Origin of the sequence: Pseudomonas sp. MYb13, from assembly GCF_002980075.1 — a bacterium.
Classification (GTDB): Bacteria; Pseudomonadota; Gammaproteobacteria; order Pseudomonadales; family Pseudomonadaceae; genus Aquipseudomonas; species Aquipseudomonas lurida.
The window spans coordinates 1-55,638 of the sequence record NZ_PCQI01000019.1; the positions used below are offsets into that span (position 1 = coordinate 1).

The 55,638-nt window shown below is 61.1% G+C and carries 54 protein-coding genes, 1 tRNA gene and 1 pseudogene (1 of these 56 only partly in view); 27 read left to right on the forward strand and 29 right to left on the reverse strand.

Annotation, left to right across the window (positions count from 1 at the left end; all coding sequences use genetic code 11):
• Positions 1–38 precede the first annotated feature (38 nt).
• A complete protein-coding gene (locus tag CQ002_RS24500) occupies positions 39–656 on the forward strand; it encodes a TPM domain-containing protein (protein WP_034104033.1) in 618 nt (205 codons plus the stop codon).
• Between the two features lie 243 nt (positions 657–899).
• Positions 900–2,102: an SAM-dependent methyltransferase gene (locus tag CQ002_RS24505; protein ID WP_105161777.1), complete on the forward strand. Its 1,203-nt coding sequence runs from the start codon at positions 900–902 to the stop codon at positions 2,100–2,102.
• Positions 2,103–2,191: 89 nt separating this feature from the next.
• Here the strand turns inward: CQ002_RS24505 and CQ002_RS24510 are convergent, their stop codons facing one another.
• From CQ002_RS24510 to CQ002_RS24535, 6 genes are all read right to left on the reverse strand, one after another.
• On the reverse strand, positions 2,192–3,091 hold the full coding sequence (locus CQ002_RS24510) for a DMT family transporter (protein WP_034104036.1): 900 nt from the start codon (positions 3,089–3,091) through the stop codon (positions 2,192–2,194).
• Positions 3,092–3,313: 222 nt separating this feature from the next.
• On the reverse strand, positions 3,314–5,878 hold the full coding sequence (locus CQ002_RS24515; RefSeq protein ID WP_105161778.1) for a TonB-dependent receptor: 2,565 nt from the start codon (positions 5,876–5,878) through the stop codon (positions 3,314–3,316).
• 127 nt (positions 5,879–6,005) lie between these two features.
• The gene (locus tag CQ002_RS24520) at positions 6,006–6,974 is read right to left on the reverse strand and encodes a FecR domain-containing protein (RefSeq protein WP_034104038.1); all 969 of its coding nucleotides are present in this window, start codon (positions 6,972–6,974) and stop codon (positions 6,006–6,008) included.
• Entirely contained in the window at positions 6,971–7,510 is a 540-nt protein-coding gene (locus CQ002_RS24525) for an RNA polymerase sigma factor (protein WP_034104040.1), read from the reverse strand. Before CQ002_RS24525 ends, CQ002_RS24520 begins: the two co-directional genes overlap by 4 nt.
• A 210-nt stretch (positions 7,511–7,720) precedes the next feature.
• Positions 7,721–8,593: a dihydrodipicolinate synthase family protein gene (locus CQ002_RS24530; protein ID WP_098465943.1), complete on the reverse strand. Its 873-nt coding sequence runs from the start codon at positions 8,591–8,593 to the stop codon at positions 7,721–7,723.
• Between the two features lie 28 nt (positions 8,594–8,621).
• Positions 8,622–9,404 carry an aldolase gene (locus CQ002_RS24535; RefSeq protein ID WP_034104044.1) on the reverse strand — a complete coding sequence of 261 codons (783 nt, stop codon included), beginning with the start codon at positions 9,402–9,404 and terminating at the stop codon, positions 8,622–8,624.
• 160 nt (positions 9,405–9,564) lie between these two features.
• On the opposite strand from CQ002_RS24535, the gene CQ002_RS24540 reads away from it, so the two are divergent.
• The gene (locus CQ002_RS24540; protein ID WP_034104046.1) at positions 9,565–10,092 is read left to right on the forward strand and encodes a helix-turn-helix domain-containing protein; all 528 of its coding nucleotides are present in this window, start codon (positions 9,565–9,567) and stop codon (positions 10,090–10,092) included.
• A 63-nt stretch (positions 10,093–10,155) separates the two neighbouring features.
• Here the strand turns inward: CQ002_RS24540 and CQ002_RS24545 are convergent, their stop codons facing one another.
• Positions 10,156–11,172 carry a DUF4917 family protein gene (locus tag CQ002_RS24545; RefSeq protein ID WP_105161779.1) on the reverse strand — a complete coding sequence of 339 codons (1,017 nt, stop codon included), beginning with the start codon at positions 11,170–11,172 and terminating at the stop codon, positions 10,156–10,158.
• Positions 11,173–11,295: 123 nt separating this feature from the next.
• On the opposite strand from CQ002_RS24545, the gene yiaY reads away from it, so the two are divergent.
• Entirely contained in the window at positions 11,296–12,444 is a 1,149-nt protein-coding gene (yiaY, locus tag CQ002_RS24550; protein WP_098465945.1) for an L-threonine dehydrogenase, read from the forward strand.
• Here yiaY and CQ002_RS24555 read toward each other — a convergent pair.
• Complete coding sequence (locus CQ002_RS24555) at positions 12,411–13,598, reverse strand: MFS transporter (protein ID WP_105161780.1); 1,188 nt, start codon at positions 13,596–13,598, stop codon at positions 12,411–12,413. The two genes, yiaY and CQ002_RS24555, sit on opposite strands and share 34 nt — an antisense overlap.
• 94 nt (positions 13,599–13,692) lie before the next feature.
• Between CQ002_RS24555 and CQ002_RS24560 the strand changes: the two genes are divergently transcribed.
• The 5 genes from CQ002_RS24560 (at position 13,693) to CQ002_RS24580 (ending at position 18,928) form a co-directional block, all read left to right on the forward strand.
• Entirely contained in the window at positions 13,693–14,367 is a 675-nt protein-coding gene (locus CQ002_RS24560) for an NAD(P)H-binding protein (protein WP_105161781.1), read from the forward strand.
• Complete coding sequence (locus CQ002_RS24565) at positions 14,367–15,275, forward strand: LysR family transcriptional regulator (RefSeq protein WP_105161782.1); 909 nt, start codon at positions 14,367–14,369, stop codon at positions 15,273–15,275. The genes CQ002_RS24560 and CQ002_RS24565 overlap by 1 nt, the downstream gene beginning before the upstream one ends.
• 130 nt (positions 15,276–15,405) lie before the next feature.
• Positions 15,406–16,599 (forward strand): CaiB/BaiF CoA-transferase family protein, encoded by a 1,194-nt coding sequence (locus CQ002_RS24570; protein WP_105161783.1) that lies wholly within the window; start codon positions 15,406–15,408, stop codon positions 16,597–16,599.
• Positions 16,596–17,537 (forward strand): hydroxymethylglutaryl-CoA lyase, encoded by a 942-nt coding sequence (locus tag CQ002_RS24575; protein ID WP_105161784.1) that lies wholly within the window; start codon positions 16,596–16,598, stop codon positions 17,535–17,537. Before CQ002_RS24570 ends, CQ002_RS24575 begins: the two co-directional genes overlap by 4 nt.
• Before the next feature lie 59 nt (positions 17,538–17,596).
• Complete coding sequence (locus CQ002_RS24580; RefSeq protein WP_034104059.1) at positions 17,597–18,928, forward strand: MFS transporter; 1,332 nt, start codon at positions 17,597–17,599, stop codon at positions 18,926–18,928.
• On the opposite strand, the gene CQ002_RS24585 is transcribed toward CQ002_RS24580, so the two are convergent.
• Positions 18,929–19,417, reverse strand: coding sequence for a DMT family transporter (locus tag CQ002_RS24585; RefSeq protein ID WP_034104061.1), 489 nt, complete (start codon positions 19,415–19,417; stop codon positions 18,929–18,931).
• Between the two features lie 68 nt (positions 19,418–19,485).
• Here CQ002_RS24585 and CQ002_RS24590 point away from each other — a divergent pair, with 68 nt between their 5' ends.
• From CQ002_RS24590 to CQ002_RS24605, 4 genes are all read left to right on the forward strand, one after another.
• Positions 19,486–20,403, forward strand: a complete 918-nt coding sequence (locus tag CQ002_RS24590; protein WP_069022249.1) for a LysR family transcriptional regulator — start codon at positions 19,486–19,488, stop codon at positions 20,401–20,403.
• Positions 20,404–20,492: 89 nt separating this feature from the next.
• A complete protein-coding gene (gene fos / locus CQ002_RS24595) occupies positions 20,493–20,903 on the forward strand; it encodes a fosfomycin resistance glutathione transferase (RefSeq protein WP_105161785.1) in 411 nt (136 codons plus the stop codon).
• 54 nt (positions 20,904–20,957) lie between these two features.
• Entirely contained in the window at positions 20,958–21,599 is a 642-nt protein-coding gene (locus tag CQ002_RS24600; protein ID WP_105161786.1) for a LysE family translocator, read from the forward strand.
• A gap of 119 nt (positions 21,600–21,718) precedes the next feature.
• Positions 21,719–22,246, forward strand: coding sequence for a DUF4142 domain-containing protein (locus CQ002_RS24605; RefSeq protein ID WP_005785958.1), 528 nt, complete (start codon positions 21,719–21,721; stop codon positions 22,244–22,246).
• 54 nt (positions 22,247–22,300) lie between these two features.
• On the opposite strand, the gene CQ002_RS24610 is transcribed toward CQ002_RS24605, so the two are convergent.
• The 3 genes from CQ002_RS24610 to CQ002_RS24620 form a co-directional block, all read right to left on the reverse strand.
• Positions 22,301–22,726, reverse strand: a complete 426-nt coding sequence (locus CQ002_RS24610) for a low affinity iron permease family protein (RefSeq protein ID WP_034104070.1) — start codon at positions 22,724–22,726, stop codon at positions 22,301–22,303.
• Between the two features lie 114 nt (positions 22,727–22,840).
• Positions 22,841–23,341: a methylated-DNA--[protein]-cysteine S-methyltransferase gene (locus CQ002_RS24615; RefSeq protein WP_034104072.1), complete on the reverse strand. Its 501-nt coding sequence runs from the start codon at positions 23,339–23,341 to the stop codon at positions 22,841–22,843.
• Positions 23,342–23,388: 47 nt separating this feature from the next.
• A complete protein-coding gene (locus CQ002_RS24620; RefSeq protein ID WP_052211084.1) occupies positions 23,389–24,327 on the reverse strand; it encodes a LysR family transcriptional regulator in 939 nt (312 codons plus the stop codon).
• A 95-nt stretch (positions 24,328–24,422) separates the two neighbouring features.
• Between CQ002_RS24620 and CQ002_RS24625 the strand changes: the two genes are divergently transcribed.
• A complete protein-coding gene (locus CQ002_RS24625; protein ID WP_105161787.1) occupies positions 24,423–25,586 on the forward strand; it encodes an MFS transporter in 1,164 nt (387 codons plus the stop codon).
• Complete coding sequence (locus tag CQ002_RS24630) at positions 25,583–26,770, forward strand: MFS transporter (RefSeq protein ID WP_034104076.1); 1,188 nt, start codon at positions 25,583–25,585, stop codon at positions 26,768–26,770. Before CQ002_RS24625 ends, CQ002_RS24630 begins: the two co-directional genes overlap by 4 nt.
• On the opposite strand, the pseudogene CQ002_RS28670 reads toward CQ002_RS24630, so the two are convergent.
• From CQ002_RS28670 to CQ002_RS24670, 8 genes and pseudogenes are all read right to left on the reverse strand, one after another.
• Positions 26,763–26,990 (reverse strand): annotated as a pseudogene (locus CQ002_RS28670) (addiction module antidote protein); the annotation flags it as partial. The gene CQ002_RS24630 and the pseudogene CQ002_RS28670 sit on opposite strands and share 8 nt — an antisense overlap.
• Before the next feature lie 140 nt (positions 26,991–27,130).
• On the reverse strand, positions 27,131–27,436 hold the full coding sequence (locus tag CQ002_RS24640; protein ID WP_034104078.1) for a DUF6482 family protein: 306 nt from the start codon (positions 27,434–27,436) through the stop codon (positions 27,131–27,133).
• Between the two features lie 23 nt (positions 27,437–27,459).
• On the reverse strand, positions 27,460–27,984 hold the full coding sequence (locus tag CQ002_RS24645) for a DUF3833 domain-containing protein (RefSeq protein WP_034104080.1): 525 nt from the start codon (positions 27,982–27,984) through the stop codon (positions 27,460–27,462).
• 188 nt (positions 27,985–28,172) lie between these two features.
• Positions 28,173–28,246, reverse strand: a tRNA-Gly gene (locus tag CQ002_RS24650).
• 163 nt (positions 28,247–28,409) lie between these two features.
• Entirely contained in the window at positions 28,410–29,294 is an 885-nt protein-coding gene (locus CQ002_RS24655) for an alpha/beta fold hydrolase (RefSeq protein ID WP_034104082.1), read from the reverse strand.
• A 304-nt stretch (positions 29,295–29,598) separates the two neighbouring features.
• Complete coding sequence (locus CQ002_RS24660) at positions 29,599–30,291, reverse strand: pseudouridine synthase (RefSeq protein ID WP_105161788.1); 693 nt, start codon at positions 30,289–30,291, stop codon at positions 29,599–29,601.
• Positions 30,291–30,503 carry a cysteine-rich CWC family protein gene (locus tag CQ002_RS24665; RefSeq protein WP_034104086.1) on the reverse strand — a complete coding sequence of 71 codons (213 nt, stop codon included), beginning with the start codon at positions 30,501–30,503 and terminating at the stop codon, positions 30,291–30,293. Before CQ002_RS24665 ends, CQ002_RS24660 begins: the two co-directional genes overlap by 1 nt.
• 84 nt (positions 30,504–30,587) lie before the next feature.
• On the reverse strand, positions 30,588–32,210 hold the full coding sequence (locus tag CQ002_RS24670; RefSeq protein WP_034104089.1) for a methyl-accepting chemotaxis protein: 1,623 nt from the start codon (positions 32,208–32,210) through the stop codon (positions 30,588–30,590).
• Positions 32,211–32,472: 262 nt separating this feature from the next.
• Here CQ002_RS24670 and CQ002_RS24675 point away from each other — a divergent pair, with 262 nt between their 5' ends.
• Positions 32,473–32,838, forward strand: a complete 366-nt coding sequence (locus tag CQ002_RS24675) for a hypothetical protein (RefSeq protein WP_034104091.1) — start codon at positions 32,473–32,475, stop codon at positions 32,836–32,838.
• A 51-nt stretch (positions 32,839–32,889) separates the two neighbouring features.
• Here the strand turns inward: CQ002_RS24675 and CQ002_RS24680 are convergent, their stop codons facing one another.
• A complete protein-coding gene (locus CQ002_RS24680; RefSeq protein ID WP_105161789.1) occupies positions 32,890–34,002 on the reverse strand; it encodes an enoyl-CoA hydratase/isomerase family protein in 1,113 nt (370 codons plus the stop codon).
• A 136-nt stretch (positions 34,003–34,138) separates the two neighbouring features.
• Here CQ002_RS24680 and ung point away from each other — a divergent pair, with 136 nt between their 5' ends.
• From ung to CQ002_RS24700, 4 genes are all read left to right on the forward strand, one after another.
• Positions 34,139–34,831, forward strand: a complete 693-nt coding sequence (gene ung, locus CQ002_RS24685) for a uracil-DNA glycosylase (RefSeq protein WP_034104096.1) — start codon at positions 34,139–34,141, stop codon at positions 34,829–34,831.
• Positions 34,832–34,971: 140 nt separating this feature from the next.
• Complete coding sequence (locus tag CQ002_RS24690) at positions 34,972–36,984, forward strand: hypothetical protein (RefSeq protein ID WP_105161790.1); 2,013 nt, start codon at positions 34,972–34,974, stop codon at positions 36,982–36,984.
• A gap of 351 nt (positions 36,985–37,335) precedes the next feature.
• A complete protein-coding gene (locus tag CQ002_RS24695; RefSeq protein ID WP_052211085.1) occupies positions 37,336–39,267 on the forward strand; it encodes a hypothetical protein in 1,932 nt (643 codons plus the stop codon).
• A gap of 425 nt (positions 39,268–39,692) precedes the next feature.
• Positions 39,693–41,756 carry an autotransporter outer membrane beta-barrel domain-containing protein gene (locus CQ002_RS24700; protein ID WP_325051128.1) on the forward strand — a complete coding sequence of 688 codons (2,064 nt, stop codon included), beginning with the start codon at positions 39,693–39,695 and terminating at the stop codon, positions 41,754–41,756.
• A 197-nt stretch (positions 41,757–41,953) separates the two neighbouring features.
• Here CQ002_RS24700 and CQ002_RS24705 read toward each other — a convergent pair whose 3' ends face one another.
• From CQ002_RS24705 to CQ002_RS24725, 5 genes are all read right to left on the reverse strand, one after another.
• Entirely contained in the window at positions 41,954–42,982 is a 1,029-nt protein-coding gene (locus CQ002_RS24705) for an AbrB family transcriptional regulator (protein ID WP_069022279.1), read from the reverse strand.
• Entirely contained in the window at positions 42,975–44,489 is a 1,515-nt protein-coding gene (locus tag CQ002_RS24710; RefSeq protein ID WP_029299091.1) for a tripartite tricarboxylate transporter permease, read from the reverse strand. The genes CQ002_RS24705 and CQ002_RS24710 overlap by 8 nt, the downstream gene beginning before the upstream one ends.
• Position 44,490: 1 nt before the next feature.
• Positions 44,491–44,949, reverse strand: coding sequence for a tripartite tricarboxylate transporter TctB family protein (locus tag CQ002_RS24715; protein ID WP_034104104.1), 459 nt, complete (start codon positions 44,947–44,949; stop codon positions 44,491–44,493).
• A 128-nt stretch (positions 44,950–45,077) separates the two neighbouring features.
• Entirely contained in the window at positions 45,078–46,061 is a 984-nt protein-coding gene (locus CQ002_RS24720) for a tripartite tricarboxylate transporter substrate binding protein (protein WP_034104106.1), read from the reverse strand.
• Positions 46,062–46,094: 33 nt separating this feature from the next.
• Positions 46,095–47,387 (reverse strand): OprD family porin, encoded by a 1,293-nt coding sequence (locus CQ002_RS24725; protein ID WP_069022281.1) that lies wholly within the window; start codon positions 47,385–47,387, stop codon positions 46,095–46,097.
• 235 nt (positions 47,388–47,622) lie between these two features.
• Between CQ002_RS24725 and CQ002_RS24730 the strand changes: the two genes are divergently transcribed.
• Both CQ002_RS24730 and CQ002_RS24735 read left to right on the forward strand, forming a co-directional pair.
• Positions 47,623–48,294 (forward strand): response regulator, encoded by a 672-nt coding sequence (locus CQ002_RS24730; protein ID WP_017736361.1) that lies wholly within the window; start codon positions 47,623–47,625, stop codon positions 48,292–48,294.
• Positions 48,287–49,672 (forward strand): sensor histidine kinase, encoded by a 1,386-nt coding sequence (locus CQ002_RS24735; protein ID WP_034104116.1) that lies wholly within the window; start codon positions 48,287–48,289, stop codon positions 49,670–49,672. Before CQ002_RS24730 ends, CQ002_RS24735 begins: the two co-directional genes overlap by 8 nt.
• On the opposite strand, the gene CQ002_RS24740 is transcribed toward CQ002_RS24735, so the two are convergent.
• Positions 49,673–50,494 carry an HDOD domain-containing protein gene (locus CQ002_RS24740; RefSeq protein ID WP_034104118.1) on the reverse strand — a complete coding sequence of 274 codons (822 nt, stop codon included), beginning with the start codon at positions 50,492–50,494 and terminating at the stop codon, positions 49,673–49,675.
• 36 nt (positions 50,495–50,530) lie between these two features.
• Positions 50,531–51,472, reverse strand: coding sequence for a folate-binding protein YgfZ (locus CQ002_RS24745; protein WP_034104119.1), 942 nt, complete (start codon positions 51,470–51,472; stop codon positions 50,531–50,533).
• A gap of 140 nt (positions 51,473–51,612) precedes the next feature.
• Here CQ002_RS24745 and CQ002_RS24750 point away from each other — a divergent pair, with 140 nt between their 5' ends.
• Both CQ002_RS24750 and CQ002_RS24755 read left to right on the forward strand, forming a co-directional pair.
• Positions 51,613–51,867, forward strand: coding sequence for a succinate dehydrogenase assembly factor 2 (locus tag CQ002_RS24750; RefSeq protein WP_012722757.1), 255 nt, complete (start codon positions 51,613–51,615; stop codon positions 51,865–51,867).
• Entirely contained in the window at positions 51,851–52,297 is a 447-nt protein-coding gene (locus CQ002_RS24755) for a hypothetical protein (RefSeq protein WP_105161792.1), read from the forward strand. The genes CQ002_RS24750 and CQ002_RS24755 overlap by 17 nt, the downstream gene beginning before the upstream one ends.
• Here CQ002_RS24755 and nadB read toward each other — a convergent pair.
• Positions 52,266–53,882: an L-aspartate oxidase gene (gene nadB / locus CQ002_RS24760; RefSeq protein WP_105161793.1), complete on the reverse strand. Its 1,617-nt coding sequence runs from the start codon at positions 53,880–53,882 to the stop codon at positions 52,266–52,268. The two genes, CQ002_RS24755 and nadB, sit on opposite strands and share 32 nt — an antisense overlap.
• Positions 53,883–54,345: 463 nt before the next feature.
• Here nadB and rpoE point away from each other — a divergent pair, with 463 nt between their 5' ends.
• The 3 genes in view from rpoE to CQ002_RS24775 are tightly spaced (at most 32 nt apart) and all read left to right on the forward strand, a layout consistent with a single transcriptional unit that may run on beyond the window.
• Positions 54,346–54,927 (forward strand): RNA polymerase sigma factor RpoE, encoded by a 582-nt coding sequence (gene rpoE, locus CQ002_RS24765; RefSeq protein ID WP_003172477.1) that lies wholly within the window; start codon positions 54,346–54,348, stop codon positions 54,925–54,927.
• A 32-nt stretch (positions 54,928–54,959) separates the two neighbouring features.
• A complete protein-coding gene (locus tag CQ002_RS24770; RefSeq protein WP_003172479.1) occupies positions 54,960–55,547 on the forward strand; it encodes a sigma-E factor negative regulatory protein in 588 nt (195 codons plus the stop codon).
• A 15-nt stretch (positions 55,548–55,562) separates the two neighbouring features.
• Positions 55,563–55,638: the 5' end (the start) of a MucB/RseB C-terminal domain-containing protein gene (locus CQ002_RS24775; protein WP_105161794.1), read on the forward strand. 887 nt of this gene lie beyond the right edge of the window; 76 of the gene's 963 nt are visible here — the first part of the coding sequence; it begins with the start codon at positions 55,563–55,565; its stop codon lies off the right edge, out of view.

A 55,638-nucleotide genomic window follows, 5' to 3' on the forward strand; every position in this document is an offset into this window, starting at 1 on the left:
CGGCTGGTGATGACAATAATGAGAGAGCAACTACAACCATGGCATTACTGACTGAACATGAGCAGCGCCAGGTCGCCGAGGCGATTGCCCGCGTGGAAAAAACCACCGACGCAGAACTGGTGACCGTACTGGCTGCCCGCGCCGATGACTACGCCTACATTCCGCTGTTGTGGGCCAGCCTGATCGCGTTGGTGGTGCCCGGTGTGGTGCACTACGTGTCGGGCTACCTGACCATGTACACCTTGCTGCTGGCGCAATGGGCGACGTTCATCGTGTTGTGCCTGGTGTTTCGCCTGCCGAAGGTGACCACCCACTTGATCCCGCGCTCGGTACGCCATTGGCGTGCGTCCAACCTGGCGCGACGGCAGTTCCTGGAGCAGAACCTGCACCACACCCTTGGCAGTACCGGCGTGCTTATTTTTGTCAGTGAGGCCGAGCGGTACGTGGAGATCCTGGTGGATGACGGTATCTCCAGGCATCTGGATGACAGCAGCTGGGATGCGATCGTCAAGGCGTTTACCCAGCAGGTGAAGCAGGGGCAGACGCTGGCGGGGTTTATCAGTTGCATTGAAGCCTGTGGCGAGTTGCTCAAGGTGCATGTGCCGGTGACCCAGCCTCGCAACGAGTTGCCCAATCGCCTGGTCGTACTCGAATAACCCGGGCAACACCGAACCCCTGTGTGAACGCCCATTCCTGTGGGCGCTGGCTTGCCTGCGATGCGGGCGCCTCGGTCCAACAGGCAAACCAGGGTGATGCCATCGCAGGCAAGCCAGCTCCCACCTCACCCAGTGTTCACATTTGAGGGGGCAGCTGATTGACCGTTGATCAAATAACTCCGTGCCCTGAAGCGCCATCCCCCCTAAAATGCCCGGCATTCCCTGCCCGAGGCGTTTTTGTTCATGTCTGTCACTGCTCAACCGGATCATCACGCCCAGTTCATCGAACTGCTCAGCGCAAGCCTCGCGCAGAACGCCTTTATCAAGCTGGTGCTGGCCAAGTACGTCGGTGAGGAAGCCGAGTTGCAGCGGCTGATCATCAAGCCGGTCACCGTCAAGGAGCAGGCGTGCCTGTCCTTCGTCTATCGCTACAAGACCCGCGATATCACCAAGAACTTTCCTTTGGCAGACGGCGTGGCGGCGATCGCCGAGCTGCTGCCGGCCCAGTTCAAGAACGCGCACCTGCTGTCACTGACCGACGAAGCCCAGCTGGAATACAGTAAGAAGAACAAAAGCTCGCTGTTCAAAAGCAAGCCGCAGCAACTGCGTGAAGCGCCTTCGGCTGAGCATAACCGCGAGAAGAACCGCTTCCTCGACCTGAGCCGGCCGTTCCTCGCCGACCTGGGTGTGACGGACGCTAAGCAGGCGCTGATCCCGTCGATGTCGCGCAAATGGAAGCAGATCAACAAATTCATCGAGGTGTTCAGCCATGCGCTGACCTCGTCACCCTTGAAACTGGACCAGCCGGTGCGTGTTGCCGACTTCGGCTCGGGCAAGGGCTACCTGACGTTTGCGATTCACGACTACCTGCGCAACACCCTCAAGGCCGAGGGCGAGGTGACGGGCGTCGAATTGCGTGAAGACATGGTGACCCTGTGCAACACCGCCGCCGCGCGCCTGGAGCACCCGGGGCTGGTGTTCAAATGTGGCGACGTGCGCAGCGTCGCACCCAGCGAGCTGGACGTGATGATCGCCTTGCATGCGTGTGACATTGCCACGGACTATGCGATCCACACCGGCATCCGCTCCGGCGCGTCGATCATCATGTGTTCGCCGTGCTGCCACAAGCAGATCCGCCTGCAGATCCAGAGCCCGGTGCTGCTCAAACCGATGCTGCAATACGGCCTGCACCTTGGCCAGCAGGCGGAAATGGTCACTGACAGTCTGCGTGCATTGTTCCTCGAGGCCTGTGGTTATGAGACCAAGGTGTTCGAGTTCATCTCGCTGGAGCACACCAACAAGAACAAGATGATTCTTGCGGTCAAGCGCGCCGAACCCTTGGACAATGCGCAGTTGCTGGAGAAAATCCAGGAGCTGAAGGCGTTCTACCACATCACCGAACACTGCCTGGAAACCCTGCTGCGCGCGGATGGCTACCTGAATTGAAGTGAACACGGTCCTCTGTGGGAGCTGGCTTGCCTGCGATAGCGGTGTGTCAGTCACCACCGCCATCGCAGGCAAGCCAGCTCCCACATTCAAATAGCGCTAGCCTTGGGGGCCGGCGCAGGCTGCACGGCCGTCTTGCGCCCCAGCATCACCGTCACGATCACCCCACACGCGAACAGCCAAGTGATCGGCTCGATATGTTCACCAAAGAACAACGCCGAAAACGCGATGGTGAAGAAAATCTGCAACAGCTGGATCTGGCTGACCCGCGCGATACCGCCCATGGCCAGGCCCGCATACCAGGCAAAGAAGCCCAGGAACTGCGAGAACAGCGATACATAGCCAAACGCCCACCACGCGCGCATCGACACCGCGCCTTGATGCTGCGCCGCCAGGTACCACACCGGGCCGATCAGCACGGGGGTCGAGAGCACCAGCGCCCAGCAGATGACCTGCCAGCCGCCCATCTCCTTGGCCAGACGGCCACCTTCGGCATAACCCAGGCCACCGACGGCGATCGCACCCAGCATCAGCAGGTCGCCGGCCTGGACACTGCCGGCCCCGGTGATCAGCGCATAACTCAACACCAACGCACTGCCCAGCGCCGCACAGGCCCAAAAGGCTTTTGACGGCCGCTCATGGGACAGCCACGCCGCATACAGCGCCACGCACAGCGGTTGCAGGCCGTTGACCAGCGCGCCGTGGGAGGCCGGCAAGGTTTGCATGGCCCAGGCCGACAGCACCGGGAAGCCGAGAATAACGCCTGCGATCACCAGGCACAGCCCGCGCACCTGACGCCAGGTGGGCCAGCGCTCGCGCCGCCACAGCAACAGCGCCGCAGCCGGGATTGCCGCGAACAGTGCACGGCCCAGGCCGTTGAGCAACGGGTGGATTTCCTGCACCACGATACGGGTGAAGGGCAGGGTCAGGCTGAAGATGATGACGCCCAGCAGGCCGAGGGCCATGCCAGTGTTTTCGCGCGAGCTCATGGGGAGTAACCGACATTCAGAGGGCTTCAAGGTCAGCCCATCTAGCCACATCCCCCGCCGATTGCGGGCCTACAGCTGGGTGCGGATTTATCCGTACAGTTGACGGTGGGAGGGAACTGCCGAGCGTTCGCGAGGCTGTGACGGGGGCACCGGCGTTTCACGGGAGCACCGGGTCGCCTGCATCGCGGGCAAGCCCGGCTCCCACATGGGCCGTGACCTTCTTCAGAAGAAGCGGGTAACGCTGACCTTAGCGTTGCGGCCTTCGCTGTAGGCGCGGTCGCCGCTGAGGGCTGGGCGGTAGTTGCGGTTGAACAGGTTGTCGACGGTGAAGTTGACTTCGGTACCTTTGAGCCCCGCCTGCTGCGGTTTCCAGCTGGCGAACAGGCCCTGAGTATCGTAGCTGGCGTTTTCATACTGGTCGTAGAAGCTGTCACCGGCCACGCTGTTGAGGCTGCTGGAATATTTATCGCTGGGCAGGCGGTCGGTCTTGCGCACGAATTGCCCTTGCCAACCCACCTGCGCGTCCCAGCTCGGGATCTTGGTCCCCAGCACCACCACCCATTTGGCCGGTGGAATATCGCGGGCCCACACATGGGTGCTGGTGGCCCACGGGTTTGTGTAAGGGTTGTCGCGTTTACCGGTGGCCCAGGAATAGGACAGGGAGCCGAACAGGTAAGTCGAGTCGTAGTAGCCCTCAACCTCGAAGCCCTTGATGGTCATGCCTCCGACGTTGCGATAGTTGGATTTGGCCGCCATGGCGCCGCCGCAAACCGTGTCGATAGTGCCCGGGACCGAGTTCTGCCGTTCACAGCCGATACCGGTCGCCTTGAAAATTTCGTCCTCGATACGGTTGTGGAACAGCGTGGTGCGCAGTTGCAGGTTGTCTTCGCGGCTGAAGACGCCGGAGAAGTTGGTGACGTTGCCCGCGGTGATCGCGGTGATGCGTTCGGGGTCAAGGTCGACGCTGGTGGCGGTTCGGCTGCCCACGCCTTGCACCTCGTACTGTTCGTCGATCACCGGAGCGCGCCAGGTTTTGTTCCAGCTGGCGAACATCGCCACGTCCGGCGTGATGTTCCAATAGGCCGCCAGGCGCGGCGACCAGCCGGTGTAGGTGCGGTTGCTGTAGTCATGCCCGAACGACGGGTTCGGGTTGCTGTAGTACGGCGCATCGTTGGCTTCGCCACGGTTGCGCACGTGGTCGTAGCGCAGGGATGGGGTGATGGTCACGGCGCCAATGGTCACGGCATCCTGAAGGTAGAACGACTGAGTGTCGACTTTGCCGTGGGGCATGAAATACGGCTGGAAGTGCCCGTAGTTATAGCGAGGCGTGTTGTAGGTGGCGCCGGGCATCCAGCTTTCGGTTTCACGGATGTGCTTGCGAATCTGTACACCACTGGTCACGGCGTGTTCCAGCGGCCCGGTGGTGAACAGGCTGATGTTGCGTGCTTCCAGGATCTTGTCGTTGTACGAGGTATCCATCTTGCGTCCGCCGGTGGCCAGGGAGAACGAGGCGTCTTCGTTGCGCTCATCGGTCTGGTCGGTATTGGACACGGAGTAGCTGAGTTTCAAGTCCACCCAGGGGTTGTCCAGTGGCTTGTATTCGTACTTGCCCGAGTAAGTGGTGTCGATGGTCTCGCGATCCGCCAGGAAGCGTTTGAGGGCGCCTTCGTAGCCGTAGCGATCAATGGCCGATTGCAGCGGCGGGGTTGGGTAGCTCTTGGCCGAGAAAGGCGTCCAGCGCTGGCTTCTCGAGCGCGAATAAGACAGCCCCATGCTGTGTTCGTCGGTGAAGTGCGCATTGAATTTGAACAAGGCGCCGTCGACATTCTGCGCGCTGTTGGGCAAGCGCTTAGGATTGATCGGGTACTCGTTGCGCGTGTCTGGCGGGGTGGCCGCCAGCTTCATGTCGCCGCCGTCGCGTTGGGTGATGTAGGCCAGGCCGTCGAAGCGAGCGTCGTCGGTACGGCCGTAGATGGCCGAACTGTAGACCTGTTCGTGATCGTTGCTGGAATAGCCATATTTGAGCATGGCGCCGGCATTGCGACCGTCTTCGAGCAAGTCCGGAGCGTCCTTGGTTTCCATGTGCACCGTGCCACCGAAGCCGCCGTTGCCGGTAAAGGCCGAATACGGGCCTTTTTCCACTTCGATGCGCTTGATCAGTTCAGGCTCGATGAACACGGTGCCTTGCTGGTAACGCTCGAAGCCGCTCTTGGTCGCGCCATCCACGGTCATTGGTATGTCTTCGGCCTCGCCCATGCCGCGAATGTTCATCGTCTGGCCACCCGGTTTGGGCGAGCCACCCATGAACACACCGGGCAGGGTTTGCAGCAGCGAAGGGATGTTGTTGGGCTGGTAGCGGTCGATATCGGCCTGGCTCAAGGTGGAGCGCCCGACGGTACTGGAGTCAACCTGGTTGCCCGTGCCGATCACGCTCAGGGCGTCCAGTTGTACGGCACCGCTGCTGGTGGTCTTGGCCTCTTCGGGCCTTACCACATAGGTGCTGCCGACCTTGATCAGGGTGAACTCACCATTTTTCAACAAGGTGCGAATCGCCACTTCCGGCGTGAAGTCACCGTTGAGTGAGGGTGCATGCACGTGCTTGAGCAACTCTTCGTCAAACAGCAACTGGATCTGGGCCTGCTGCGCCACCTGGCTCAGGGACGTAGCCAGCGCCTGGGCAGGCAGTTTGAAAGTCTCGGCGTGGGCGCTGAGGCTGAACGCCAGGCAGGTGGCGATGAGGCTCGGTCGAAGAAACAGGTGCGAAGCGTGGCAAGGCGCGCGAAACATGAAATCCCCCGGTGCGGCCAAATGGCCAAAAGGTGTGCGTATCAGATGCAGTCCGGAGGAAGACGGGGCAGGTAAAAGAATCCACACCTGCGAATGAAAAATATTCTCAAATAAGAAGCGGGTGGGATTATTTGCTCGGTTCGATTCTGACAATGCCGTCGGCCGAGGCCACGGTTTTCACTGGCAACAGCGCGGGCAGGGCATTGAGCAGGGCGTCTGGGTCATTCACATCCAGGTTGCCTGAAACCTTCAGGTGCGCCACGGCGTTGCTCACCTGCAGCGGTGCCTGGGGACGATACAGGCTCAACTCGTCGATCAGGCTGGCCAGTTCGCGGTTGCGAAACGACAAGTGCCCGCTGCGCCAGTCGGCGACTTCTTCAGCGGTGAGGGTTTGCTGTTGCAAGGTGCCCTTGGCATAGCTGTAGATCGCACGTTGCTGTGTACCCAGCAAGCTGACCGGGCTTTTTGCGTCTGGCTCGAAGGCGACCTGGCCATGGGCGACGCTGACCACCAGTTGTTGTGGGCTGCGGCGCACATCGAAGCCGGTGCCGACCACGCGCACACTGGCTTCACCTGCTTGCACGAACAGTGGCCGCTCCTTGTCGGCGGCGACGTCGATATACACCTGCCCTTTGTCCAGGTGCACGATGCGTTGGTACGCGGTGAAATCAACCCGCACGCGGGTGTTGGCGTTCACGTACAAGGTGCTGCCATCGGGCAGGTCCAGGGTGCGCATGCCTTTGGCATGGGCCGCCAGCTGGGTGTGATAGAGCTCGCGGGGAGCACCGATGTGAGTGGCGAGCACCGCACACAGCAAGGCGGCGGCCACGGCCAGGGCAGGGCGCCATGCCGACGGTTTGCGCTTGGGCAGCGCCACGGGTTTGTTCAATTGCTGCAACTGGGCCAGGTCCGCCCACAGTTGCTCGAATTCGGCATAGGCGCGCGCATGGGCAGGCTCGGCCTGCCAGGCAGCAAAGGCCTTGCGCTCGGCGCGCCCGGCCTCATTGCGATTGAGGGCAAACCAACGGGCGGCTTGGGCATCGATAGCGTCACTGTCTTCGATGTCCAGGACGTCGGTGTCGCTCAGGCGGTTCATTCTGGCTGCTCCGTGCCGGGTTCGTGTTGAAGGCGTCGCTTGCAATGCAGCAGGGCAAACGCGATGTGCTTTTCCACCATGCTGGTCGAAATGCCCATGCGCTCGGCGATCTGCGCCTGGCTCAAGCCTTCGAAGCGGTGCAGCATAAGGGCTTCTCGCCTGCGGGGCGAGAGTTCGGCGAGGACTTCTTTCAACTGTTCCAGGCGTTGCAAGCGTTGAGCGGCGGCCATGGGATCGTTTTGCTCGTCGGCGATCGGCTCGGCGTCCATTTCGGCCGGATCAAAGTGGGCGGTCTGTCGTACCTTCTGTTTGCGCCAGTGATCGCGCAGCAGGTTGCGCGCCATCTGGAACAGAAACGCCCGTGGCTGCTCGACCTTGGCCCGGTCGCGGTAGTCCAGCCACTGAGTAAAGACATCCTGGGTCATGTCCGCCGCGTCGCTGGCGTTGTCCGTGCGTTTGCGCAGGAAATACAGGATGTCTGTATAAAACCCGCGAAAGGCATCGGCCGACAACGGGTCGGGCTTGGGACGAGACATGGATATCCTTCTTGGCGAAGCACGACGTAGAAAAGTCGCGAATGATATCGAGAATTATTGTCATTTGTCTCTGGGTAAAAGAGGTATTCGGTCAAAATGTGGGCGCTGGCCTGCCTGCGATGCAAGCCCCCCGGTTGGCCAATTGCATGAGGGGACGCCGTCGCGGCGATGCATCGACCCCAAAACCAGCTCCCACCTAGCGCTTTTGTTTTAGCGCAGCAATGCCTGAAGTTGCTCGATCCCGGTTTCACTCAAAGGAAAAACCGGCAAACGCGGGTCGCCCACATCCAGCCCGGTCAAACGTAGCCCGGCCTTGATCGTCGCGGGCAACCCGCCCTTGAGGATGAACTCCAGCAACGGCAACTGGCGATAAAACAGGTCTCGCGCCTTGGCCAGGTCATTGCCCAATACCGCGTCATACAAATCCAGGTTGAGCTGTGGGATCAGGTTCGGTGCCGCCGTGCACCAACCCTTGGCACCCGCCGCGAAGGCTTCCAGCGCCAGTGGGTTGCAACCGTTGTAGAACGGCACGTCGCTCTGGCGATGCAACTGGTGCATGCGCTGAATATCCCCAGTGCTTTCCTTGACCATCGTCACGTTGGCCACCCGCTTGATGATGCGCAGAATCAAGTCCATCGACATGTCCGTACCGCTGGTGGCCGGGTTGTTGTAGAGCATGATCGGCACGCCGATGCTGTCACCGATCGCGGCGTAGTGGGCGAGGATCTCCGCTTCGCTGAGTTTCCAGTAAGACGTCGGCAGCACCATCACTGCATCGGCGCCATTGGCTTCGGCGTAGCGGGCGCGACGCACGGCTTTGGCGGTGGTCAGGTCCGAGACACTGACGATGGTCGGTACGCGCCGGGCGATCTTTGCCAGGCTGAAGGCACTGACTTCATCCCACTCGGCGTCACTCAAGTACGCACCTTCGCCGGTGCTGCCCAACGGCGCGATGGCGTGCACGCCGCTGGCGATCAGGCGGTCGATGGAGCGACCCAGGGCGTTGAGGTCGATGCGTTGGCCGTCGGCGCTGAACGGGGTGATGGTGTAGCCGATGATGCCGTGAATGGTTGGGCTGGACATGGAGAGTCTCCGGTCGGAAAAGGGTAAATCAGTTCAGGCAATCGGCGTGTTGACGCAGGTTCTGCCGGGCGTAGTAGTTGAATGCGGCGCCATGGCGCTTGGGCCGGGAGATCCAGTCATGGGCCTCGCGACCCAGCTGCGGCACGATCGGCTTGATGGTGCCGGCCGCCATCGCCAGCAACTGCAACTTGGCCGCTCGCTCGATCAACTGCGCGATCACGCAGGCTTCCTCGATACTCGCCCCGGTGGACAGCTGGCCGTGGTGCGAGAGCAGGATCGCGCGCTTGTCTCCCAGCGCCGTGGTGATGATTTCGCCTTCTTCATTGCCCACCGGCACACCCGGCCAGGCCTCCAGGAATGCGCAGTCTTCATACAGCGGGCACAGGTCCATATGGGACACCTGCAGCGGCACTTCCAGCATCGACAGCGCGGCGACGTGCGTGGGGTGCGTGTGGATGATGCAGTTCACATCCGGACGGCCACGGTACACCCAGCTGTGGAAACGGTTGGCCGGGTTGGGAATGCCGTGGCCCTCGAGGACTTCAAGATCCTCGTTCACCAGCAGCAGGTTGCTGGCGGTGATCTCATCAAAACCCAGGCCCAGTTGCTGCGTGTAGAACGTGCCCTGTTCCGGTCCGCGCGCGGTGATCTGCCCGGCCAGGCCGGAGTCGTGGCCATTTTCGAACAGGATGCGGCAGGTCAGCGCCAGCTTTTGCCGGTCGGTCCACGTATTATCCGCCAGGGTGTTTTGCATCTGGATCAGCGCTTGCTTGACCAGTTGGTCTTTTGGGAGTGCTAATGTCTTGGCCATATCGGTGTCCCTTGGGTGGTTCAATGGACGTCTGTTTTGCTGCTCTCCCGCTGCTCGCGAGGCCGTTGGGTCACTGCAAATGACACTAAAGATGCTATATGACACTTTGTGTCATTGGCAAGCACAGCTCATCGCTTATTGCCTGGATTAATCGCAGCGCATGTCTATCCGTTTGAAATTATTAAGAAAAAAACTTGGCGTTACCTTGGAGGCGCTGGCCGAAAAGTCGGGGATGACCAAGAGCTACCTGTCCAAGGTCGAGCGCGGGCTTAACACGCCGTCGATTGCCGCCGCGTTGAAACTGGCCAAGGCATTGAACGTGAAGGTCGAAGAGCTGTTCAGCGAAGACAGTGTCAGCCTCGACAGCTACAGCCTGGTGCGCAGCCATGAGCGGCCCGACACGTCACCGGGTTACGCGGTGCTGGCCCATCAGGTCAGCGAACGCAGCCTGCTGCCGTTCATCATCTACCCGCCGGCGGAATTCACCGACAAGACCTTCAAGGAGCACTTGGGGGAAGAATTCCTGTTCGTGCATGAAGGCCGGGTGGAGGTGGACTTCATGAGTGAGCGCGTGATCCTGGAGCGGGGCGATGCGCTGCACTTCAATGCGCAGAAGCCGCATCGCTTGCGCTCGGTGGGGCCGGTGCAGGCACAGTTACTGGTGGTGGTGCACAGCGCGGAAGAATGACCACGATGCAGGATTGAAATAGGGGCCAGTCTGGGAGCGAGCAGGCCCGCTCCCATATTGTGATCAGCGTTCGACAGGGACGGACAGGGCAGGATGACCCAATGGATGCGTGCGCGCCGCAAAGAATTTCAGTTCCACGCCAGCCCCCTCAAACAACTCCGAATACCGCCGCTTCTGCTGACGAATAAACCCATCGCTGCGCCCCGACACCGAGATCGCCAGTGTCGTCACATTGGCCTGGCGTATCGCATCCACCACGTGTTTATCCTGCGCCCCCAAGTCATGGCCGAAGATGCACAACGCGCCCTCATGGACCAGCAACTGCTCATAGCAAAACGACAGGTAATCCGAACTGCGGATGGTCTTGAGCTTCTCCTCCACCTTGCCCTCGCTGACGAACAGTGGCACGTCGTCGAGGGTCTTGAGGGTGTTGTTGATCGCGAAACTACTGAGCAAGGTGCTGTCGGTGGTCGGCAATTTGCGCGCGGTGCCGTCGAGGTTGCGCACCAGGTGCAGGCCGCCATGCAAATACAAAATGCGCGTGGCATCAGTGCGGGCGTCGCGCAGGTTGAAGCTGGCGTCGGCGCTGCGAAACAGGTCATCGATGCCGGGGGCATGCAGGATCGCCCAGTAGTTGAGCAGGTCGTAATTGGTGGTGAATACCGTGGGGTAATTCTTCAACTCATGGTTGATTGTTGCCAGCGTCGACGGTTGCACCAGGCGCCAGGGGATATGCACGGCGTGGATGGTGTTGATCAACGCTTCCTTGATTGCGTAGTAGCGATTGCGCGGCGCGGCCGAGCTGACCGCCAGGGCCTTGTTGACCCGGCTGGTGGTCTTCAATGCCCCCAGCGCCTGCTCGAAGCTACGGGTTTGCAGGGCATCGAACACGCTGAGTTCGGATTGGCTCAGGGGCTTTTCTTCGACGGTGCGGGCGTTTTCGAACAGCGAGTCGTAGGCAAAGTCTTCCCAAATCGTGCGGCTTGCGCCGTTGCCGATCAGAATCCCGCTGAAGTCGAGGGTCGCGCGCAGCGCGCTCCAGTCTTCAAGGTGGGCGTCAATATCCTGGAAATCCTTCATTGCGGCGGGTCTACTCGAAATCGGCTGGACGGTGACTTTATCACGGCTTGGTGTTGATCCTGATCAAGATGCGGCCGCTGGCGCAGGTTGATGCTGTAGGCATAAAGCCTCTGAGGATTCGCCATGAGCAGCACCTTCTTTATCCCCGCCGTCAACATCATGGGCACTGACTGCCTTGACGAAGCCATGAACGCCATCCGCAACTATGGTTTTCGCAAGGCGCTGATCGTCACCGACGCCGGCCTGGCCAAGGCGGGCGTCGCGAGCATGATCGCTGAGAAGCTGGCGATGCAGGACATCGACTCGGTGATCTACGACGGCGCCAAGCCTAACCCCAATGTGGAAAACGTCGAGAAAGGCCTGGCCCTGCTGCAACAGAGCGCCTGCGACTTCGTGGTGTCCCTCGGCGGCGGTTCGCCCCATGACTGCGCCAAGGGCATCGCTTTGTGCGCCACCAACGGCGGGCATATCGGCGACTACGAAGGCGTCGACCAGTCGAGTAAGCCGCAACTGCCGCTGGTGGCGATCAACACCACCGCCGGCACTGCCAGCGAGATGACGCGCTTCTGCATCATCACCGACGAAACCCGCCACGTGAAAATGGCCATCGTCGACCGCAACGTCACGCCGCTGCTGTCGGTCAACGACCCGGCGCTGATGGTCGGCATGCCCAAGGGCCTCACCGCTGCCACCGGCATGGACGCGCTGACCCACGCCATTGAAGCCTATGTGTCCACCGCCGCCACGCCGATCACCGATGCCTGCGCCATCAAGGCCATCGAACTGATCAGCGCCAACCTGCGCCTGGCGGTCCGCGACGGCAGCGACAAGGTCGCGCGGGAAAACATGGCCTACGCGCAGTTCCTCGCCGGCATGGCGTTCAACAATGCGTCGCTGGGCTTCGTGCACGCCATGGCCCACCAACTGGGTGGTTTCTACGACCTGCCCCACGGTGTTTGCAACGCGGTGTTGCTGCCCCATGTGCAAAGCTTCAACGCCAGCGTCAGCGCCAAACGCTTGAGCGACGTCGGTCGTGCGCTGGGCGCCGACATCAAGGGCATCACCGACGAAGAAGGTGCCCAGGCCGCCATCGCGGCGATTCGCAGCCTGGCCCACGACGTTGAAATCCCCGCCGGATTGCGTGAGCTGGGCGCCAAGTTGCAGGACATTCCCTTGCTGGCGACCAATGCGCTGAAGGATGCGTGTGGCCTGACCAACCCACGGCGGGCGGATCAGCGTCAGATCGAGGAGATCTTTCGCAGCGCGTTCTGATCGGCGCGGCAGCGGGCGACGCACACCGATGCGGCGCCCGCCAATGCCACACACAAAACCGCCAACGGCCATGCCTGCTGACTCACCAGTAGGCTCGCCACGCCGCCGACCAGCGCTGCCATCAACTGATGCATAAAACCACTCAACGCCATGGCGTAGGAGCCGCTTACGGGCGACTCATCGTTGGCGACCGACAAACTGATCGGGTAACTCATCGACTGCCCCAGCACTGCCAGGCAATACGGCAGCCACAGCAATAGGGCAAGCCCGCCAGCAAACACGCTGCCCAGCATCATCATGGCTGTTCCCACTAGAACCAGGGCCACGCCCCAGCCCATCATCTTCAGTCGCCCCGTGCGAGCCACGAAGCGATTGACCATCAATGCCCCCGCCAGATACGCCGCGCTGATTGGCCAACCCAGCCAGCCATATTGCGCCGCGCTCCACTCGAAACGCCCTTGCAGAATCAACGGTGCGCAGGTGTTGAACGCGATGATCACCCCATAACCCAGACCACCGGCCAAGGCTGCGTGCAGAAACGGCGGATGCCGCACAATCTTGGCGTAGATGCGCCAGGCGGATAGAGACGCCTCAGCCTTCACCAGTGCCGGGAACGTCACCCGCTGCAACACCAGCATCAACCCGACCGCGCCTATCGCCAACCCGTAGAAAATCGCCTCCCAACCGAAGATCACCTGCAACAACGAACCTGCGAATTGGCCGATACCCAAGGCGATCACAAAGGTCATGCCCAGCCACGACAAACCCTTAGCCAGCAGGGCACCGCTGAAACTGTCACGCACCAATACCCGCGCCATCACCGAGACACCGCCCGCGCCCAGCCCTTGAATCAGCCGTAAAGACAGGAAGGCTTCAATGCTGAACGCCAAAGGGATCGCCGCACTTGCCAGGGCATATACGGCCAGCGCCGCTGACAGCACAGGCTTACGCCCAAAACGCTCGCCCAGGCTGCCCCACAGCAGCATCGGCAATGCCATGCCGACCAAGTAGACCGCCAGGGCCAGCGCGACGTGGTCTTCGGCAGCAGGAAGGGCACGGGCGATGGCGGGCACAGCAGGCAGGTAGCTGCTGATGCCGACCTGGGCGAGGAAGGCGGCGCTGCAGGCCAGGGCGAGTGTGGTGGTATTGTTCAAGGGCAGTCTTTTCCTTTTTCAGCGGTAAGCTACAAGCTGCTAGTGTGTTTGTCTCCAACGTGCGGCTAATCGTTTGTAACCAAGGAACCAACCCATGAGAGTTCTGTTATTCGGCGCCACCGGCATGGTCGGCCAGGGCGTCCTGCGTGAGTGCCTGTTGGCGGCCGACGTCCAGGAAGTCGTCGCCGTTGGCCGCACGGCATTGACCCAGGAGCACGGCAAGCTGCACCAGGTGTTGCACGGTGACATGCTGGATTTCCAGCCCCTGGAAAACCTGTTGCAAGGGTTTGATGCGTGCTTCTTTTGCCTTGGCGTCTCATCGGCGGGGATGAAGGAAGCCCAGTACACGCACCTCACCTACGACCTGACGCTGGTCGCCGCGAGCACGCTGGCGCGGCTCAATCCACAGATGACGTTTATCTATGTCTCCGGCGCCGGTACAGACAGTTCCGAGGCGGGCAAATCGATGTGGGCGCGGGTCAAGGGCAAGACCGAGAATGCCTTGCTGCGCCTACCGTTCAAGGCCGTGTACCTGTTTCGGCCGGGGGTGATCCAGCCGTTGCATGGCGTGCGGTCCAAGACACCGTTGTACCAGTCGTTTTATTCGGTACTCGGGCCGTTGCTGTCGTTCGTGCGCCGGTTGAAACCGGGCTGGGTGGTGAGTACCGAGACGGTGGGCCGGGCGATGTTGCAGGCGGCCAGCCACGGCGCGCCGCAGCCCGTGGTGGAGCAGGCCGAGATCAACCGGCTGGCCAGCGAGCGTCGCTGATGTTGCACAAGAGCCTGGTGCGTCGCTTGGATCTGATCACGCTGCAGTTGTTTGTGGCGGTGTTCGAGGAGGGCACGCTGACCCGGGCCGCCAACCGTGAAGCCATTGCCGTGTCGGCTGCCAGCAAGCGCCTGATGGAGTTGGAGCAGGTGCTGGGCGTCAGCCTGTTCGTGCGGCGCGCCAAGGGCATGGACCTGACGGCGGCCGGCGAAACCTTGCTGCACCATGCGCGGCAGATGCTGTTCAACGTCGAGAAGATGGGCCTGGAGCTGGGCGAACACAGCCATGGCGTGCGCGGTTATGTGCGGATGCTGGCCAATCTGTCGGCGATCATTCAGTTTCTTCCGGAAGACCTGCGGGACTTTTCCGAACGGCACCCCGAAGTGAAGACCGACCTGGAAGAACGTCCCAGCAAGGGCGTGGTGCAGGGGGTACTGGATGGCGTGGCGGACCTCGGCATCTGCTCCAGTGACACCGACACCAAAGGCCTGCCCAGCGTGACCTATCGTCACGACAAACTGGTGGTGCTGATGCCGGCAGATCACCCGTTGGCGGCACTTAGAACCCTGGCGTTTGCTGAAACCCTGGGCAGCGATTACGTCGGCCTGCACGCCGCCAGCTCCATCAACATGCGCACCCACGCCGCCGCACGCGAGGCGGGCAAGATGCTGCGCCTGCGCATTCATGTGCCGGGGTTCGATGCGATGTGCCGCATGGTCCAGGCCAACATGGGCATCGGGATCTTGCCGCAGAAAGCCTATGAGTTGTTTGGTCGCGCATTGGGTTTGCATGCCGTGCCGCTGACGGACGACTGGTCGGATCGCAGCCTGATCCTGGTCGTGCGCGATGAAGCGCAGTTATCCCCGGTAAGTCGCCTGCTGTTCGACTACCTCAGCGGCCCCCTGTAGGCGGCCGCCTTGCCGGTTCCTACCAGTGCGTTCGCGTTTGGCGAACGCTTCTTGCCAACTGACGGTTGGATTTTCTGTGCACCGGCCCTCTAGTCTTTGCGTCATATTCCAAGAATAAGAGGTGCACCCCATGACGGCTCCCCTGAGCGGCATCAAGGTGATCGAGATCGGCACTCTGATTGCCGCGCCGTTCGCCGCCCGGCTGATGGCCGAGTTTGGCGCCGAGGTGATCAAGATCGAGGCCATGGGCCAGGGCGACCCGCTTCGCAAATGGCGAAAGCTGCACGAAGGCACGTCGCTGTGGTGGTACCTGCAATCGCGCAACAAGAAATCCCTGGCGCTGGATCTCAAGTCGCCCGAAGGCCTGGAGCTGATCAAGCAATTACTCGGCGACGCCGATGTGCTGATCGAAAACCTGCGCCCCGGTGGCCTGGAAAAACTCGGCCTCGGCTGGGACGTGTTGCACGCCCTCAACCCCAAGCTGACCCTGGTGCGCATCTCTGGCTACGGCCAGACCGGCCCCTATCGCGACCGCCCAGGTTTTGGTGCCATCGGCGAGGCCATGGGCGGCATCCGCTACACCACCGGCAACCCGGATTCGCCGCCGGCGCGAGTTGGTGTGAGCTTGGGGGACTCCCTGGCGTCGTTGCATGGCGTGATCGGCGCGCTGATGTCGCTGCTGCGGGTCAAGACAGGGCAGGGCGATGGGCAGATTGTCGATGTGTCGCTGGTTGAAAGCGTGTTCAACCTGATGGAAAGCCTGGTGCCGGAATACGACATGCTCGGCCATGTGCGCGAACGCAGCGGCGGTGCCTTGCCAGGCATAGCGCCCTCCAACACCTACCTGACAGCCGACGGTGCGTATGTGGTGATCGCGGGCAACAGCGACCCGATCTACAAGCGCCTGATGCACACCATCGGCCGCGCCGACCTGGCCGAGGCGCCCGAGTTTGCCCACAACGATGGACGCGCGGCCAAGAGCGGCCTGCTCGACGCGGCGATCACCCACTGGACCAGCAGCCTGCCTATCGACCAGGTGCTCAGCGCCCTTGAAGCCGCTGAAGTTCCTGCCGGGCGCATCTACTCCGTCGCGGACATCGTCAATGACCCGCACTACCAGGCGCGCGACATGTTGCTCAAGGCCGAGCTGCCTGGCGGTGTGTCGGTGAAGATGCCCGGCATCGTTCCCAAGCTGTCGCAAACCCCTGGTGGCGTGAACTGGCAGGGCCCGACCCTGGGGCAACACACCGACGAAATTCTCGGTAGCCTGGGCCTGGCCGGCGCCGATATCCAACGCCTGAAAACCGCGGGAGTGGTGCAATGATTGCAGACTATTCAGACCCCCTGATCGTGCAGGAAGTGTCCCCGCGCGATGGGCTGCAGATCGAGCCGACCTGGGTCGAGACGGCGGACAAGATCGCCTTGATCGATCAGCTGTCCCTCGCCGGTTTTTCGCGCATCGAAGCGGGGTCGTTCGTCTCCCCCAAGGCGATTCCAGCATTGCGTGATGGCGAGCACGTGTTCCAGGGCATCCAACGCAAAGCGGGTGTTATCTATGTGGCGCTGATCCCCAACCTCAAGGGCGCCCAGCGTGCCATCGAGTCCCGTGCCGATGAATTGAACCTGGTGATGTCTGCGAGCCAGACCCATAACCTGGCCAATATGCGCATGCGCTGCGAAGCGTCGCTGGCGGCGTTTGGCGATATTGTCAGCTTTGCTGCCGACCATCCGGTGAGGCTCAACGGCAGCATCGCCACCACCTTTGGCTGCCCGTTCGAAGGCAAGATCGACGAAGACCGCGTACTGCAGATTGTCGAGGCGTATCAGGCGCTGGGCATCCAGGGCATCAGCCTGGCCGACACCACCGGCATGGCCAATCCGCGCCAGGTGGGACGCCTGGTCAGGCGCGTGCTGCAGCGCGTATCCGCCCGTGACCTGACCCTGCATTTTCACAATACCCGCGGCCTGGGCTTGTGCAATGTGCTGGCCGCCTATGAGGCCGGTGCCCGTCGTTTTGACGCGGCGCTCGGGGGGGTGGGCGGTTGTCCGTTTGCGCCGGGGGCATCGGGCAATATCTGCACCGAAGATTTGGTCAACCTGTGCGAGGAGGTCGGGATTCACACCGGTATCGACCTGCCGCACCTGCTGCACATGTCCCGCCGCCTGCCGGCCCTGTTGGGCCACGAACTGCCCGGTCAAGTAGCCAAGGCCGGGCGCAATTGTGACCTGCACCCGCCGCCGGCCTACATCGCCGCGCTGTAGCACCACACCAGACAACAAAAACAAACGGGCGCCTGTGAGCAGCCCGCTGGAGAGAAACCATGAGCACTAATACGTTGGAGGCCGGCGCGCGCCCGGCCGCTGAAATCGATGCCGAAAAAGCCTTGGTCAGCAAGGTCGCGTGGCGCCTGATGCCGCTGATCATGGTGTGCTACCTGTTCGCGTTTTTTGACCGTATCAACATCAGCTTCGCCAAGTTCCAGCTGCAAGCGGACCTGAGCCTGAGCGACACCGCCTATGGCCTGGGCGCCGGGTTGTTCGTGGTGGGGTATGTGATCTTCGAAGTGCCGAGCAACATGATGCTGTACAAGGTCGGCGCGCGGCGCTGGATTGCGCGCATCATGATGTCGTGGGGGCTGGCGACGGCGGCCATGGTGTTTGTCACCGCGGAATGGCAGTTCTACGGCTTGCGCTTCATCATCGGCGCCATGGAGGCGGGTTTCGCGCCTGGCGTGCTGTATTACCTGACATTGTGGTTTCCGCAGCACTTCCGGGGGCGCATCACGTCGATGCTGTTCCTGGCATCGGCCTTCGCGGGCCTGGTGGGCGCACCGTTTTCCGGCCTGGTGCTGGAGCACCTCGACGGTGTCTTCCAGATGCGCGGTTGGCATTGGCTGTTCCTGCTCGGCGGCTTGCCGTGCATCGGCCTGGGGTTCCTGGTGCTGACCTTGCTCAAGGACCGCATCGAAGACGCCCATTGGCTGACGGCGGCGGAGAAAACCTTGCTGGCGAGCCGTATCGCCAAGCATGAGCCGAATCAGCACGGTGGCTCGCTGCTGTCGGCACTGCGCATTCCGGGCTTCTTGATGCTCGGCTTCATCTACTTCCTGATCCAGGTAGCGTCCTACGGACTCAACTTCTGGGCGCCGCAACTGATCCGCAGCGCCGGCACCCAGAGCCCGGTGATGATCGGCCTGCTCACGGCGATTCCTTATGTATGCGGCGCGATCAGCATGGTAGTGATCGGGCGTCTGTCGGATGCCACCGGCGAGCGGCGCAAGTTTGTCTGCGGCCTGGTGGTACTGGGGGCGGTGGGCTTCTTCAGTGCCGGCATCTTTGCCGACCACACGACCTTCCTGATCATTGCCCTGGGCATGTTGGGGGCGGGCATCATCGCCTCGATCCCGACCTTCTGGACCTTGCCTCCCAAGTTGCTGGCCGGTGCCGGTGCAGGCGCGGCCGGCGGGATTGCGGTGATCAATACCCTCGGGCAGTTCGGTGGCATTGTCAGCCCGGTGATGGTGGGGCGGATCAAGGACCTCACCGGCAGCACCACCCCGGCGCTCTATGTGATCGGCGTGTGCGCGCTGTTGGCGGCGGCGCTGCTGTTGTGGGGCTTGCCCCAGAAGTTGCGTACGCTCGACAAGGGCTGATCAGCCCGCGGTTGCCAAGGCGCGGGCCGGTGTAGCGCTGAACTGAATCAACGCTACGCCGCCGATCAACAACAACGCCCCCAGGACCCGGGGCGTTGTCAGTTGACGCTCCACCAGACCGAACAGGCCGAAGTGATCCAGCACCAGCGACGCGAGAATCTGCCCGGCCATGGCTAATGCGATAAACCCCGACGCGCCCAGTTTGGGCAGCAGCATCAACGCCAGTGAAATGAAGCACACGCCAAACGCGCCCCCCGCCCACATCCACAACGGGGCCTTACTGATAAAGGCCAGGCTCGGCAACGGCAGCCGTAACGCCATGATGACCGGCAGCAACACGATGATACTCACCAGCAGCGACGCCAGCGTGGCCCACAACGGGTGGCCAAGCCCGCGCCCAAGGTTGGCGTTGATCGCACTTTGAAACGGCACCACCGCTCCGGCGATGACCGCCAGCGCCAATAGACCCACCCAATGCAACGTCGTCATGTCGAATCTCCCAGAGGTTTTGCTGGACTCTAGGCTATTCGTCGCGCAAATTTAAATTCCAAGTTCTTATGCAGTGTATGCAGCTGATGAATGATCTTCGCCGCATCGACCTCAATCTGCTGGTGATTCTCGATGCCTTGCTCAGCGAGCAACACGTCACCCGTGCCGCTGAGCGTTTGCACCTGAGCCAGCCGGCGGTCAGCCATGCGCTGGCGCGTCTACGTGACCTGCTCGGTGATCCCTTGCTGGTGCGTCAGGGCGGTAGCCTGGTGCCGACGGCTCGCGCACTGGAGTTGGCTGCGCCACTGGCCGAAGCACTGGCCCAGGTACAGGCCTTGCTGGCGCCGAATCGGTTTGAGCCGGCCTCGGCCAAGCGCAGGTTTCGTGTGGCGATGTCTGACTACAGCGCGGCGATTTTCTTGCCCGACCTGGTGCGTAGGCTGCGCCGCGCCGCGCCGGGTATCGACCTGCAAATCATCCAGGCCAGCCGCGAAGGCATGGTGGATGGCGTGCTCAATGGCGATCTCGACCTGGCGGCGGGTGTCTTCCCCGACATGCCCGCCGAACTGCGTACTACGCCGTTGTTCGAAGAACACTACACCTGCCTGGTGGACCGCAACAGCCTGCCGGCAAGTGGTACATTGGACCTGCCCACCTACCTGTCGCGTCCCCATGTTTTGCTGGAAATGCGCGGCAGTGGCACCCCTGAAATCGAGCGGGCGCTGACGGCCATTCGTGAGCGTCGACACGTGGCGATCAGCCTGCCGCACTGGGGCGTGGCGCCGCAGTTGATTCAAGGCACCGACCTGATCCTCACCGTATCGTCACGAGGTTTACTGAATATTGATCACCAGCACTTGCTGGCCGTACTGCCGCCATTTCATATTCCGTCGTTTGCGTTTGAGCTTGCGTGGCATGCACGCCGGGGTGGGGACTCGGGGTTGCAGTGGTTGATCGGGCAGGTGCACGGCGTACTGCATGATTGACTATTTACCGCGACGAGACGGGTGGCTGGCGCTGTAAGGTATCCAAGACTTGCCCCGTTCGTCCGGGGGATCGTGAAAAGGGGATTTGCATGCTTTCAGGTTTCAATCACCTCACCCTCGCCGTCACCGATGTAGACCGCAGCGTGCGCTTCTACCATGAGCTGCTGCAACTTCAGCTCGATGCCACCTGGGAGGCCGGTGCCTACCTTTCACTGCCGGGTCTCTGGCTGTGTTTATCCCTCGACCCGCTGCGCGAAGCGCAACCGGTGGGCGATTACACCCATTACGCGTTTACAGTGGCGGCGGCTGATTTCAGCGCACTGGTCACTCGCCTGCGAGCGAGCGAGGTGCAGGAGTGGCGCGACAATCGCAGTGAAGGGGCCTCGTTCTATTTTCTCGATCCCGATGGCCACAAGCTCGAGGCCCATGTCGGCGACCTGGCCTCACGCCTGCAAGCGTGTCGCGCCAAGCCTTACGCCGGAATGAAGTTTTACCCGTAGCGCGGGAACGTGCAGAATCCCTCCACCGCTTAACCCTCAGTTTGAGTCGTGCCCATGACCCCATCTTTGCTGCTGGCCGTCCTCGCTTCAGGTTTCATCTACGGTATTACCCCGGGGCCGGGGGTGCTGGCTGTGTTTGGCATCGGCGCCGCGCGTGGCCGTCGTGCCGGCGCGGGGTTCCTGTGCGGGCATTTGCTGGGGGATGTGGTGTGGTGCTCGACGGCGCTGATCGCCATCGTTGGCGCGCGGGAAGTGGGCAGCAGTGCGTTTGATGTGCTCGGTGTGCTCAGCGGCCTGTATTTGTTCTGGCTGGGCTGGCGCGCGATTCGTACCCAGTGTCGCAGCAGCGATACGCCTCAGGGGGCCGCACGGCATCCGTTCTGGCATGGCATTCTGTTCGGCCTGACCAACCCCAAGGCGTATCCGGTGGCGGTGGCGACGTTCACGGCGTTGCTGTCCAGCCGCGCCGAATTGCTGACCTGGTCGATGCTGCCTTCGCTGATCGTCCTCAGTTTCGTTGGCGGCCTGCTGGCGTATGCGATTCTGATCGGTGTGGTCGGCGCACAGCGGGTGCGCACGGTGTATCAACGCCATGAAATCCTGATCACCAGACTCTGCGGCGTGATGTTCATCGGTTTCGCCATCAACGCTCTGGCGCACGCGTTGCCGGGCCTGTTTGGCAGCAAACCCGCCTGACTCGTCGATGACCGTTCGTCGCACTGGCGAGTTTTTTCTAAACCTTTGCCGCCCTGAAAATTCGAATTCAGGGCGGGGTGTATTCCCCCGCACCTATTTTTACCCTGGAGGAACCCATCATGAGCCGCATGGCTATCCGGTTACGCACCGCCAGTTTCGCGATGCTGCTGGGCCTCGGCGCCAGCAATGCTTTCGCCCAGTCGCCTGCTGAATTCATCGAGCAGGCTTCGGCCAAAGGCATGGCCGATATCGAAACCAGTCGCATGGCCCACGCCAAGACCTCGTCCCAGGAAATCAAGGACTACACCATCGAGGTGATCAACGAACGCACCCTGGCCAACCAGCATCTGGCGGCCATCGCCAAGAAGCTGGACCTGCCTGTGGCACCCCGCGAGAAGATCGTCGACAAAGCCGAAACCTTGATGCCCGAACTCAAGGACGGCGACTCCTTTGATGCGGCCTACACGGCGCAACAAGTGAAGGAAAACGAAGACGCGATCGCCCTGTTCAAAAAGGAAGGTGCGGCGTCGGATGTGCCTGAAATAAAAGCCCTGGTGGATGAGACACTGCCCAAGTTGGAAGAGCGTCTGCAGAAGGCCCGCGCATTGGCATCGACCTACGGCAAAGGTCACCAAGGCGACGGTTGAGTCCGTCACGTGCACTGAAAAACGGCGGTTGGATCTTCTCCAACCGCCGTTTTTTCATGCCTTGTTCAGATCGGTTTTGATCGGCGCCGAATCGTCGGCGTGCTCGCCGCAACTGCTGTTGAGACTGACGCTGCCCATCGCGCCAATACTGCGGTATTCCTTGCGCAGTTTCTCCAATTCTTTACGGTCGAGTCCGTCCAGGCTCAGCACGGCATTTTGCGCATCCTTGGACACGCGCAGCAGCTCATCGATCTTGATGTGCAGGATGTCGTTGTCGCGGTTCTGCGTGTTCTGGATCAGGAACACCATCAAGAACGTGATGATGGTGGTCGAGGTATTGATGATCAGTTGCCAGGTGTCGTTGTAGTGGAAATAGGGCCCGCTCAAGCTCCACGCCAGGATCAATGCCACCGCCGCATAGAACGTGCGCGGGCTGCCCGCCCAACGGGACAGGGATTGGGAGACTGCGGAGAATTTCATGACCTTTTTCCTTTGGGGGGGGGGTGATGAAATAATGGACCGCAGGGGTTCTTTGAAATTTCTTTTTACATTTGCGCGGATAAACGAAGGTGTACGTTTTTGTCGTCGGCGACCTCAAAAGGCCAGTACCGCCTGGCCCGCGCCTTCCAGTGCGAGTAGATATTGCTTGGCTTCCAGCCCTCCGGCAAACCCGGTCAACCCGCCCGACGCACCAATGACCCGATGGCACGGCGCAATGATTGATATCGGGTTGCGCCCGTTGGCGGCACCCACTGCGCGGACGGCTTTCGGGTTGCCGATCTGTTGCGCGATCTGGCTGTAGCTGCGGGTTTCGCCGAAGGGAATGGTCAGCAGCGCCTGCCAGACCTGCTTTTGAAAGTCGGTGCCGGAGAAGTCCAGTTCCAGCTCGAATTGGTCGCGGGTACCGGCGAAGTACTCCTTCAACTGGCGTTCGGTTTCCAGCAGTACCGGGCTGTCGTTGGCCTCGTGCAACTCACCCAGTCGGACGCGATTGGCGCGCTCGGTTTCCCACAGGACGGCGCCAAGTTTGCCGTGACGCGCCACCAGCGTGAGCTGGCCGACGGGGGAGGGCATGAGCTTGTATTCGTAAGGCATGGGCGGGCTCCTGAGGCGGGGTGTGGCTGAAGTCTAGAGCGGCGAGCTTAGGGGCAAACTACGTTTCTTGCGGTCGAATTCATGGTTGATGAGCCCTGTGGACCGGGCGTCTGTGCAATCACGGCGAGAAACGCATCAACCAGCACACTTTTTGTTTCAGTCTGGGTCAGCACCAACAGTTGCGCACAGGCATCCGCTTCCTCCAACGGCCGGTACGTCACGCCTTTATTCATCAGGCTTTGCGTACACGCCGGCACCAGCGCCACGCCTTGCCCGGCGGCCACCAGTGCAATGATCGAGGTGATCTGCCGCCCGGTCGGCCCGGGTCGAAGGGGCTGGCCGTGATGTCGGTAAAGCTGTTCGATGGATTGGTTGAGCCCTGAGCCATAATCGGCTGGAAACAGAATCAACGGGTAGGCACTGAGCTGCGCCAGGTTGACGCTAGGCTGACTGGCCAGCGGGCTGTCGCTGGCCACGGCGGCCACCAAGCGCTCTTCTCCGAGGGACCGCGCGTGCACCTCTTCACCCTGCGGTAACAAGCGACTCAGCCCGATATCCAGCCGCCCGTCCGCGACTTGCGCACCCAGGCTGCCCGAGGCGCACTCCACGAGGGTCAACTGCACATCAGGAAACCGTTGGGCAAACGCCTGGATCGCCTGGCTGAACAAGTCCGACAGAGCGATCGAGCTGACATACCCCAACGCCAGCTGTCCCGCCGTGCCCGCCGCCAGCTTGCCGGCGATGACCTGCGCCAATTCCACCTGATCCAGCACGCCGCGTGCATAAGGCAGGAAGGACCGACCTTGAGCGGTGAGGGTGACCGCGCGGCTGGTGCGATCAAATAGCTTGAAGCCCAGCTCGGTCTCCAGCGCCGAGATCTGTCGCGTCAGTGGCGGCTGCGCCAGGTGCAGGCGAATGGCCGCGCGGCCGAAGTGCAGTTCTTCGGCGACGGTCAGAAAGTAACGCAGCTTGCGTAGGTCGAGCATCCTGGTCCTTGGGTATTGATCGGTCCGAAATCGGTATTGGTTTAAGACCCTGCGGCCATTCTATAAAGACCTCACAAAATAAAACGAGAGGTTTTATGAAACCGCGCCTGCATTGTGCCCGTCTTGCCCTGTTCCTGTGCGGCTGCGCGGCGTTCCTCAACCTGTATGCCACCCAAAGCATTCTCCAGGTCTTTGCCGCGCAGTTTCACATCAGCCCCAAGGCGGCGGGGTGGAGTATCACTGTGACGACGCTGGCCGTGGCGATCACTGCGCCGTTTGTCAGCCGGCTGACCGGACGCTTCGAGCAGCGCACGGTGATCAGCGTGGCAGCCTTGTTGCTGGCGGTGCCGGCGCTGATGACCGCCTATGCCGAGAGCTTTGCCGAAGTGCTGGTGTGGCGGTTCGTTGAAGGAATGGTGATCCCGGTGGTGTTTGCCACCAGCGTGGCGTATATCGGCGACCGCTGGCGCGGCGGCACGGTGACGGAGGTCACCAGCCTGTACGTGGCGGGCACGGTACTGGGTGGGTTTGCCGGGCGCTTTGTCACGGGGGTGATGACCGAATACGTTGGCTGGCGCGAAGCCTTTGAATGGCTGGCGGTGATGAGCCTGATGGTGGCCGGGTTTATCCAGTTCCTGTTGCCTGTCAGTCGCGTGCGTCCGGCGAAGATTCGGTCTTTGTCCCCGGCTGTTTTTCGCAAGCCCTTGCTGGCTGCCTACGCTGTGGGTTTTTGCGTGCTGTTCTCCCAGGTCGCGGCGTTTACCTACGCAGGTTTGTACCTCGGATTACCGCCGTTCAGCCTGGGGCCAGCGGCGTTGGGTACGCTTTATATGGTGTTCCTGTTGGCGCTGATCGTGATTCCCATTGCCGGTCGCCTCAGTAAGTCGCGGCCGCACGCCGAACTGTTGAGCGTTGCTGCGGTGCTGGGTATCAGCGGCTCAGCACTGACGCTGGTGCCCGCGTTGTGGTGCATCGTGGTGGGCCTGGCCCTCAGTTCCACCGGCGTGTTCCTCGCCCAGGCGGCGGCCAACGCCTTCACCACCGCCAGCGCCGGCGATGACAAAGCCGGCGCCGTGGGCGTGTACCTCACCTGTTATTACCTGGGCGGCAGTTGCGGTGCGATTGCCCCGGCGTTGATCTGGGAGCGCTGGGGCTGGGCCGGGTGCGTGGCGCTGATTATCGCCTTCCAGGTACTGACCTTGCTGATCGCGCTGACTGGCTGGAAGCCCCTTAAACCTGAATTGATCCCGACACCATGAACGACACCGTCGCCGTGCCCGCACCCGCATCATCAACCCGCCGCCGTACGCTGATCGCCGGCTGTAGCGCCCATGCCGTGCATGATGGCCTGACCGACGTTATCTACGTGCTGCTGCCGATCTGGCAGACGCAATTCGCCCTGTCCTACGCCCAGGTTGGACTGTTGCGCGGGGCCTATTCGGGGATGATGGCGGTGTTCCAGCTCATGGCCAGTCGCGCCGCAAAACACTGGGGCCGTGTACCGATGCTGGTAGGCGGAACCGCGCTCGCCGGTGCGGCTTATCTTGTGGTGGGCCAAGCCACTGGGCTGGTGATGGTATTGCTGGCGCTGCTGCTGGGTGGGTTGGGCGCCAGTGCCCAACACCCACTGGCGTCCTCGATGATCAGTGATGCCTACGAAGACGGTGGTGGCATCAAGCAGGCCTTGTCCCAGTACAACTTCTCCGGCGACATTGGCAAGACCCTGGTCCCTGGGCTGGTCGGCCTGTTGCTCACGGTCATCAGTTGGCGCGCCAGTGCCACGCTTCTGGGGTTGCTGGGTTTGGCAGCCGCGGGGCTGTTGTGGTGGTTGATTCCCAGCCAGTCGCACGCCGTTGCGATGCCCAAAAAAACCAAGTCGGCTACAGGCACCGGCTCCGTCACCGGCCTTCGTGCACTGATCCTCACCGGCACCCTCGACAGCGCTGTGCGCATGGGGTTTCTGACCTTCCTGCCGTTTCTGCTGCAAGCCAAGGGGGCTGGCACCGCCGGTATTGGCCTGGCCCTGACGCTGCTGTTTATCGGTGGCGCTTTCGGCAAATTAGTGTGCGGCTACCTGGGCGCGCGAATCGGCATGATGAGGACGGTGTGGTTGACGGAAAGCAGCACGGCCTTGCTGATCGTCGCCGCCGTGTATATGCCGCTCACCGCGTTGATGGTGATGCTGCCGTTGCTAGGCCTGGTGCTCAATGGCACGTCTTCGGTGTTGTACGGCGCCGTGCCCGACCTGGCGGGCGCGGGGAAGCGGGAGCAGGCCTTTGCGATGTTCTATACCGGCACGATTGGTGGCGGGGCGCTGGCCCCAATGGTGTTTGGCGGGGTAGGGGATGCGCTGGGCGTGCCGGTGGCGGTGATGGTATTGGCGGGGGTGTTGTTGGTGACGTTGCCGTTGGCGTGGGGGGTGCAGCGGGGGACGCTCAAATGATTGAGTGATGGGCAAAGTGTCCAGCTCGGGCGAATAGATCAATACCCAGGGAGTGGAGTACTTCCAGTACGGTTTCAACGCGAGGTCTTGCCCCGGGAGCAAAGGCCTTCTAGAGGCTCTCACGACCCATGCCCGCATCAACGGTAACCTTTGTCATTCCTCGGGCTTTAGCCACATAGCCAATGGCGCGATGAAACGCTTCATTGTCACCGTCGGACAGCCATATCAACTGTCTCGACGGTGCGGCATTGCCTACACAACCATCAGAGTCGTCTGGGTTGTGCGCCTTGGATTTACCTCTTTAAGGTGCGTTTGCCGGTGGTTGCGCGGAGTGGGGAGGGGATCCGAACAGGCTGAGCCTTAAAATGACGAATCCAGCGTAAACGGAATCCGCATTGCGCCAATGGGGCCTTCCCGGGCTCCGCACATTTCATCGTGCACGCACTGCTGCACAAGCACACACGGAAACGGCGGAACCCGTTGCAACAAGTCGCGTAAGTGCGTGGTGGAGCGGATGCGCAGCGGCTGGTTGTCATCGCCCAGCAACGTCATTTCGACATGATCCAGCCTGACACGCGCGATATAGAATCCACCCTCCAGCGACAGCAGCTGCAGCTCGCGAATTTCTCCTTTTACCGCCAATTCAGTCAGCATGTGCAGATTCATGATTCACCTCCGTTGCAGGTCATTCACTGGCGACGAAAGAACAACGTGACCTGACCCCATTCGACGCCGAACTTGGTCATGCTGGAGCGGTTGATCAAGGTGTCTTCGTCCATCAGGTACATCCAGTCGTCAAAGCTCACTTCGTAGACCGAACCGTCTACCGGCAGGTTGAGTCGGTAGCGCCAACGCAATGCGTTACCCGCCACCTCGCCGATGGCCTCGCCGACCACATCACCCGCCCGACCGCGCCAACGTCCAGGGCCATCGGGTGTCAGCGTCCACACCCGTTGTTGGCGTGTGCCATCGCTGTACAGGAAGCGTTCGTCGAGAATCAACGCATTACCCTCGCGTCGGCTGGCGATGTTCACTTCAAAGCGCTTGGCCACTTCGCCCGAACGCTTCTGGAAAATCCCCCAGGCCTTGACGGGCTTGCTGAAGAATCGCTCCAGGTCCAGTTGTGGTTGCTGGTCAGCGTAGTGCTCGACGCCTACGTTGGCGCAACTGCTCAAGCTCAACATCAGCAACACTGAAACCAGTAGACGTGTCATTGCTCGGCTCCTTGATCGTGCCTCAGCGCGTTGCAATGATAGTTGTACAAAAATATTGATTTGTACAGGTATGTGCGAAAAGAATGGCTGCTACCGCAAATCGCAGCCATAAAAAAACCGGCCTCAAAGGACCGGTCTTTTATGCATCCCTCGTCAAAAACCAACCTGACGCGAAACGTGAATTTGAGTGGAGCGGGTAGAGGGAATCGAACCCTCGTCGGAAGCTTGGGAAGCTACTGTTCTACCATTAAACTATACCCGCTCAGAGCGGCTGACTTTGTACCAGATGTTCGCCGGGATTTGAAGTTTTTCTTCAAAAAAGTGAGTGTGGGAGCGGGCTTGCCTGCGATTTCGACACCTCGGTGTGTCCCTCACATGTCAGTGAGGCTGTCGCAGGCAAGACCGCTCCTACACGAGCGTGCACTTTAGATTGCAAAGGCATGCTGCGTCTGGCCATGGTGATAACGCAATCGGCTGACGTGCCGCTCCGGTTTCAAGAAACCCACCACTGCCTCCCGACTGTCCCGGCATGCTGCCTTGTGCTCCATGTCCAGGAAATGCCCGGTGGCCTGGATCGTGCTGAAGCTGCTGTTGGCCACATGCTGGCCAAACAGCTTGGCATCCTGGGCGCTGGTGTACTCGTCCCATTCGCCGTTCAGGAACAACACCGGAATGTCGATCTGCCTCGCCGCCTTCAGGTAGCACAAGCGATCACTGTTCAGCACATGGCTGATGTGAAAGTGCATCTGCCCATACTCATGCTCGGCCAGGCTGCTCACGTGCTTGTAGTTGAACCGCTTGAACAGCGACGGCAGGTGTTTGCCGAGGGTGCTGTTGACCAGATGGCCGACGCGGTCGCGATCGAGGTTGCCGAGGTAGTCGACGCCGCGTTCCAGGTAGTCGCGCATCGGTGCGTTGATCACCGGGGAGAAGGAGCTGATCACCGCTTTTTCCACACGACGAGGGCGGTGGGCGAGGGCGACCAGAGCCGCGGCGCCGCCCCAGGAAAAGGACAGTACATGTTCGGCGGCGAAGTGGTCGATGAGCTCCAGCAGGAGCTGGCCTTCGACTTCCTTCGTCAGCATCTGCTCATGGCGGTTATGGATTTTGGAACGGCCCGCGTAGGGCTGGTCGTACAAAACCACATTGAACTGCGGGTACAGGCTTTTCACGGTTTGGGCGAAAGACGCCGTGGTGGCCATGGAGCCGTTGACCAGGATGATGGTCTTTGCAGCAGCGTCCGCGCGATAGAACTCCGTGTAAACCCGATATTGACCCTGTATATCCAACACAGCGATTTCTGGCCTCATGTCGTAAGACTCCTGGCAAGCGGGTAGGGCGCGCAGATCACTCTGCACGAGCTTTGTGACAGGTAGGCATACGCCTGGAAATGGAGGCCCATGTCGATCCGATGACGGCTGGCCGACGGGTGTTGTTATGGCGGGCTGTTTGCCGGGGAGGCCCGAGGATCAAGCGCGGGCGGGGCAAGGTGTTTCTTGGAGGTTATAGGCGACTCGCCAGTCATATTTAAACTGGTGATCCTGATTCAAGCAGCAGAGCGGGCACCCCGCAAGGCGATGAAGCGGTTTTTTGCCATCACCGGCCGAACGGTCGTCAGACCTGGCCGATTTCGTCGTCCGTCAATGCCCGATACTGGCCCGGCGCGAGGGCCGCATCCAGCACCAAGGAACCCATGCGTTCGCGGTGCAGGCCAATCACCTTGTTATCAAAGTGCCCGAACATGCGCTTCACCTGGTGATAGCGCCCTTCGATAATGCTCAACCGTGCGGTTCTCGCCCCCAGCAACACCAGCTCGGCGGGTTGGGTGGTGAGGTCTTCGAAGGCGAAATACAGGCCCTGCGCGAACGTCGCGGCGTAATCCGCGCCGATGTCCTGTTCGGTCTCCACGCGGTAGACCTTGGGCAATTTGGTCTGCGGCTGCGTCAGGCGCCGCGACCATTGGCCGTCGTTGGTGATCAGTATCAGGCCGGTGGTGTTGAAGTCCAGGCGACCGGCAATGTGCAATTCATCTTTGTCCGGCTCATCGAGAAAATCCAGCACGGTCGGGTGCTGTGGGTCCGCTGTGGCGCTCACACAACCCTTGGGCTTGTGCAGCATGAAGTAGCGCGCCGGTTTGCCCGCCTGCAGCACCTCATCGTCAACGCACACGCGGCTGAAAGCCCGCACCTCGTGATGGGGATCGCTGACCGCCACGCCATCGACCGACACACGCCGCTCAACCAGCAACAGGCGCACTTGCTTGCGATTAAAACGCGGCAGGTTGCTGAGGAAACGATCAACCCGCATTACGTCGGCTCAACCCCGCGCAACTGTGCATCGACGTGGGCACAACGGGGGCACAGGCAGGCCTTGTTACGCAACGCGTCGGGCAGGGCCTGCAGCACTGCCGGGTCGAGGGTGACGCTGTAACACCAGCAGGCCTGGTCGGCCGTACGTGGGTCAGCCAGGGCGCAGTCGTTGCGGGCCCCGCAGGCGGGGCAGAGTGTTGGCGTGGTCATGGGCAGGTTCGGGCTGGATCGGACAAGTTCCCGGAGAGTCCCGGTGTGCCGTGTACGATACAGGGCCGACCCTGCCCAGGCTACTTAGAGCTGGAACTTGCTGACCAGTACGTTAAATGACGTGGCCAGGCGCGACAGGTCCTGACTGGACGCGTTGGTCTGATGGGCGCCGGCGGCCGTTTGAGTGGACAGGTCCTGGATGTTCAACAGATTGCGGTCGACTTCGCGGGCCACCTGGGCCTGTTCTTCCGAGGCGGAGGCGATCACCAGGTTGCGTTCATTGATCTTCGCCACGCTGGCGGTGATCCGTTGCAACGCCTCGCCGGCATTCTGTGCCAGCGCCTGGGTATTGTTGGCCCAGCTCAGGCTCTTGTTCATGGCTGCGACCGCATCGTCGGCGCCGGTCTGCACCTCACCGATCATCTTCTCGATATCCACCGTGGATATCTGCGTACGGTGGGCCAGCGCCCGCACTTCATCGGCGACCACCGCAAAACCACGCCCTTGCTCGCCCGCACGGGCGGCTTCAATGGCCGCGTTGAGGGCCAGCAGGTTGGTCTGGTCGGCGATGCCACGGATCACATCGATAACCTTGCCGATCTCGCGCACTTGGCCGGCGAGGTCTGCAACCGATTGTGTGGAGTCGTTGATCTCGACCACCATCGAACTCATGCCGGACACGGCCTGTTCCACCTGTTGGCGGCCATCTTCGGCCTCAGTGGTGGCCTGGCGCGAGGCTTCAGAGGTCGAGACCGCGTTGCTGGCCACCTCGTCCACGGCGGCGGTCATCTGGTTGACGGCGGTGGCCGCTTGTTGGATCTCATCATTCTGGCGCGTCAGGCCACGGCTGCTTTCATCGGTGACCGCGCTCAGTTCTTCGGCCGCCGACGCGAGTTGGTCGGAGGCGTTGGCGATTTCCAGCAGGGTGCTTTTCAGGCCGCCCTGCATATCCGACAGCGCCATCAGCAATTGCCCGGCTTCGTCGGTGCGTTCGGTGATGATGGCCTGGGTCAGGTCACCCTTGGCAATGCGCTGTGCGCTTTCGACTGCCTGAGCAATGGGGCGGGTGATCAAGCGGGTGATCAACACGCCAATGATGATCGCAATGAGGAAGGCCAGCACAATGCCGCTGATCATCCACGTCAAGGCGCTGTTACGCAGCTCCTCGGCGGCGATCGTGCCTTCCTTGATCTGGCGGTTATTGGACTCGATCATCACGCGGATCAGCTCGCGCGCCTGGCGGAAGAGTTCATTGTTGGTGGTGTTGAGCAGGGTGCGGGCCTGATCGCCCTGGCCACTGTCGAGCAGCGCCATGATGCGTTCGGAACTGCTGATATAGGTGGGCCAGATCTGGTCGAGTTTGTCGCCCGCCGCCCGTTCGTCATCTTCCAGTGGGGTTGCGCGATAGGTCGCGTAGGACGCCTGGCTGCGCTTGAGTTCCTGGGTGATGTCCTGGCGCACGCGGTCGCGATCCTGAGGGGAGACGTCGCCCTTGCTGGCATCCATCAAGCGGTACAGGCCGCGGTTATGGGCCACCAGGCCGTTGAGGGTGGCGGCCGTATTGCTGACGGACACCAAGTTGTTGGAGAACGTTAGTTCCAGCGCCGTAGAGAGGCGAACCACCCCTTTGATCCCCAGCAGGCCGACCCCGAGGGTGACCAGCGCACACAACAGAAACGAGAGCAGCAGTTTGGTTGAAATTTTCATCAGTCAAGTCCGGGCAGGGTAGCGAAGAGTGCACGCTAGGGCCTCCCTGGCACTATGCGATGCCATAGTGACATCATCGTAATCGACAAAGTTGCGAGCCTGGTGAATTTACTGAATCGATAAAGCTGGCGCAGATGTATCAAGCTGTTGCGAAAATGCACCAGATTCCGTTTTTGATGTCAGATGTCTCGTCATTCAGTGAAAGCTGAATGCCGCCCTCCCGCGTCGCTGGAGGCGCTCTTCCGCGGTCCAGGAGGCCGCCATGTATCGACGACTGCTGCTCAGCGCTTTACTCGGTCTGACCCTTTCCGCGTGTGTGCCTTACTACGATGGAGGCCAGAGCTACTATCGGTCCGAGGTCTACACCTCACCGGCGCCGGTGTATTACTACGGCGGTGGCACGGCGTATCAGTACCGCCGTGACTACTACCCTGCACCGCGCTATTACGCACCACAACCGCGTTACTACTCGGCACCGCGTTACTATCAGCCGGCGCCGCGTTACTACGGTCCGCGCGCGGGTTACCGGCCTTACCCTAACCAGGGTTGGGGGGGCGGCAACCGTTGGGGCAATGGTGGTCACGGTCGCGGTGCCGACCATGGAGGTGGCCGCGGCGGTCATCGCTGACAGGCCTGCAGGCAAGCGGCGCATGAAGCGCCGCTTTTTTATGGGCAACCTTCAGTAATCGGACAGGTCGGCCAGGGGATGGCGACCCTCCCACGCTTTATTGAAATGCGCCTGCACCACCGCATCCGGAATCGAATTGATATCCGGCCAATGCCAATGCGGCGTCTGGTCCTTGTCGATCAACCGCGCGCGCACGCCTTCGCTGAATTCCGGATGACGGCAGCAATTGAGGCTCATGGTGTATTCCATCTGGAACACCTGGGCCAGGGACAGATGGCGGCTACGCTGGAGCTGTTCCCACACCAGGTGCGCGGTCAACGGGCAGCCTTCGCTGAGTGTCTTGCCGGCCCGGCTGAACAGCGGGTCGGCGTGCTCACGCAATTGGCTCAACGCGCGCCAGGCACAGCGCACATCGCCCACGTCCAGCCATTCGTCGATCTGTGCCCGGCGTGGCAGCCATTGTGCCGCCGGTTGCTGGTCGACGGCTTCCTGGGCCAGCGCCTTGAGCAGGCTATTGAGTTGCATCGAGGTCTGTTCCTGCCAGTTCAGCTGCAGCAGGCCATCGAGCAGTGCGTCCTGCTGATCGTCGCGCAGGAAGCGGTCTGCAAGGCCCAGGTCCAGGGCGTCACGGCCGTTGATATGGGCACCGGTCAGGCCCAGGAACAACCCGAGCTTGCCGGGTAGACGCGACAGGAACCCGCTGGCGCCGACGTCCGGATACAGGCCGATGCTGATCTCGGGCATGGCCAACCGGCTGCTGGGTGTGACGATGCGTACCGCGGCACTTTGCAGCAAACCCATGCCACCCCCCAGCACGTAGCCGTGGCCCCAGCAAATCAGCGGTTTTGGGTAGGTGTGCAGGCGATAATCAAGGCGGTATTCCGCCGCAAAGAACTGCGCAGCCAAGGGCGGTGCCACGCCGGGGGTTTCCCGGCACGCTTGCGCCAGGCTGCGCACTTCGCCCCCGGCGCAAAAGGCCTTGGCGCCGTTGCCGCGCAGCAGCACACAGACGATGTTCGGATCCTTGGCCCAGGTGTCCAGGCGTTCGCCCAGGGCGAGGATCATCGGCAAGGAGAGGGCATTGAGGGATTTTTCGGCGTCGAGGCTGGCGATGCCGATGCGGGCACCGTCGCTGCCGGTCAACTCTTCGAAGTGCAAGTTCATCGTGACCCCAATCGAGAAGGTGAAGGATGAGTATGATCGCTTCACAGGAAAGCGGCGGTGGTGTGTCAGATCAATTGACAAGCGGGGTCGGCTTTCCTAGGGTTCGCCTCACTCTTTTTGACAAGACAATTGAACCATGACCGAAGACGACCGTATCAAACTCGAACCCAGCTGGAAACACGCACTGCGGGATCAGTTCGAGCTGCCGTACATGGCGCAGTTGCGTGAGTTCCTGCGCCAGGAACATGCCGCCGGCAAAGAGATCTACCCGCCCGGCCCACTGATTTTCAACGCGCTCAATTCCACGCCGCTGGACAAGGTCAAAGTGGTGATCCTCGGCCAGGACCCTTACCACGGCCCCGGCCAGGCTCACGGCCTGTGCTTCTCGGTGCAACCCGGCGTGCCGGCGCCTCCGTCGCTGGTCAATATCTACAAAGAGCTCAAGCGCGACCTGAACATCGACATCCCCAACCACGGCTACCTGCAAAGCTGGGCCGATCAGGGCGTGCTGATGCTCAACACCACCATGACCGTCGAGCGTGCCAACGCCAACGCCCATGCGGGCAAGGGCTGGCAGTTCTTTACCGACCGGATTATCGAGGTGGTCAGCGAGCATCAGCCGCACCTGGTGTTTTTGCTGTGGGGCGCGCATGCCCAAGGCAAGCAGAAATTGATCGATGCGACCAAGCATTTGGTGCTGACGTCGGTGCACCCGTCGCCGCTGTCGGCGTATCGCGGGTTCCTGGGCTGCGGGCACTTCAGCCGCACCAACAAGTTTCTCGAGCAGAATGGCGAAACGCCGATCGAGTGGCGGTTGCCGCCCGTCTAATCAGCGGGATACCTGTTATATCCGACAGTATCCAGAGGGTCTACTTGCGCATTAAATGATTCACCTGGCCTTGTCGGTTGGGTGCACTCCCATCGGTGGTCAATGGCCGGTCATTGATCGATTGCCCAAGGAGAGTGGACATGCCCAAATACAAACCCTCGACCCCTATTCCTCGCATGCTGGACCAGCCATGGGTCCCAGTGGCGCTGCCATTGCTGGCCGATGAAGTGGCCTACAAGATACACCGGTTGGACCAACTCGCCCCGTTGGCCGTGCAAGTCCCTACGCTGTGGTCAGGTGGGGAACTGCTCGATCCCGGTGAGGTGACACGTGTGACCTGGCTGTGGGATGGCGAGCAGGTCGATGACGTGAAGGAGTTGGTTGCCCCCTATGGAGAAAGCGATCTATCGGATGTGGCAGGCGTCATACCGGACATCCTTCTGGCGGTGCCCGGCCTGCACTCTTTGCAATACATCGTTGAGCTGGTGGAGGGTAACCCTACGGAGCCGTCCTTTCCGATCCAGATCGACGTGGACAAGGTTGCGCCCAATCAAGGGCAGCAAACCAACAAGTTGATATTTGACGCTTATATTGAAAGTAACGGCGTGACGGATGATTACTTGGCCGACCCCGCCAACAATGACCAAGTCGTGGCAATTGTGCCGCCATGGCCGGATATGCGCCTGGAGGATCGCGTTGACGGTAAGTTGACGCTGTTGCCGGCGCTCCGACGCCCACACTTGCGCAGCGACGATATCGTGGCATCGGTGCAAATCACCCAGGCTCACAAAGACGGTGATCCCATCGAACTGGTATTTGAAGGCGAAACGTTTCGCTCTCTGCTCAGCAATCGAGAGTATTCCGCCCAGTACTTCTTGACTGATCGCGCCGGTTGGCAGGGGCCAGCGTCGCGTACGTTCGTAATACTGAATGCCCTCACACCCTCGCCGATTGAGTTTCGTGCGCCTGAGGTGCCACAAGCGTTCGGTGTGGGCGCGAACGGGCGGATTGACCTGGAGGATGCCCGCGAAATCGGCGGCGTCTACATGAATATCCTCGAAATCACTGGCGCACTGGAGGGTGACGTGGTGACGCCTTCGTGGGACTTGATTGTCCTTCCACGGATCATCGTGGGGCCCATTCAGGCCTGGCCAGTTCGTGTCGAGATCCCTTGGCCGGTCCTGGCCCGAGGCGGTTTCGAGCTGGTGGACGGGAGCATCCGGGCCAGCTACACCTGGCAACGAGAAACCGGTATTGCGCGGTCATCCGTTGACAGGTTCGTCCCCGTGGACCTCACCGCGGCAGGCGAACTCAACCCGGATAACCCCAATTACATCAACCCCCGACTTCTGCTTCCAACCGTCAAGGGTGTGACGGGCGATGATGTGCTGACCCTTCTCGACCGAGATCAGCCCGCGAATGTGGTGTTGGCGTTGGGCATTGACTTCACTGTGGGGGATTTGCTGGAGCTGATCTGGAATGACAACCCCACGCCGGTGGGTACCCACGCTGTCGCTATCGGTGAGAATCCGGGGGATTTGATCCGGTTCCAGATTCCCTGGGCGCTCATCGAGCCGATTGGCAATGGGCCGGTCAACCTCTTCTACCGCACGTTCAATGGCGTGAACCGCCAGCGTTCAAACAACAAAGTGGTGACCGTAGCGGTTTCGCCGATTGTGGGGCTGAAGGCCAGCCGATACCCGGACGTTAACTATGCCCCAGGGCCCGACTCCGGGTTTATCGGTTGCAGGCTCGATCCTCATCCTTCCTTCGGTGTTCAGGTATTAGTCCCGGGGGACGATACGCGCCTGCAAGTCGGCGATGTGTTGCGATTGACCTGGGTGGGCTATGCCAGCCCCAATGGCAACCTCAGTCATGTAATCAGCGAGTCTGAAGGCGTGTGGGTGTCACCGTCCTTGACCCTGGACTGGGTGCAAAACGGTTACCCGTTCACCGTGCCATTCGAGCCCTATGTGCTGTTGCCTGGGTTGGTCAAACCAGACGACTACGCCCATAAGCCTTCCCACGGCTCGGCCACTACGCGTTACGAGGTGATTCGAAGTGGGGTGCCCGTCGGCGAGTCGAATCGGAGCCTGGTGTTGGTCACGTTGATTCGCCCCAATGGTGCACCGCCCTGCACCGAACCTTCCTGAGTCAACGTTCAAAGCGGAAGGGCGCAACGCCCTTCCCCCTTGTTGGCACGCACTTTCCAATAGAACCATTCGCGCTTTCAACGCCTGGTAAATGCGCGCGGGCAGTGAAAAAGGGCGATTCACCGGTCTTTAGCCATAGAGTGCCGAAAGGCATACTTTTCGGCCTTTGACAAGTTGTGAGTATTGACAGTTACGCCGTGAATGAGGCCGCGGTTTAATGAGCTGACCGTTGTCACGTGGCAGTGATACCCGGGATGAAAAACGCTATCTCCATTAACAGGGTCGCAGGTCTGTGGGTGAAATGCCGTTGTCCGGTCCTGATCCGTCCATCGATGCAAGGAGCTTAGGATCATGTCAAGCAAACAGCCTTCAAAGAGTGCCAAATCGCTAGCCAACCAGGTTCGGCGTCTGCATTCCCGTAGAGTCACCGACGACCCGTTGGCTCCCGCGCCGGTGATGATGAATGCTCTCCCTGATGTCGAAGGAGACGATCAACGCAATGTGATTTCCAGAGCCGTTCAGCTATCGGGGTTGCAGTTATCGATAGCGCGGTGGTTTCCTCTCGCGGATGAGGGTGAGGAGGATACCGTTTTCATTTACGCCGGTGCCACGTTGATCGGCTTCTACGTCTATAACGGGGATGATCCTGAGCCTCCTGATCCGGTCGAGATCTCGCTTACGTCCGTGGCGCCGTTACAATCTCACGGGAGCAAGGAGATCACGTACAGGATTGAGCATCCCAGCGGCAACACCTCGCTCTCAGAAATCACGACGGTGTTTGTCGACGCTACCGATCCCAACTACAACAACCAGCCACCTGCGATTACCCTGCCTGCCGATTTGACGGGGGACATTACGCCAGCGTATCTGGCAGATAAGCTCGGGCTGGAGTGCTCCATTCCACGGATGGACGACTCTAGGCCGGGAGACACTTGGCAGGCTTTTTTCGGCGATGCAGATGAAACGGGCGTCAGCGGTGAATTTCCGGACACTGGTATTGCCAGCGTCACGTTCACCACCGCGGCGATCATGGCCGCCGGGCCTGGCGATTACGCTATCAGGTACATCGCGACTGACCGTGCGGGTAATTCTTCGAAGTTCTCCTTTCCCCGGACGGTTACCGTCCGCGTCAGCGAGCCGCCGATACTCGGTACGCTGTCCGTCTTGGAAGCGCCCACGGTGGATAAGGAAGAAGCGCGTAATGGCGTGACGGTTAGCCTTTTGACGATTACAGATTACCTGCCGGAGGATGTTGTTCGGTTGTTTTGGAACGGCTCGCAGGTCGCTGAACGGTCGGTTGGAGTCATGCCGATTTTTCCTTTCGATTTCCCTGTTTTCTACGATCAGATTGCTTTGCCCGGTGAGCTGTATACAGCCAATATTGAGTGTACGGTAAGCCGTGCATTGGCTCCCGCCACCACGACCGTGGACGTGGACCTGACCGAGCCCGGCATTGGCAACCCGGGCCCGGGTCCGGTGGATGAGCGTCTTGACAGACCGGTTGTGCGTGGTGGCGTTGAAATGCTCGAAAACCAGGTGGTAGAAGAGGATCGGAACGAGAATGCCATCGCTAGTTTCACGATTCCGGAAAGCCTGGTGTCGGGCGATTTCATAGACATTTTCTACGGCTTCATGGGAGGGACGCAGGGTGCCACTTATATGGTAACGGGCACTGAAGCTGCGGATTTCCTGGTTGAACTGGAGATCGCTTGGTCGATTATCGAGTTCTACGGCAATGGAGATATCCCCTGCTATTACCGGATCCGCAATGCGACCAATTACAAGCATTCACCGAGTCAAAACGTGGCAGTCAGCACCTACAGCCTGGATGGCCTGGCGGATGCGCAGTTCACAGTCACAAGCTCACGCGGGACGCTCAATTGTGAAGCGGGGCTGAGCCCGAGACCCTGGGAGGGGGTCCCTGTCTTTATCAAAGATACCGCCACACTGGAAACGGGGGACATGGTCACTGTCCATGCCGCCCGCTATGCCTTTACCGATCCAGACGCACCGATAGGCGATCCCATCGAGTCGTCGGCGCGAGAGGTCATGTTCAACGATGTCCAGAATGGCTTCACCGTAACGCTCGACCTTGGTGAGTGGTTCCGGGCTCACTCTGCCAGTGGGGGGCGCGGGTGGGTCGGTGTCACTTGGAGCATTTACCGGCCAAGCACCGGAGACCGAGGCACCTCGGACGAAGTGCAAATCCAGTGGGATTTCCGTATCTCGGCGCCACCTGAGAACTCCTGTGTACCCGGTGCGTCGCGAGCCGGCACGCTTTGATCGACCCATTGACCCTGTGGTCTGCCTCGGCAGCCACAGGGTTTTTTATTGAGTGCCGGCAACCGGTATCAGTGCCATCCAGATTGACAGGGATGAGTTAAGGAAAGTCCTACATAAAGCGGTAACTCCAGTCTTTAGTCTTCGCGCCGTGGAAAACGGAAGCCTTGTCGGTATGGCCTCCGGTTTCGAACTGGTACCTATTCTGAGGTTGACTGGAAATGCATACGACTGACTCTTCTCGTTTTAAATATTCTCGTTTATCGACAGCCATAAAGCTGATCGCCGTTGCCCCCCTCTATTTCATGAGCGCCCAAGCCATGGCGCTGGAGGAAATTGATGGTCGGACCAAAGACGTCTACGCCGGCGATTTTTTCGACTCTTTCACGCTGCGAAACGATGCCACGCTGAATCTCCATGAAGGCGCAATGGCACGTGGTGTCATGGCGGCCAACTCGACGTTGAACATGGACGGCGCGAGCGTTATGTCGAACACCACCGGCACTGCGGTCGTGTTGACTAATAGCACGGCGCAGATCAACAACTCGCTGATCACCAGCACCGTGGCGGGCGGCCTGGATGTCGTGCGCAACCCGACGAGTGATACGGGCAGTGAAGCGTACCTGAACGCCAGTGAAGTACGGGGTGCCACACACGGCGCCAATGTGACTTCGCACAGCACGCTGTACCTCAACGACTCGAAACTGATCGGTGGCAGCGAGGCTGGCCTGATCTTGCGCGGCGGTAGGGCTGAGGCGTTCAACAGCGAGATCATTGGTGCTAACAACGGCATCCGCATGACACGCGAACACAGCACCGTGCCCGACTCCCCCGAACTGCGGCTGGAGGGCACACGCGTAGAAGGGCTGGCAGGCGCCGCGATCAGGGTCGATACACCCATCACTGCTGAAATCGATGTGAACAACGGCTCCACGTTGATTGGCAGCGACGGCACGATGGTCGAGCTGGCCAATAGTGGCAACGCGAACATGCGCGTCAACAACAGTGCGCTGACCGGCAACATCCTGGTCGGTACCGGCAGCGCCCTGGACCTTAGCCTTGACCGCGCCATCATGAACGGCGACATCATCAACAATGGCGGCAGCGCCAGCGTTGGCCTGAGCAACGGCTCGATCCTCACCGGTCGCCTGGAGAACGTCGACGCGCTGGCGATCAACAGCGACGCCACCTGGGTGATGGTCGACAACCAGACAGTGGGCGACCTGTCCCTGAGCGGCGGCAACGTCCGGTTCGGCGACCCGGGCGTGTTCTACCAACTGGACGTGGAGAACCTGTCGGGCAACGGCACCTTTATCATGAGCGCGGATTTCGCCACGTTGACCGGTGACTTCCTCAACGTCACCGGGACGTCGTCCGGCGACCACAAGCTGCTGATCGCCAGCACCGGTGCCGATCCGTTGGGCGAGGACCGCCTGCATGTGGTTCACACCGAAGACGGCGTTGCCACGTTCAGCCTGGTGGGCGACCGCGTGGACGTGGGCACCTACTCCTACAGCCTGATCAACGAAAACGAAGGCCAGGACTGGCTGCTGGACGCGGACAGCAGGGTGATCAGCCCCAGCACCAACGCGGTGCTGGCCCTGGCCAATGCGGCCCCGAGCGCGTTGTACGGTGAGATGACCAGCCTGCGTACGCGCATGGGCGAACTGCGCCACAGCGATGGCCAATCGAGCGGCCTGTGGACGCGTGCCTATGGCAACAAATTTGAAGTGAACAACGGCGACATAGGCGTGCAGTACAAACAGAATCAGCGCGGCTTCACGTTGGGTGCAGACGCGCCACTGTCCGGTGGCGACGGCCAATGGTTGGCAGGCTTCATGGCCGGCCACAGCACCTCGGACCTGGACCTGAGCCGTGGTAGTAAAGCCACCGTCGACAGCTACTACCTGGGTGGTTACGCAACCTGGATGGACGCTGAAAGTGGCCTTTACTTCGATGGCGTGCTCAAGTTCAACCGCTTGCACAACGATTCCGATGTCGCCATGAGCGACGGCAAGAAAGCCAAGGGCAGCTACGCACAAAATGCGGTCACCGCGTCGGCTGAAGTGGGTCGCCACATCAAGCTGGAGGACGGTTTCTTCGTTGAACCTTATGGCCAGTTGGCCACGGCGTTCATCCAGAAGCAGAGCTACGAGCTGGACAACGGCCTGCAAGCCAAGGGCGCGCGTACCGCTTCGGTAGTCGGCAAGGCGGGCGTGACGGCCGGGGTTGATATCCAGTTGGACGGTGGCAGTGTGTTGCAGCCTTACCTGCGTACGGCAGTGGCCCATGAGTTCAACCGGAGCAACAAGGTCTCGGTCAACGGCAACAGCTTCAACAACGAGCTGTCGGGTACCCGGGTTGAAATGGCGGCGGGTGTCGCGATGGCGGTGTCGAAGAACTGGAAGGTGCATGCGGATGTGGAGCGCAGCATGGGCAAGCGCATAGACCAGCCGTGGGGTGTGAATGTGGGGGTGCGGTACGATTTTTAAGGCAAGTGCTCAATAAAAAATGCCCTGTACTGAACAAGTACGGGGCATTTTGCATTCAGTGGGTGAACTCTAAGTTCTGCTGGCCAAGACCGAGCTGCCTTGGGCGTTTAGCCTCAAGCGCCTTTATCAAGAGGCCGGTGAAAACGAATCTACCGACAAACGGCAGTGGCCCAGCGTAGGCGTCTTTAAGGAGGGGCTCACGGCTGGCGGTTCCAATACCTGAACAACGGTTCGGCCAAAAACAACACAAACAACAACCGCATCACCTGCATCGCCGTCACCAGTGGCACCGACAGCTGCAGGGTCTCGGCCGTGAGGCTCATCTCGGCGATGCCGCCGGGCATCATGCCCAGGGTCAGCGAGCGCAGGTCCAAGTGGGTCAGTGCGCTCAGGCCCATGGCCGCCAGCGTTGCCAGCGCCATGGTCAGCACTGTGCCAATCAAGGTGCGGCCCATGAACGAAGGCGCGCGTCGAAAGAACTGGCGGTTGAAATGGCAGCCCAGGCCGCTGCCGATCAACCACTGGCCAATCTGGCTGCCGCCGTTGGGCAACCCGATGTGCAGGTCCCAGGCAACACTGGCAGTAGCGCTGACCAGCAATGGCCCGAACAGCCAAGGGTTAGGCTGACGCAAGCGCTGCCAGCCCCAGGCCACCAGCGCACCGATAGGGAACAGCGCCGCCAGCCAGGCCCAGTTCACCGGCGCCGGATGAAACTGCGGTGTACCGCCTTCGAGCCAATACTTGAAGATCGCCGGCACACACAGCACCACCACCAGCACGCGCAAACTCTGCCCCGCCGCGACACGGCTCAACACGGCACCATTGCGTGCGCCGAGGTTGACCATCTCACCGGAACCGCCTGGCATGCTGGAGAAAAACGCGGTGGCGCGGTCTTCACCGCTGCGGCGCATCAACCACACGCCAACCACGCTCGACAGGCTGGTGACCAGTGCGCCGAAGAAGATCAGGCCGAAGTGGCTCATCACCTGCTCGATCACCACCGGGGTGAAGTGCAGGCCAATACCGATGCCCACCACCCATTGGCCGCATTTGCGCCCGCCGGGTATCTCCGCCAACTGCCAGGGCGTGAGGCAACGCACCAGGATGATCGCCAGCAACGAGCCGACCATGTACGGCAAAGGCCAGCCCACCAGGCTGGCCAGGTAACCGCCGGCCAGGCCGACCAGCGGTGTTCCCCACCAATGTCTGAAGGTGACCTCAGACATCGGCCACGGCACGACGCTGCAAGGCACGTTTGCGGTAGATGCGGATCAGCGGGAAGGCCAGCATCAGCGCGGTCAGCACCCACACACCAAAGGTGATCGGGCTCGACCAGAGGATTTGCAGGTCACCGTTGGAGATCGACAGCGCACGGCGCAGGTTCTGCTCCATCAGGCCACCGAGGATAAAGCCCAGCAACACCGGCGACAGCGGGAAGTCGAGCTTGCGCAGGATGTAACCGAAGATGCCGATACCGACCATCAGGAACAGGTCGAAGGTGGTGGCGTGAACCGCGTAGACGCCAATCGCGGTGATGATGGCGATCACCGGCACCAGCGCCCAGTTCGGCACAGCCAGGATGCGCGTGAAGATGCGGATCATCGGAATGTTGAGGATCACCAGCATGATGTTGGCGATGAACAACGAGGCGATCAGGCCCCAGACGATGTCCGGTTGCTGCTGGAACAGCAGCGGGCCTGGAGTGATGTTGTACAGCGACAACGCGCCGATCATCACCGCCGTGGTACCCGAACCGGGTACGCCGAGGGTCAGCATCGGCACCAGCGCGCCGCAGGCGGACGCGCCGATGGCGGTTTCCGGCGCTGCCAGGCCGCGCATGTCGCCCTGGCCGAATTTACCGCTGGCACCGGCCAGGCGTTTTTCGGTCATGTAGGCAACGGCGGAGGCCAAGGTCGCACCGGCACCCGGCAACACGCCCATGATGAAGCCCAGCAGGCCGCAACGGATGTTAACCACGAAGACGGCAGACGCTTCCTTCAGGTTGAACATCATCCGTCCGGTGGCCTTCACGGCTTCCTGGCCACGGTGGGTTTTTTCCAGCAGCAACAGGATCTCGCTGATGGAGAACAGGCCCAATACCAACACCACAAACTGGATGCCGTCGGTGAGGTGGATGTTATCGCCGGTAAAACGGTACACGCCGCTGTTGGCGTCGATGCCTACTGCCGACAGGAACAAACCGATCAGCGCCGCCACGAACGTCTTCAAGGGTTTGTCACCGGCCATGCCGCCCAGGCAGACAATCGCGAACACCATCAGGACGAAATATTCCGCCGGGCCGAAGGCAATCGCCCATTTGGCCAGCAGCGGCGCAAACAGCACCATGCCGCAGGTGGCGATAAACGCGCCGATGAACGAACTCCACGCCGACAACGACAAGGCCACACCGGCCAGGCCTTTGCGGGCCATGGGGTAGCCGTCGAGGGTGGTCATCACGGTGGAGGCTTCGCCCGGGATGTTCAGCAGGATCGAGCTGATACGGCCGCCGTATTCGCAGCCCAGGTACACGGCTGCCAGCAGGATCAGCGCCGATTCCGGCGGCAGGCCCAGGGCGAAGGCGATGGGGATCAACAGCGCTACGCCGTTGATTGGCCCCAGGCCTGGCAACAGGCCGACCACGGTGCCGATCAGGGTGCCGCACAGCGCGGTCACCAGGTTGTAAGGGGACAGTGCAACGCCGAAGCCCTGGCCCAAGTAGCCGAAAGTATCCATATCAGTTCTCCAGAACGTCGAGCAGGCCGAGGGGCAGCGGCACATCCATGGCTTTATCGAACAGCAGGTAAAGACCGATCGCCATCAGGCTCACGATCACCACGCTGGGCAGCCAGCGGCCGCCATACAGGCGCGCCATCGGGATGCCGATCAGCATGCTGCTGAGGATGAAACCCAGGGGTTCGAAGGTGCCGGCGAACACGATCAACAGCGCGACGCAGACGCTGATCTTGATCAGGGTCTCGCGGTCCAGCGCGGGTTCCTCGACGGTGTGTTTGGTGGGCTGTGGGCGAAACAGCATGTAGATCAGTGCCAGGCTCATCAGCCCGAGCATCAACAGCGGGTAGGCACGAGGCCCCACCGGCTCGTAGGAAAATGACGCCTGATACGGCCAGGCCATCAGCGCCAGGCCGGCGCAGGCCAGCAACAGCGCGGCGGCGAAAATGCGTTGTAAGAGCATAGGAAACTCCTTGGAGACGCCTGTTGGCGCGAGATTGCTCATGAAGAACGAGGACGTCGCGTGTATCCAGGCAGCACGCGTCATCGTTGATGTTTTTCGCAAGCAAGCCCGCTCCCACAGAGGGGCGATTACTGGATCAGGCCGAACTCTTTGGCCAGCACTTTGTAGTCAGCCACCTGTTTCTTCACGTAGGTGTCCAGTTCCGGGCCGGTCATGGCAAACGGGAACAGCTCGCGCTGGTCACGCAGCTTGGCGAACTCGTCGGAGGCCAGCAGTTTGTCGAAGGCATCTTTCCACCAGGCATAGTCGGCGTCGCTGACTTTCGGCCCGAGGTAGAAGCCGCGCACCACTGGCCAGACGATGTCGTAGCCTTGCTCTTTGGCGGTCGGAATATTCTTCATTTCCGGCTCGTCCAGGCGCTGCTCGGAGAACACCGCCAGCAGGCGCATATCGCCGCTCAAGATGTGCGGCATGGAGTCGGAGATGTCGGTACTGCCCACCTGGATGTGGCCGCCGAGCAAGGCCGTGGCAATTTCACCGCCGCCTTCGAGGGCCACGTAACGCAGTTCGCGTGGGTTGATCCCAGCGGCCTTGGCGATCAGGGCGGTTTGCATCCAGTCCTGGCTGCCAACGGTGCCGCCGGACCCGATCACTACGCTGCCCGGATCTTTCTTCAGGGCTTTGACGAGATCGTCGAGGCTCTTGTAGGGCGAATCGGCTTTCACGGCGATAGCCCCGTAGCTGGTGCCGACGGCTGCCAACCAACGCACGGCGCTTTCATCGAAGCGACCGAACTTGCCCTGGGCCAGGTTCAACAGCGAACCGCTGGACCAGGCCACCAGCGTGCCGGCGTCGGCAGGGCGCTGGGCGACCACGGCGTTGTAGGCCACCGCGCCTACGCCGCCAGGCATGTAGGTCACGCGCATCGGCTTGCTCAGCAGTTTCTCGTTGACCAGCGCGCTTTGCGCCAGTTTGCAGGTCAGGTCAAAACCACCGCCAGGCGAGGCCGGGGCGATGCATTCCGGGCGCTTGGGTTCGTCGGCGGCCAGCAGTTGGCCGGCGAACAGCATGCAGCCGGCGGCGAGGGCCAATTTACGCAGTGAAAGGGTCATGGGTTTCTCCGTCTTTGTTGTTATGAGTGGCTACTACCAAAGCGCGACGCTGTAGCTGACCAGCAGGCGCATTTCATCCGCATCACGGGCTGAATAGTTGGAGCGGTAGGTGGCGTTACGCAGGCGCACGGCCACGTCCTTGAACGTGCCGCTTTGCACCACGTACTTGATCTCGCTGTTGCGTTCCCACTCCTTGCCGGTCTCGCCGTTCTTGAGCTTGATGTTGTCACCTGAGAGGTAACGGCTCATGAAACTCAGGCCGGGAATCCCCAGCTTGGCGAAGTCGAAGTCGTAGCGCGCCTGCCAGGAGCGCTCTTCGGCGCCGGCGAAGTCGTTGATCTGCACGAAGTTGACCAGGTACGGGTCGCTGCCATCCACATACGGGAACGCGCTGTCGCCGGACATGTGCTGGTAACCGGCGCTGAGCTTATGGCCATTGAGCGCATAGCTGAACAGGCCGTTGAGGGAGGTATTGTCGATCTTGCCGCCACGGGCACTGCCTGTGTCATCGCTGATGGCCAGGCGCAGGTCGGTGCCGAACGTGCCGGGGCCCATCGGGCGTGAAGCCACCAGGCCGAGGAAGTGCTGGCGGTACACGTCGTCGAGTTGGGCGAAGTGGTAGCTGCCGGTGATTTTGTCGGCGAATTTGTAGTCGACGCCGCCGAAGTTGAAGTGCTTGCCGGTGGCGCCGCTGAGGAAGCGACTGTTCTTGTTGTTGAGGGCGATGTCTTCGTAGTTGCTGTCGTCACGGTCCTTGGCTTTGTCCAGGCGTCCGCCGGTGAACACCAGGTTCTTGAACTCCTTGGAGGTGATCAGGCCGCCGTTGAAGGTCTGCGGCAGGATGCGGCCGTCGTTGGGCTTGAGGATCGGCAGTTCGGGGATCAGCGAGCCGATTTTCAGCTCGGTGGCCGATATTTTCACTTTGCCGGTCAGGCCCAGCTTGGAGTACTCGTCGGCGGCGCGGCCATCGTCGTGGGTGGGCAGCAGGCCGGTGCCAGTGCGGTCGGGGCTGGAGTCGAGCTTGACCCCGAGCATGCCCAGTGCATCCACGCCGAAGCCAACGGTGCCGTCGGTGTAGCCCGATTGCAGGTTGAGCATGAAGCCCTGGGCCCACTCGTCGCGCTTGGATTGCTGGGCGCTGGTGCCGTCGCGAAAGTCGCGGTTGAAATACATGTTGCGGGTTTCCAGGGTCGCGCTACTGTCTTCGAAGAAGGCAGCCTGGCTAAGCGGCGAAAAGCCGGCAAGGGTAGCAGCACTGGCAAGGGCGGTCTGGGTCAGGCGAGAAAAACGAACAGGCGAGGGAGCCTGGGGCTGTGTCGACAGCATCGTTGTGTACTCCGTTATTGTTCTTATTTTGGCGAAAACGCTTCGAGGCGTTTTTCGGGCGCTGCGCTTCAGGCAGCTCGGTGGGCACAGACCACCTTGGCTGGATGCTAAAGGGCGAAGCTTTCACTAACCTTTCAGTTGCCTTTCAATGTTTTCGGGCTTCACAGGGCAGGCGGCGCCTGTAAACTGCCCGGCAAAGCGTGGTGCCAACCACCCCTGACTGAGGTAGAAATCCATGCGTGTCTTGCTGGTTGAAGACCATCTGCAACTCGCTGAAAGTGTCGCCCAGGCGCTCAAGAGCACAGGTTTGACCGTTGACGTGCTGCACGATGGCGTGGCGGCGGACCTGGCCCTGAGCAGCGAGGAGTACGCCGCGGCGATTCTTGATGTGGGGCTGCCACGCATGGATGGTTTCGAGGTGCTCGCGCGTCTGCGGGCCCGTGGGAAAAATCTTCCGGTGCTGATGCTGACCGCGCGCAGTGATGTCAAAGACCGCGTGCACGGCCTGAACCTGGGAGCGGACGACTACCTTGCCAAACCTTTCGAGCTCACGGAGCTGGAAGCGCGGGTCAAGGCGTTGTTGCGGCGCAGCGTGTTGGGCGGGGAACGGCAGCAGACCTGCGGCGTGTTGGTCTATGACCTCGATACCCGCCGTTTTACCGTGGGCGGCGAGCTGATGACGCTCACCTCCCGCGAGCAAGCGGTGCTGGAAGCGCTGATCGCCCGTCCGGGCCGGGTGATGAGCAAAGAGCAGTTGGCCTCCCAGGTATTCGGCCTGGACGAAGAAGCGAGCCCCGACGCCATCGAAATCTACGTGCACCGCCTGCGCAAGAAACTCGATGGCCAGCCCATCGCCATCGTGACCTTTCGCGGCCTCGGTTATCTGTTGGAAGCCCGCGATGCATAAGCCCAGCAGCCTGCGCTGGCGTCTGCTGTGGAACCTGGCGCTGTTGCTGGTGCTGCTGATGTTTGCCAGTGGCATGAGCGCCTACTGGAATGGTCGCGAGGCAGCAGACACTGCCTACGACCGCACACTGTTGGCCTCGGCGCGCACCATCGCCGCCGGCTTGACCCAGGTGGACGGCACCCTGAGTGCCAATGTGCCCTATGTGGCGCTGGACACCTTCGCCTATGACAGTGCCGGGCGTATTTATTACCAGGTCAATGACATCGACCAGAAGTTGATCTCCGGCTATGAAAACCTGCCCGGTCCACCGCCCGGCACGCCACGCACCGATGACTATCCCGCGTTGGCGCGCTTCTATGACGCGGTGTACCAGGGACAGCCGGTGCGCGTGGTCAGCCTGCTCAAGGCCGTCTCCGAACCGAACATGAACGGCATGGCGGAAATTCGCGTAGCCGAAACCGACGAAGCGCGCGTGAGCATGGCCCGCAGCCTTATGGCGGACACCTTGCTGCGCCTGGGCATGCTCGCCGTTGGCGCGTTGTTGCTGGTGTGGTTTGCCGTGAGTGCGGCGTTGCGGCCACTGGAGCGCTTGCGCACGGCGGTGGAGGAGCGCCAGCCTGATGACCTGCGGCCGTTGCCGTTGGTAGAGGTGCAGCACGAGTTTGGCCCGTTGGTGCGCTCCCTTAACCACTTCACCGAACGCCTGCGCGGTCAGTTCGAGCGTCAGGCGCAATTTATTGCCGATGCAGCGCATGAATTGCGTACACCTCTGGCCGCGCTCAAGGCCCGGCTGGAGCTGGGCTTGCGTGCAGAGGACCCCGCCACGTGGCGCAGTACCCTCGAAACCGCGGCCCAGGGGACCGACCGCCTGACTCACCTGGCCAACCAATTGTTGTCCCTGGCACGCATCGAAAATGGCGCTCGCGCGATTGCCGAGGGGGGCGCGCAATTGCTCGACCTCAGCCAGCTGGCCCGAGAGCTGGGCATGGCGATGGCGCCGCTGGCTCATGCGCGCGGCGTGGCGCTGGCGTTGGAAGCCGACGAGCCGGTATGGCTGCGCGGGGAGCCAACCCTGTTGAACGAGCTGTTGAGCAATCTGGTGGACAACGCCCTGGCCCACACGCCACCGGGCGGCAATGTGATCCTGCGGGTGACGGCGCCAGCGGTACTGGAAGTGGAAGATGATGGCCCAGGCATCCCGCTGGATGAGCGGGACCGGGTGTTCGAGCGCTTTTACCGGCGCAGCCAGCAGGGTATGGGGTCGGGGCTGGGGCTGGCGATTGTCGGCGAAATCTGCCGGGCGCATCTGGCGCAGATCAGCCTGCACGATGGTGAGCAGGCCGGGTTGAAGGTGCGGGTGAGTTTTGTCGCCGGCTGATCAGTAGAACATCGAGCGGGCTTCATCCAGCTCGGCGCGCAAGGTGTCGCTGTAGGGGTCGATCCGCAGTTTCTTGATCGCTGGCAGCGAGGCAACCGGGATGTTGGCGAGCGGGTGATCGGTGCCGCGATGGCAATACAACACGGCGACCTGCACCAGGTCGATGTAGTCGAGGCTGGGCGAATCGCGCTCCAGGTCCAGGTATTGGCCTGGCAGTTTCGCCAGCATTTCCGGGAAGTCCCAGCCACCGAGCAGTTTGTCGCCCAGTAACGGGTGAATGGTCTCGATGACGTAGTTGAGGCTGACCGGGTCTGACAGCAACTCGTAGTGGTCTTCAGCGTACGTCAGGATCGGCAGCACGCCGATCTGGTGTACCAAGCCGCCGAGGGCTGCCTGGTCGGGCTTGAGTTGGCTGTGGCGGCGGCAAAGGGCGTAACTCACGCCCGCGACTTCGAGGCTGCGGCGCCAGACCTCACGCATCTTTTGTTCGACCACATCGGAGCGGGCGTGGAAGATCTGCTCCATCACCAGGCCGATCGCCAGGTTGCTGCTGTAGTTGGTGCCCAGCCGGGTGATGGCGGTGTGCAGGTCAGTGACTTCCTGGGTTGCGCGCATCAATGGGCTGTTGACCACCTTGATCAGGCGCGCCGACAGCGCGGTGTCGCGACCGATCACTTTGCTCAAGTGGCTGATGCTGATTTCCGGGTCTTCGGCAGCCTGGCGAATCTTCAGGGCTACCTCCGGCAATGTCGGCAGAACCAGGTCATCGTTGTCGATGGCCGTCACTAAAGCCTGTTGGACTTTTTCCGCCAGCATGTTCATTCATGATCTCTAGGGTGTTGCAAAAAAGTACGGCGACTAACGCTGGATCTCTTGGTCACGATCAAGCGTGTAAGGCAGGTCGAGCAGTTGCAAACCCGGACCTTCCAGAGAACCTAGGTGCACATCGCCACTATCGGCAGCTTCGGCTTGCAACACGGCCAGAAGTTCAACGCCCTGGTCGGTTTTTGCAGCAATGACCACCTCGCCGATCGCGCTGTTATGGCTGGGGGCAAACAGTGCAGTACCTGGCTCGGGCATTTCAGGCGCATTGAGGCTCAAGCGGTACAGGCGACGTTTGAGCTTGCCCAGGTACTGCATGCGCGCGACGATTTCCTGGCCGGTGTAGCAGCCTTTCTTGAAGCTTACGCCGCCGACGGCCTGCAGGTTGAGCATCTGCGGTATGAACAGCTCGCGGGTTTGTGGCATGACCTGGCCAATGCCTGCGCGGATCTGGCCCAGCAGCCATTGATTCAAGTCGGCTTGTTGCAGGTGTTCAGCCAGGTGGGTGCGCACAGTTTCGGCCTGCTCGGCAGGCACCCAGAGTTCGGCACGGCCGGGGGACACGCGAACGGCGATCAACGCATCGGCGCGAGCGACGCTGTCGGTCTCGGCGGGCAGTTCCAGGCCAAGGCGGGACAGGGCCTGGTCGGCATTCGCCAGGCCGAAACGCACCCAGGCGGCGCTTTCGTCGGTGAGTTTGGACTTGGAAAATACCGCGTACTTCTTCAGGTCTGCCAGTTGCGGCTCCAGCAGTTCGGTGGCCATGGCGAGCAACACGCCGTCACCTTGCAGCAGGATGCGAAAGCTCGACTGCATGCGTCCTTTTTGCGTACACCGCGCGCCGAGGCTCGCCCGGGTGTCGCTCAGGTAATTGAGGTTGCAGGTCAGTTGGCCCTGAAGGAATTTGGCAGCGTCGGCGCCGCGGACGGCAAGAACGCCTTCGTGGGACAGGGGGCAGAAAAAAGCAGAGTCAGCCATGGGTCATCGCAGGTCAAAAAGTCATGGGTGCATCATAGAGGGGCGCCCGGCAAATGGATAGTTTCCGTATGGGGCGACCAAAGCCGACTGTTCCCGTGTCGTCGGGCCTGTATACTTGCCGCCTATTTGAGGAGCGCTCCATGGTCGAAGAAGTAGAAATCAATCGCCTCTACTGGCACAGCCGTCGTGGCATGCTGGAGTTGGATGTGTTGCTGGTGCCTTTCACCAAGGAAGTGTACGCAACGCTCAACCAGGTGGATCGCGACCTCTACGTCAGGCTGCTGACTTGCGAGGATCAGGACATGTTCGGCTGGTTCATGGAGCGCGCCGAATCTGAAGATCCGGAGCTGCAGCGCATGGTCCGGATGATCCTGGATCGTGTCCAGCCCAAGTAATGTCTTCGAATGCCGTTGGCAGGCCTCACGGCTGTTGCTGGCGGCGTATCTCCTTGCCCAGCTGTTTGCGCTGGGTGCGCTGGTACTGATCGATGTGCCTTATTCAAGCCTTGGCCTGCTGCTGTGCCTGGCGCACGCTGCTTGGGTCGTGCCGCGCTCTATCCTGTTGACTCACCGTTCGTCGATTCGTGGCCTGCGTCGCGACGCGGATGGCTGGCAGCTATTCAGTGCCGAGCGCGGCTGGCACAGCGTGCAACTGCGCCCCGACAGCCTCGCCCTGCCATTGATCGTCGTGCTGCGTTACCGAGTAAAAGGTGAGTGGGCGGTGCGCACAATCTGTGTGCCCAACGATGCGCAGGTCGCCGATGTACATCGGCGCCTGCGTGTGCGCCTCAAGTTCAGCCGCCGTAGGTGGTTGGCACCAGAATAGTGTCGCGCGCCTCGGGCAGCATCTGTGGATAGTCGAGGGTGTAGTGCAGGCCGCGGCTCTCCTTGCGCGCCATCGCCGAGCGGATCATCAGCTCGGCCACTTGGGCCAGGTTGCGCAGCTCGATCAGGTCGCGGCTGACCTTGTAGTAGCTGTAGAACTCATCGATCTCATCCAGCAGTAGCCGTACGCGGTGTTGCGCACGTTGCAGGCGCTTGTTGGTGCGCACGATCCCCACGTAGTCCCACATGAAGCGGCGCAGTTCGTCCCAGTTGTGCGCGATGATCACGTCTTCGTCCGAATCGGTGACCTGGCTGGCGTCCCAGCGGGGCAGGGCGGCAGGCACTGGAATGCGTGGCAACTGGTCGAGAATGTCCGCCGCCGCCGAGCGCGCATAGACGAAACACTCCAGCAACGAGTTGCTGGCCATGCGGTTGGCGCCGTGCAGGCCGGTGAAGCTGGTTTCGCCAATCGCGTACAAGCCCGGTACGTCGGTGCGGCCGTGTTGGTCGACCATCACGCCGCCGCAGGTGTAGTGCGCGGCCGGGACGACCGGGATCGGGCCCTTGGTGATATCGATGTTGAAGGTCAGGCAGCGCTCGTAGACGGTGGGGAAGTGCGTCTTGATGAAGGCTTCGGGCTTGTGGCTGATGTCCAGGTAGACGCAGTCGATGCCCAGGCGCTTCATTTCATGGTCGATGGCGCGGGCCACGATATCGCGTGGGGCCAGCTCGGCGCGCGGGTCGAAGCGCTGCATGAAGCGTTCGCCGTTGGGCAGTTTCAGGTGCGCGCCTTCGCCACGCAGGGCTTCGGTGATCAGAAAACTCTTGGCCTGCGGGTGATACAGGCAGGTGGGGTGGAACTGGTTGAATTCCAGGTTGGCCACCCGGCAGCCCGAGCGCCAGGCCATGGCGATGCCGTCACCGCAGGCGCCGTCGGGGTTGCTGGTATAGAGGTAGACCTTGGCTGCGCCGCCGGATGCCAGGATGGTGAAACGCGCGCCATAGGTGTCGACTTCGCCACTACCGCGGTTGAGCACGTAGGCGCCCAGGCAGCGTTCGCCGTCGAGGCCCAGGCGTTTTTCGGTGATCAGGTCGACAGCGACGCGTTGCTCGAGCAGTTCGATGTTGGGACGTTGCCGGGCTTGTTCGAGCAGCGTCTTGAAGATCGCAGCGCCGGTGGCGTCGGCGGCATGGATGATGCGGCGGTGGCTATGACCGCCTTCTCGGGTCAGGTGGAACTCGAAACCGCCGTCGTCGCTGCCTGCGTGTTCATCGCGGGTAAAGGGAACACCTTGATCAATCAGCCATTGGATCGCCTCGCGACTGTGCTCGACGGTGAAGCGCACCGCTTCCTCATCGCACAGGCCACCACCGGCGTTGAGGGTGTCTTCGACGTGCGACTGCACCGTGTCGGTGTCGTCCAGCACGGCTGCGACGCCGCCCTGGGCCCAGAACGTCGAGCCGTTGGCCAGGTCGCCTTTGCTCAATACCGCAATGCGCAGGTGGCTGGGGAGGTTCAGCGCAAGGCTCAATCCGGCTGCGCCGCTGCCGATCACCAGGACATCGTGTTGAAACTGTTGGCTCATTGGAAGGATTCCGCAAAAAGCGATCCGGAGAGGTGGCGCAAACAGGACGCCTGGATCGGCGAATCAAAGGGTCACACGGGCTACTAGTATATAGAGGGGTGGAGCGGCACAATAGCCGGGCATTCGTGGCAATGTGAGATTACGGTGCACGGCTTGGGTAAAATCGACAGGTTATTGAAAAGGGAACTTTTTGCATAAGCCCCGACTCAATAGCAGGTTGCCCGAAAGCTGGGAAAACGTTGAGTTTATTGGCCCGTCGGGAGCATTGGACGCGTCAGGAAACCGGCGACAAGATTATTCGCGCAGTCGGCGCTGGCCGTACTGCGTTTTTCGTGTGTGCCAAATCAGTGCGTGCCGGAAACTTGCTTGAAGGGGGAGAACTTTTGCGAAAAGACCGAGTCTATGTTTGCAAGCCTGATCGTTTAGTTATGCAAGCCTCCTTCAAGTACAACGAGGAGTGTTCATGCTAACCCAGGAAGAGGATCAGCAGCTGGTCGAGCGCGTTCAACGCGGCGACAAGCGAGCTTTTGATCTGCTAGTGCTGAAATACCAGCACAAAATTCTCGGGTTGATCGTGCGGTTTGTGCACGACACCCATGAAGCGCAGGACGTTGCACAGGAAGCCTTTATCAAGGCTTACCGTGCACTTGGTAACTTCCGCGGTGATAGTGCGTTTTATACGTGGCTGTACCGCATCGCCATCAACACGGCGAAGAACTATCTGGTGTCTCGCGGACGCCGCCCACCGGATAGCGATGTTAGTTCGGAAGATGCGGAATTTTACGATGGTGATCACGGCCTCAAGGATCTCGAGTCGCCGGAGCGTGCATTGCTGCGCGACGAGATCGAAGGCACCGTTCATCGCACAATTCAGCAACTGCCAGAAGATTTACGTACGGCGTTAACTTTACGTGAATTCGATGGTCTGAGTTACGAAGACATTGCGAGCGTCATGCAGTGTCCGGTGGGGACTGTGAGGTCACGGATTTTCCGGGCCCGGGAAGCCATCGATAAAGCCTTGCAACCGTTGTTGCAGGAAAACTAAAGACAGCGGCGACAGCCAAGAGAGGAACCGCCATGAGTCGTGATGCCCTGCAGGAATCGCTGTCCGCAGTGATGGATAACGAAGCGGATGAACTGGAACTTCGTCGAGTGCTCAACGCATTTGATGATGCCGAAACCCGTGATACCTGGTCTCGTTACCAAGTCGCTCGGGCGGTAATGCACAAGGATCTTCTAATCCCTCGTCTGGATATTGCTGCGGCCGTTTCTGCTGCACTTGCTGATGAAGCCGTTCCGGCAAAAGCTGCTCGTGGTCCATGGCGTAGCCTGGGTCGCCTGGCAGTCGCTGCCTCCGTGACTGTTGCCGTATTGGCTGGTGTTCGCCTGTACAACCAGGACGAAATCGCCGGTGCCGAACTGGCTCAACAGACTCAGCAACCGGTCATGGCAGGTCCGCAAGTCAAAGGCCCAGCGGTACTGGCCGGCTACAAGGAAAGCTCTGACACAACCGGCCCTATGGCCAATGGTGTGTTGCAAGGGCAATCCGGCTGGCAAGACCAGCGTCTTCCAGGCTACCTGCGCCAACACGCACAGGAATCTGCCTTGAAAGGCACTGAAAGTGCTCTGCCCTACGCTCGTGCGGCAAGCCTGGAAAACCGCTAATCCGTAAGGAGCTCTATGCGAGCCATACCGCTCCTTACGCTTTTGCTCAGTGGTTGGTTTGCACTCCCCGCCCATGCCGATGAAGCCCAAG

What these genes read in the sequence shown, in the direction of transcription:
- CQ002_RS24500 (WP_034104033.1), top strand. Translation starts at nt 39, where the DNA reads ATGGCATTACTGACTGAACATGAGCAGCGCCAGGTCGCCGAGGCGATT.
- CQ002_RS24505 (WP_105161777.1), top strand. Translation starts at nt 900, where the DNA reads ATGTCTGTCACTGCTCAACCGGATCATCACGCCCAGTTCATCGAACTG.
- CQ002_RS24510 (WP_034104036.1), bottom strand. Translation starts at nt 3,091, where the DNA reads ATGAGCTCGCGCGAAAACACTGGCATGGCCCTCGGCCTGCTGGGCGTC.
- CQ002_RS24515 (WP_105161778.1), bottom strand. Translation starts at nt 5,878, where the DNA reads ATGTTTCGCGCGCCTTGCCACGCTTCGCACCTGTTTCTTCGACCGAGC.
- CQ002_RS24520 (WP_034104038.1), bottom strand. Translation starts at nt 6,974, where the DNA reads ATGAACCGCCTGAGCGACACCGACGTCCTGGACATCGAAGACAGTGAC.
- CQ002_RS24525 (WP_034104040.1), bottom strand. Translation starts at nt 7,510, where the DNA reads ATGTCTCGTCCCAAGCCCGACCCGTTGTCGGCCGATGCCTTTCGCGGG.
- CQ002_RS24530 (WP_098465943.1), bottom strand. Translation starts at nt 8,593, where the DNA reads ATGTCCAGCCCAACCATTCACGGCATCATCGGCTACACCATCACCCCG.
- CQ002_RS24535 (WP_034104044.1), bottom strand. Translation starts at nt 9,404, where the DNA reads ATGGCCAAGACATTAGCACTCCCAAAAGACCAACTGGTCAAGCAAGCG.
- CQ002_RS24540 (WP_034104046.1), top strand. Translation starts at nt 9,565, where the DNA reads ATGTCTATCCGTTTGAAATTATTAAGAAAAAAACTTGGCGTTACCTTG.
- CQ002_RS24545 (WP_105161779.1), bottom strand. Translation starts at nt 11,172, where the DNA reads ATGAAGGATTTCCAGGATATTGACGCCCACCTTGAAGACTGGAGCGCG.
- yiaY (WP_098465945.1), top strand. Translation starts at nt 11,296, where the DNA reads ATGAGCAGCACCTTCTTTATCCCCGCCGTCAACATCATGGGCACTGAC.
- CQ002_RS24560 (WP_105161781.1), top strand. Translation starts at nt 13,693, where the DNA reads ATGAGAGTTCTGTTATTCGGCGCCACCGGCATGGTCGGCCAGGGCGTC.
- CQ002_RS24565 (WP_105161782.1), top strand. Translation starts at nt 14,367, where the DNA reads ATGTTGCACAAGAGCCTGGTGCGTCGCTTGGATCTGATCACGCTGCAG.
- CQ002_RS24570 (WP_105161783.1), top strand. Translation starts at nt 15,406, where the DNA reads ATGACGGCTCCCCTGAGCGGCATCAAGGTGATCGAGATCGGCACTCTG.
- CQ002_RS24575 (WP_105161784.1), top strand. Translation starts at nt 16,596, where the DNA reads ATGATTGCAGACTATTCAGACCCCCTGATCGTGCAGGAAGTGTCCCCG.
- CQ002_RS24580 (WP_034104059.1), top strand. Translation starts at nt 17,597, where the DNA reads ATGAGCACTAATACGTTGGAGGCCGGCGCGCGCCCGGCCGCTGAAATC.
- CQ002_RS24585 (WP_034104061.1), bottom strand. Translation starts at nt 19,417, where the DNA reads ATGACGACGTTGCATTGGGTGGGTCTATTGGCGCTGGCGGTCATCGCC.
- CQ002_RS24590 (WP_069022249.1), top strand. Translation starts at nt 19,486, where the DNA reads ATGCAGTGTATGCAGCTGATGAATGATCTTCGCCGCATCGACCTCAAT.
- fos (WP_105161785.1), top strand. Translation starts at nt 20,493, where the DNA reads ATGCTTTCAGGTTTCAATCACCTCACCCTCGCCGTCACCGATGTAGAC.
- CQ002_RS24600 (WP_105161786.1), top strand. Translation starts at nt 20,958, where the DNA reads ATGACCCCATCTTTGCTGCTGGCCGTCCTCGCTTCAGGTTTCATCTAC.
- CQ002_RS24605 (WP_005785958.1), top strand. Translation starts at nt 21,719, where the DNA reads ATGAGCCGCATGGCTATCCGGTTACGCACCGCCAGTTTCGCGATGCTG.
- CQ002_RS24610 (WP_034104070.1), bottom strand. Translation starts at nt 22,726, where the DNA reads ATGAAATTCTCCGCAGTCTCCCAATCCCTGTCCCGTTGGGCGGGCAGC.
- CQ002_RS24615 (WP_034104072.1), bottom strand. Translation starts at nt 23,341, where the DNA reads ATGCCTTACGAATACAAGCTCATGCCCTCCCCCGTCGGCCAGCTCACG.
- CQ002_RS24620 (WP_052211084.1), bottom strand. Translation starts at nt 24,327, where the DNA reads ATGCTCGACCTACGCAAGCTGCGTTACTTTCTGACCGTCGCCGAAGAA.
- CQ002_RS24625 (WP_105161787.1), top strand. Translation starts at nt 24,423, where the DNA reads ATGAAACCGCGCCTGCATTGTGCCCGTCTTGCCCTGTTCCTGTGCGGC.
- CQ002_RS24630 (WP_034104076.1), top strand. Translation starts at nt 25,583, where the DNA reads ATGAACGACACCGTCGCCGTGCCCGCACCCGCATCATCAACCCGCCGC.
- CQ002_RS24640 (WP_034104078.1), bottom strand. Translation starts at nt 27,436, where the DNA reads ATGAATCTGCACATGCTGACTGAATTGGCGGTAAAAGGAGAAATTCGC.
- CQ002_RS24645 (WP_034104080.1), bottom strand. Translation starts at nt 27,984, where the DNA reads ATGACACGTCTACTGGTTTCAGTGTTGCTGATGTTGAGCTTGAGCAGT.
- CQ002_RS24655 (WP_034104082.1), bottom strand. Translation starts at nt 29,294, where the DNA reads ATGAGGCCAGAAATCGCTGTGTTGGATATACAGGGTCAATATCGGGTT.
- CQ002_RS24660 (WP_105161788.1), bottom strand. Translation starts at nt 30,291, where the DNA reads ATGCGGGTTGATCGTTTCCTCAGCAACCTGCCGCGTTTTAATCGCAAG.
- CQ002_RS24665 (WP_034104086.1), bottom strand. Translation starts at nt 30,503, where the DNA reads ATGACCACGCCAACACTCTGCCCCGCCTGCGGGGCCCGCAACGACTGC.
- CQ002_RS24670 (WP_034104089.1), bottom strand. Translation starts at nt 32,210, where the DNA reads ATGAAAATTTCAACCAAACTGCTGCTCTCGTTTCTGTTGTGTGCGCTG.
- CQ002_RS24675 (WP_034104091.1), top strand. Translation starts at nt 32,473, where the DNA reads ATGTATCGACGACTGCTGCTCAGCGCTTTACTCGGTCTGACCCTTTCC.
- CQ002_RS24680 (WP_105161789.1), bottom strand. Translation starts at nt 34,002, where the DNA reads ATGAACTTGCACTTCGAAGAGTTGACCGGCAGCGACGGTGCCCGCATC.
- ung (WP_034104096.1), top strand. Translation starts at nt 34,139, where the DNA reads ATGACCGAAGACGACCGTATCAAACTCGAACCCAGCTGGAAACACGCA.
- CQ002_RS24690 (WP_105161790.1), top strand. Translation starts at nt 34,972, where the DNA reads ATGCCCAAATACAAACCCTCGACCCCTATTCCTCGCATGCTGGACCAG.
- CQ002_RS24695 (WP_052211085.1), top strand. Translation starts at nt 37,336, where the DNA reads ATGTCAAGCAAACAGCCTTCAAAGAGTGCCAAATCGCTAGCCAACCAG.
- CQ002_RS24700 (WP_325051128.1), top strand. Translation starts at nt 39,693, where the DNA reads ATGGCACGTGGTGTCATGGCGGCCAACTCGACGTTGAACATGGACGGC.
- CQ002_RS24705 (WP_069022279.1), bottom strand. Translation starts at nt 42,982, where the DNA reads ATGTCTGAGGTCACCTTCAGACATTGGTGGGGAACACCGCTGGTCGGC.
- CQ002_RS24710 (WP_029299091.1), bottom strand. Translation starts at nt 44,489, where the DNA reads ATGGATACTTTCGGCTACTTGGGCCAGGGCTTCGGCGTTGCACTGTCC.
- CQ002_RS24715 (WP_034104104.1), bottom strand. Translation starts at nt 44,949, where the DNA reads ATGCTCTTACAACGCATTTTCGCCGCCGCGCTGTTGCTGGCCTGCGCC.
- CQ002_RS24720 (WP_034104106.1), bottom strand. Translation starts at nt 46,061, where the DNA reads ATGACCCTTTCACTGCGTAAATTGGCCCTCGCCGCCGGCTGCATGCTG.
- CQ002_RS24725 (WP_069022281.1), bottom strand. Translation starts at nt 47,387, where the DNA reads ATGCTGTCGACACAGCCCCAGGCTCCCTCGCCTGTTCGTTTTTCTCGC.
- CQ002_RS24730 (WP_017736361.1), top strand. Translation starts at nt 47,623, where the DNA reads ATGCGTGTCTTGCTGGTTGAAGACCATCTGCAACTCGCTGAAAGTGTC.
- CQ002_RS24735 (WP_034104116.1), top strand. Translation starts at nt 48,287, where the DNA reads ATGCATAAGCCCAGCAGCCTGCGCTGGCGTCTGCTGTGGAACCTGGCG.
- CQ002_RS24740 (WP_034104118.1), bottom strand. Translation starts at nt 50,494, where the DNA reads ATGAACATGCTGGCGGAAAAAGTCCAACAGGCTTTAGTGACGGCCATC.
- CQ002_RS24745 (WP_034104119.1), bottom strand. Translation starts at nt 51,472, where the DNA reads ATGGCTGACTCTGCTTTTTTCTGCCCCCTGTCCCACGAAGGCGTTCTT.
- CQ002_RS24750 (WP_012722757.1), top strand. Translation starts at nt 51,613, where the DNA reads ATGGTCGAAGAAGTAGAAATCAATCGCCTCTACTGGCACAGCCGTCGT.
- nadB (WP_105161793.1), bottom strand. Translation starts at nt 53,882, where the DNA reads ATGAGCCAACAGTTTCAACACGATGTCCTGGTGATCGGCAGCGGCGCA.
- rpoE (WP_003172477.1), top strand. Translation starts at nt 54,346, where the DNA reads ATGCTAACCCAGGAAGAGGATCAGCAGCTGGTCGAGCGCGTTCAACGC.
- CQ002_RS24770 (WP_003172479.1), top strand. Translation starts at nt 54,960, where the DNA reads ATGAGTCGTGATGCCCTGCAGGAATCGCTGTCCGCAGTGATGGATAAC.